Here is a 57,671-nt window from a genome sequence, read left to right on the forward strand (position 1 = left end):
AGGCGTGCCGGTCACGCCCCGGCTCCGGGGAGGGTGCCGGTCACATCCCGACCTCGGAAAGGGTGCCGGTCACACCCCCGGCTCCGGGAAGGGTGCCGATCGCACCGGGCCTCGGGAAGGATGCCGTCACACCCCGGCCTCGGGAAGGGTGCCGGTGACACCCGGGCCTCGGGAGGCGTGCCGGTCACGCCCCGGCTCCGCGGAGTGCGTCGACCCAACGCCAGGGCCACCCCCGGCGCGTCCCGGCCGACGAGGTGGTCCCTCCGCGCCACTTCTCCCCCGCCCGGTTCCCCTCCGGCGTGCGGCGGGTACGACCCCCTGTGCGCGCCGCCCCACACCGGCGCCCCGCGTCCCCCGCCTGCGCACAGCCTTTGCGTGCACGACTGTTCCTGACAGGGCGTCAGTTGCGTAATCTGACACAGCGTCAGTTAATTGGCTGTCACACAGGAGCGGGCGGACCGATGCTTGGATCAACCCACGGCACCCTCACCACCGACTCCCGCCGGGCCCGCGTCATCGCCTGCGGCGAGCAACCCTCACCGGTCGTCCACGGCAGACCCGCCGACGTCGACGACCTGGACGTCAGCGGCCGGCCGCTGTACGCCGCCGTACCCGATCTGGACCGCTTCTTCCGGCCCGAGTCGGTGGCCGTGATCGGCGCCTCCGACGCCGAGGGCCGGCCGAACACCGGGATCACCCGGCAACTGCTCGCGTGGGCCGAGCGGGTCGGCGCCCGCCTGTACCCCGTGCATCCCACCCGCCCCGCCGTCTTCGGCATCCCGTGCTTTTCCTCCGTCGCCGACCTGCCGGAACAGGTCGACCTCGCCGCGCTCCTGGTCGGCGACCCCGCCTCCGTGATCGACGAACTCACCGAGGCCAAGGTCAGGTTCGCGGTCGCCTTCGCCTCCGGGTTCGCCGAGACCGGACCGGAGGGCGCGGCGGCGCAGTCCCGTCTCGCCGCCGCCGTCTCGCGCTCCGGTCTGCGGCTCCTGGGCCCGAACACCAACCTCAACGCCTTCGAGCGGTTCCGCGACGACCTCGAAGGACCGGCGATCGCCCTCATCACCCAGTCCGGGCACCAGGGCCGCCCCGTCTTCGCGCTCCAGGAGCTGGGCATCCGACTCTCCCACTGGGCGCCCACCGGCAACGAGGCCGACCTGGAGACCGCCGACTTCATCTCCTACTTCGCCGAGCGGCCCGAGGTCGGCGCCATCGCCTGCTACATCGAGGGGCTGAAGGACGGCCGCTCCTTCCTGCTCGCCGCCGACCGCGCCGTCCGCCGCGGGGTGCCGGTCGTCGCGGTCAAGGTGGGCCGCACCGAGACCGGCGCCCGCACCGCCGCCTCACACACCGGCAAGCTGACCGGCTCGGACGCCGTGGTCGACGCGGCGATGCGGCAGTACGGCGTGATCCGCGTCGACGGACTCGACGAACTCCAGGACACCGCCGCCCTGCTGGCCCGGGCACGGGCCCCACGGGCCGACGGCGTCGCCGTGTATTCGATCTCGGGCGGCACCGGAGCGCACTTCGCCGACCTCGCCACCGCGGCCGGGCTCTCGCTGCCCACGCTGTCCGCCGCCAAGCAGGCGGAACTCCACACGTGGATACCGGAGTACCTGAACGTCGCCAATCCCGTCGACAACGGCGGCCACCCGGTCGGCGACCCGCGCGGCCGGAAGATCATCGACGCGATCCTCGCCGACCCGTCGGTCGGTGTGCTGGTCTGCCCCATCACCGGGCCGTTCCCGCCGATGAGCGACAAGCTGGCCCAGGACCTGGTGGACGCGGCGGAGCGGACGGACAAGCTGGTGTGCGTGGTGTGGGGATCGCCGGTCGGCACGGAGGCCGCGTACCGCGAGACGCTCCTCGGGTCGTCGCGGGTCGCCACCTTCCGTACGTTCGCGAACTGCGTCACCGCCGTCCGCGCCCACCTGGAGCACCACCGGTTCGCCGCCGCGTACCGCTCGCCCTTCGACGAGGCGCCCCGCACACCCTCGCCCTCCTTCCGAAAGGCGCAGGCGCTGATGCGTCCGGGGCAGCAGCTGAGCGAGCACGCGGCCAAGCAGCTGCTGCGGGCGTACGGCATACGCGTGCCGCGCGAGCAGCTGGTGACCAGTGCGGCGGCGTCGGTGCGGGCGGCGGGCCTGGTCGGCTACCCGGTCGTCATGAAGGCGTCCGGCGCGCAGATCGCCCACAAGACCGAACTGGGTCTGGTGAAGGTCGATCTGACCTCCGCCAGCCAGGTCAGGGACGCCTACCGCGAGCTGACCGACATCGCCCGCTACGAGGGGATCTCGCTGGACGGTGTACTGGTGTGCCAGATGGTCGAGCGGGGCGTCGAGATGGTCGTCGGCGTCGCGCACGACCCGCTCTTCGGGCCGACCGTCACCGTCGGCCTCGGCGGCGTCCTCGTGGAGGTGCTGCGGGACACGGCCGTGCGGGTGCCGCCGTTCGGCGAGGACCAGGCGCGGACCATGCTGACGGAGCTGCGGGGGCGGGCGCTCCTCGACGGTGTGCGCGGCGGTCCTCCCGTGGACGTCGACGCCCTCGTCGAGGTGATCCTGCGGGTGCAGCGGATGGCGCTGGAACTGGGGGACGACATCGCGGAGCTGGACATCAACCCGCTGATGGTGCTGCCGCGCGGGCAGGGCGCCGTGGCCCTGGACGCGCTGGCGGTCTGCCACTGAGCACGCTGGCGACCGGGCCCCCGCCCATCCTTTCGCGCGCCCTCGGGCGAACCGCCCCAGCACCGCCGCGACCCGTCGTACGAAACGGAGCTCCCCCATGGCGTCCTCCCCCGACGCTTCCTCCCCCGGCCGGCCCCCGCGCCACCGGACCGACGGTCCCGAAGGAACCGAAGGCCCCCGAGGCCCCGGTGACACGGAGGAAGCCCTCGACTCATTGGTACTGCACGCCACTGACAACGCCGTCTCGTGGATCACCCTCAACCGGCCCGAGGCGATGAACGCCGTCACCTGGGACCAGCGCGAACGCGTGATCGCGCTGCTCGCCGAGGCTTCCGCCGACCCCGGTGTCCGCGCAGTCGTCCTCACCGCCACCGGACGCGGGTTCTGCGTTGGCGCCGATCTGCGGGGCGCGCCGGCCGGCGGCGACCGCGTGCCGGGCGACGTGGCCCGCACCCTGCGGCTCGGCGCGCAGTGCCTCGTCGCCGCCGTCCTGGACTGCGAGAAACCGGTGATCGCGGCCGTGAACGGTACCGCCGCCGGTCTCGGCGCCCATCTCGCGCTCGCCTGCGACCTGGTCCTCGCTGCGGACTCCGCCACGTTCATCGAGGTGTTCGTACGCCGGGGACTCGTCCCGGACGGCGGCGGTGCCTATCTCCTGCCGCGCCTGATCGGGCCGCGGCGGGCCAAGGAGCTGATGTTCTTCGGCGACGCGCTCACCGCCCCGGACGCCGAACGGCTCGGGCTCGTCAACCGCGTCGTCCCCGCGGCCGACCTGGAGAAGACGGCCCGCGCCTGGTCGGAGCGGATCGCCGCGGGTCCGACCCGCGCGCTCGCCCTCACCAAGCAGCTCGTCAACGCCTCCCTCGACGCCGACCGGGCCACGGCGTTCGCCGCGGAGGCGGCGGCCCAGGAGATCAACATGACGACGGCGGACGCCCAGGAGGGCGTGGCGAGCTTCGTGGAACGACGGACTCCCCGATACCGGGGACGCTGACCGGCGAACCACCGATCACCGGGACACGCCCACGCCGGATGCCGGACGCGTGCCCCGCCGGGGACGCCTCCGCCGCCGGTGCCGAGCCTGCCGCGTCGGGCCCTGTCGCTCCGAGCGCACCGCCGACCACCAGGACGCTCCTACCGCCGGTGCCGGGGGCTTCCCATCTGACGGTCCGTCAGCTTCAATGGGCGGTGTGATGGGACACGCAGGGATGGCGGCCGCCGCCGTCCGTTATCTCAGGTCCGCCGGGGCACCCACCGTCGCGGAGCCCGTGGAGGCGCTGCCGCGGCCCGGGTTGCGCGCGGTCGGCGACGACGAGCGGGCGCCGTTCGACCAGTCCGAGTTCCGGCGGGTCCTCGGGAACTTCGCGACCGGGGTGACCGTGGTGACGGCCCCCGCCGCCGACGGGGAGGGCGGCCCCGCCGGTTTCGCCTGCCAGTCCTTCTCGGCCCTCTCGCTCGACCCGCCGCTGATCGCCTTCATGGTCGGGCGTACGTCGACGACCTGGCCCCGCATCGCCCGCGCCGGCGTCTTCTGCGTCAACGTCCTGGGAGCCCACCAGGGCGAGCTGTGCCGCGGTTTCGCGGTGAGCGGCGCGGACAAGTTCGCCGGTGTCGGGTACGACGCCGCGCCCGTCTCCGGCTCCCCGCGCCTCACCGGCGCCCTCGCGTGGATCGACTGCACGATCCACGCGGTCCACACGGGCGGGGACCACCTCGTGGTGGTGGGGCGGGTGACCGCGCTCGGCGCGGCCGGCGGCGACCGGCCGCCGCTGCTCTTCCACCGCGGCCGCTTCCTCTGACCGCGTCCCCGAGACGGCTCACCGCCCCCGCGGGAGCTCAGGCGAGTGTCACCGCCGGGCGCTCCGGGCGCCGCCGGATCACCAGTGCCATCAGCGCCGCCGCCGCGCACAGCGCCCCGGAGGCCTGCCAGACGAGGTCGTACGAGCCGAACGCGTCCCGTGCCACACCGCCGAGGAAGGCGACGAGGGCGGCGCCCACCTGGTGGGAGGCGAGGACCCAGCCGAAGACGATCGCGCTGTCCTCGCCGTACTGCTCGCGGCACAGGGCCAGCGTGGGCGGCACCGTGGCGACCCAGTCGAGGCCGTAGAAGACGATGAAGAAGATCATCGGCGGGTGCACGCTCGGCGCCAGGAGCATGGGCAGGAACAGCAGCGAGACACCCCGCAGCGCGTAGTACACGGCCAGCAGCCTGCGCGGTTCGAAGCGGTCGGTGAACCAGCCGGAGGCGACCGTGCCGATCACGTCGAACACGCCGATGACCGCGAGGAGCGAGGCCGCCGCCGTGATCGGCATGCCGTGGTCGTGGGCCGCGGGCACGAAGTGGGTCTGGATCAGGCCGTTGGTCGAGGCGCCGCAGATCGCGAAGGTGCCGGCCAGCAGCCAGAACGGGCCCGTGCGAGAGGCGGAGAACAGCACCGTCACCGCCCGGCGCGCCGCACCCGGCACCGCCGGCGGCTTCTCCGTGAACTCCGTCGCGCCGTACGGCGTCAGGCCCACGTCCGCCGGGTGGTCCCGCAGCAGCAGCCAGACGAAGGGGACCACCGCGAGGGCGGCCAGGGAGACCGTGACGGCCGCCGGTCGCCAGCTGTGCTCCGAGATGATCCAGGACAGCAGCGGGAGGAAGATCAGCTGGCCCGAGGCCGAGGCGGCGGTGAGGATGCCGGTGACCAGGCCCCGGCGCTTCGTGAACCAGCGGTTGGTGACCGTCGCCGCGAAGGCGAGCGCCATCGACCCCGAGCCGAGGCCGACCAGCAGGCCCCAGCAGAGCATCAGCTGCCAGGGCGCCGTCATCCACACGGTGGCCCCGGCGCCGAGCGCGATCACCATCAGGGCGACCGCCACCACCCGGCGGATGCCGAAGCGGTCCATCAGCGCGGCGGCGAACGGCGCCGTCAGCCCGTACAGCGCGAGGTTGACCGACACCGCCGCGCCGATCGTGCCGCGCGACCAGCCGAAGTCCTCGTGCAGCGGGTCGATGAGCAGGCCGGGCAGGGAACGGAAGGCCGCCGCGCCGATGATCGTCACGAAGGTCACGGCGGCGACGAACCACGCGCGGTGGACGCGCGTACGACGGGGCGGGCGGGCGGTTCCTGATTCCGCCGCGGCGGCGGTGGCTGCGGATGTCTGGGTCACGTCATAGAGCTTCGGGGTCGCGCTTCCGGCGAACGAGTGGCCCGAAGGACAGCGTTCGCTAGGATCGGGCCATGGCTCTCATCCGTCCCGGCCACCGGGACAGCGCACCCGCCACGACGCCGGCCGCCCCGAGCCCGCCCGGCGCCACGGACGGCACCCCCGCGGCTCCGGCCACGGCGGCGGCCCCGGACGGTGCCGCGGCCCCGGGGACCGCCACGCTTCCCGACCCCGCTCCGGCCCCGGGGACCGCCACCGCGCAGGCGGACGCCTCCGCGGGACCCCGTCGGCACCAGGATCCGGCCAGGGCGTCCGGGACCTCCCCGGCGGACCTCGAGGAGCGGGCCCCGGCGCGGCGGCACCGGGTCGTCGTCCTCGCGCTGGACGGGCTGCTGCCCTTCGAACTGGGCATCCCCCAGCGGATCTTCGGGCGAGCCAGGGACGCCGAGGGACGCGCGCTGTACGAGGTCGTCACCTGCTCGGTCCGCGCGCCCGGGCCCGTGGAGACGGACGCCGACTTCGCCGTACTCGTGGAGAACGGGCCGGAGGCGCTGGCCACCGCCGACACCGTCGTGATCCCCGCCTCCTACGAGCTGGGCCCGGTCCACGAGGAGGGCGTCCTGACGCCCGAACTGGCCGCAGCGCTGGCCCACGTCCGGCCGGGCACCCGGCTCGTCTCCATCTGCACCGGCGGATACGTGCTGGCCGCCGCGGGCCTGCTCGACGGCCGCGCCGCCACCACGCACTGGGCCTCAGCCGAGCACTTCCAGCGGCTCTTCCCGAGGATCAAGGTGGACGCGGACGTCCTGTTCATCGACGACGGCGACATCCTCACCTCAGCCGGGGTCGCCGCCGGGATCGACCTCTGCATCCACCTCGTGCGCCGCGACCACGGCACCGCCGTCGCCAACGACGTGGCCCGCCGCACCGTCGTGCCGCCGCACCGGGACGGCGGCCAGGCGCAGTACATCCACCGACCCGTCCCCGAGCCCCAGGTGGCGACCACCACGGCCGCCCGCGCCTGGGCCCTCGGCCGCCTCCACGAGCCCATCCAGCTCCGCGACATGGCGGAGCAGGAGAACATGTCCGTACGCACCTTCACGCGCCGCTTCCGCGAGGAGGCCGGCATCAGCCCCGGGCAGTGGCTCACCCAGCAGCGCGTGGAGCGGGCCCGCCATCTCCTGGAGTCCAGCGACCTGTCGATCGACCAGGTGGCCCGGGACGCCGGCTTCGGCACGGCCCAGTCGATGCGCCAGCACCTACAGTCCGCCCTCGGGGTCACCCCCACGACCTATCGCCGCACCTTCCGCGCCGGCAACGGAGGCGGGACCGGGGGCCGGAAGGACGCCAACGGCCGTGTCGCGAGCGCCGGTTGACGGTGTCGCCGCGGGCGCCCGGCGCCCGCTCCGGCCCTCCCCCAGCGCGCCGACCGCGGTGAGCGCCAGCGTCAGCGCGACGCCGGCCAGGATCGCGGTCGACGGAGCGACGAAGTGCAGCAGGGCACCCGCGAGGGAGCCGGTCGCCGCGTATCCCGCGCCGACCGCCGCGTACATCACCGAGTAGCCGGCGGCCAGCGCGCTCGGCGGAAGCACCTCGCGCAGCGACAGGTTGCGGGTGAGCATCGCGCCGGCCTGGAGCACGCCCGCGACGGCGAGGGCGGCGGCCGTCCAGCCGGGGGCCGGCAGCACCGCGACCAGCGCCACGCAGGCGGAGACGCCCGTCATGAGCACCACGCTCCGGGCCCGCAGGTCCCCCGGCCAGGACCGCAGCCCGTAGACGAACGCGCCCACGCCCGACCCGAGCGCGAACCCCGAGAGCAGCGGGCCCGACCAGCCCACGCCGACGGCGCGCTGCTCCAGGAGCGCGGGCAGGACCAGTTCGGCGAGGGCGAGCAGGGACAGGCTCGCCGCGCCCGTCACGTACACCGGCCAGGCGCGGGCCAGCAGGCGGGGCAGCGAGACGCCGTCCCGGTCCGCCGCGTCGGCCTCCCAGCCCGCGGGCAGCAGCCACAGCCCCGCGACGGACGCCGCCATCAGCGCGGCGGCCAGCACGAGGGGCACCGCGGGGGCGACGCCCAGCGCGAGGCCGGTGACCGCGGCCGGGGACAGCGCCCAGATGCCGGACATCAGCATCGACTCGGTCGACAGGGCCTGGGCGACGGCGTCCTTCGGGACGAGGCCGGTGAGCAGGGTGCGCAGGCCGCCGGGGGCCGCGGCGGGCGCGGCTCCGGCGAGGAACGCGAACGCCGCGAGTATCCCCGCGTGCGCGTGCGGGAACGCGCCGAGGCCCGCGAAGCCGAGCGCTCCGGCCGCCAGGCCCGCGGCCAGTTGGCGGCGGGCGCTGTGCGGGCGCATCCGCGTGCCGAGCAGGGGTGCGCCGGTGATCTCCCCGACCACGTAGGCCGCCGCGAGGACCGCGCCCAGGGCATAACCCCCGGGGCGCTCGCGGACCAGGAAGACCAGGGCCAGCGGGGCCATGGCCACCGGGAGGCGGGCGGCGACGGCCACGACGGCCCAGGCCAGGACCTGGCGGGAGGCGACGTCGCGATAGCTCATGCGACGACGTTAGGCGACCGCGCCGACACCGCCCACGGAATTCCCGCGCCCTGTGGACAACTTCGGCCACCGCCGCCCCGGGCCCGCGTACGGCGTCCCCGCCGTGCCGTGCTCACGGGGCCCCGCCGGACGTCCGCTGGAGCGTGCGCTAGAACGTCAGCACCGCCCGCGCGACCCTGCCCTGGTGGGCGTCGTCCGCCGCCTTCTCGAAGTCCTCGACCGGGTAGGTCGCGGTCACCAGTTCGTCCAGCAGCAGCCGCCCGCTCCGGTACAGCTCGGCGTACCGGGCGATGTCGCGCTGGGGCCGCGAGGAACCGTACCGGCAGCCGAGGATCGACTTGTCCAGGTACATCGAGGAGACGAGGAAGGACGCCTCGGCGGTCGCCGGCGGGACGCCGAGGAGGATCGCCTGGCCGTGCCGGTCGAGCAGGTCGACGGCCTCGCGGACGAGTTCGACCCGGCCGACGCACTCGAAGGCGTGGTCGGCGCCCGTGGGCAGGAGGTCCCGCACGCCCCGGGTCGAGGTGAGGAAGTCCGTGGCGCCGAACCGGCGGGCCGCCGTCTCCTTGGCCGGGTTGGCGTCCACCGCCACGATCCGTACGGCACCGGCGAGCCGCGCCCCCTGGATCACGTTGAGCCCGACGCCGCCCGTGCCGATGACGAGGACCGTGTCGCCGTGCTCCACCCGCGCCCGGTTCAGCACGGCCCCGACGCCGGTCAGCACCCCGCACCCGATCAGCGCGGCGGACGGCATCGGGATGTCCGCGGGGACGGGCACCGCCTGCACCGCCTTGACGACCGTGCGCTCCGCGAAGGCCGAGTTGGAGGCGAACTGGTGGAGCGGGCGGCCGCCCCGGGTGAACGGTTGCCGCGGCATCCCGATCGCCGCACGGCACATGGTCGGCCGTCCGCGGTCGCACTGGGCGCAGGCACCGCAGTTGGCGAGCGTGGACAGCGACACGTGGTCGCCGGGCCGTACGTGGGTGACGCCGGCGCCCACCGACTCGACGGTCCCCGCGCCCTCGTGCCCCAGCACCACGGGGACCGGGAAGGGGATGGTGCCGTCCACCACGGACAGGTCGCTGTGGCAGAGCCCGGCCGCCGCGATCGCGACCCGCACCTCGCCCGGTCCCGGATCGCGCACCTCGAGATCGTCCACGACCCGGGTCCGCTTCCCGTCGAAGATCACGCCTCGCATCGCACCGGCTCCCCTCCGCCCGGGTTCATCCCCGGGGTTCCTTCGGCAGGCCGAGCACGCGCTCGGCGATGATCGTGCGCTGGATCTCGTCGGAGCCGCCGTAGATTGTGTCGGCCCGGCCGAACAGGAACAGGTGCTGGAGCTCGTCGATCCGGTACGGCTCCTCGGGCGACCAGTCCGCGGGACCCACGGCCGCCCCGGCGCCCCGCACCTCCATCGCCAGCTCGCCGAGCCGCTGGTGCCAGCGGCCCCACAGCAGCTTCGCCACACTGGGCGCTCCCGGCGCCTCGGCGTCCGAACTGCCCAGTGTGCGCAGGGCGTTCCAGCGCATCGCGCGCAACTGCGCCCACTGGTCCACGAGCCGGTCCCGGACGACGGGGTCGTCGGCGGCCCCGGTGGCGACGGCCGCCCGGATCACGGTGCCCAACTCCCGTGCGAATCCGATCTGCTGGGCCAGGGTCGACACTCCGCGCTCGAAGCCGAGCAGGCTCATCGCCACGCGCCAGCCGTCGCCCTCGGCGCCGACGAGGTGCTCGGCGCGCGCCTCCGCGCCGTCGAAGAACACCTCGTTGAACTCGCTCGTCCCGGTGAGCTGGCGGATCGGCCGGACCTCGACGCGGCCGGGCTGGTCCATGGGGACGAGCAGGAACGACAGTCCGTGGTGGCGGACCGAACCGGGCCGCGTACGGGCGAGGACGAAGCACCAGTCGGCCTCGTGGGCGAGGGACGTCCAGATCTTCTGGCCGGTGACGCGGTACGTGTCCCCCTCCCGTACGGCGGCGGTGCGCACGCCCGCGAGGTCCGAACCGGCGCCGGGTTCGCTGTAGCCCTGGCACCACAGTTCCTCGCCGCGGGCGACCGGCGGCAGGAAGCGCGCCTTCTGCTCGGGTGTGCCGTGGGCGATGAGGGTGGGGGCGAGCAGCTTCTCGCCGATGTGGCCCGAGCGTGCCGGAGCGTCCGCGCGGGCGTACTCCTCGGCCCAGGCCACCTGTTGCGTCAGCGACGCGGTCCGGTTGCCGTACCCGTCCTCGCTCCAGCCGAGTCCGATCCAGCCGGCCGCGCCGAGTTCGCGCTCCCACTCCCGGCGGCCCGCCCCGGCCGGGAGGTGTTCCGCCAGCCACGCGCGCGCCTCGGCGCGGAACGCCTCGTCCCGCGCACCGGTTCCGAACTCCACGGTCACCGCCTCACGTCGGCCGCCCGCACGGCCGCTCACGCGTTCGGGCGTTGCTTCGCGGCGGCGGCCCGGGCCATCGCCTCGACCCGTTCCAGCAGCGGCATCGGGTCCACGCCCACCGTCCCGGGCAGGAAGTCCGCGATCCGTTCGGGGGTCCAGGAGCCCTCGGCGTAGCCGGCCCGCAGCTCCCGCGGCTGCGCCCAGACCGCGATCTTGGGACCGGCGATCGTGTAGACCTGCCCGGTGATCCGCTCCTGGCGGGCGCGGTCGGAGAGGAGGTAGACGACGAGGGCGGCCACGTCCTCGGGCTCGCCGATCTCGGCCAGTTCCATGGGGACGTTCGCCGACATCCGGGTCCGGGCGACCGGGGCGACCGCGTTGGCCGTGACCCCGTACTTGTGCAGGCCGAGGGCGGCGCTGCGCACCAGTGAGATGATCCCGCCCTTCGCCGCGCTGTAGTTGGCCTGGGCGACGGAGCCCTGGTGGTTGCCGCTGGTGAAGCCGATCAGCGTCCCGGAGCCCTGGGCGCGCATCACCGCGGAGGCGGCGCGGAAGACGGTGAACGTGCCCTTCAGGTGGGTGGCGACCACCGGGTCCCACTCCTCCTCGGTCATGTTGAAGAGCATCCGCTCGCGCAGGATCCCCGCCACGCACACGACTCCGTCGAGACGCCCGTACGACGTCAGGGCCGCGTCGACGGCCCGCCGGCCGCCCGCCATGGTGGAGACGTCGTCGGCCACCGCGACGGCGTCGCCGCCCGCCGCCTCGATCTCCTTGACCACCGCCTCGGCCACCGCGCTCGTCGGGGACGCGCCCTCGACGGAGACGCCGTGGTCGTTGACGACGACGCGCGCCCCCTCGGCCGCCGAGGCGAGCGCGACGGCGCGGCCTATCCCGCGGCCCGCGCCGGTCACGGCGACGACCTTGCCTGCCAAGAAGTTCCCCACGCCCGGCCCCTTCCCGCGGTTTCTGACGGACCGTTAGATTTTATGACCCGGCAGACACCCGGAGACAAGCCCCGCGGAGGACCCATGTCAGCGACGACACCGCATCCGGCGTTCCACGACCTCGCCGAGCGCGTGAACAACTGGGGCCGCTGGGGCGCCGACGACGAGATCGGGACACTGAACCTCGTCACCGACGAGGTGGTGCGGGAGGCGGCGGCGGAGGTGCGCACGGGCCGCCGGATACCGCTCGCGCTCCCGCTGCGGCAGGACGGGGTGCAGACCGGCATGATCCCGGGGCGGGTGAACCCGCTGCACGTGATGGTGCAGATCAACCAGGAGCTGTTCGGGCCGGGCACGGTCGCGTGCAGCGACGACGTCGTGACCATGGGGCTCCAGGCGGCCACCCACTGGGACGCGCTGCCCCACGTCTCGCACTCGGGGCGGCTCTACAACGGCCGTCCGGCGGAGACGGTCACCGCGCACGGCGGGGCCGCGTTCGGGGGCATCGACAAGCCGCGGCACATCGTCTCGCGGGGTGTGCTGCTCGACGTCGCCCGGGCGCGCGGCGAGGACCGGCTGGCGGGCGGGCACGCCGTGACCCCCGAGGACCTCGACGCCGCCGAGGAGTTCGCGGGCACCCGGGTGCGGACGGGCGACATCGTCCTCGTACGCACCGGCCAGGTCCAGGTCTATCTGGCGGGCGACCGGGAGGCGTACGGCTATCCGTCCCCGGGTCTTTCGGTCCGCACCCCGGAGTGGTTCCACGCCCGCGATGTCGCCGCGGTCGCGAACGACACCCTCACCTTTGAGATATTTCCTCCCGAGATAGAGGACCTGTGGCTGCCCGTGCACGCGCTCGACCTCGTGGAGATGGGGATGCTTCAGGGCCAGAACTGGAATCTCGAAGAGTTGTCCACAGCCTGTGGACAAGAAAGGCGCTACAGCTTCCTGCTGTCGGCCACCCCCGAACCCTTCGTCGGCGGCACGGGCTCCCCGGTGGCACCGGTGGCCGTGCTGTAGCCGGCGAATCGGAGGGAAGAAAGGGGGTGTGTGTGCGGGCGGACGCCGACCGGCGGCGGCGCGGGGATGTCGGCTGGCGGCGCGGCGCTGCCCGCCCCGAGCACGGCACCGCGCGCCGCCATCCGGCTCCGGCGTTCCCGCCCTGCTCCCACTTGGCCCTCGAGGAGTCGACGCCGAATCGCGATCCGCACTCGTCGAGGGCTTCCGTCACCGAAACCCTCGTCGTCCCCTCGCGGCGAATCGCTGAACACAAGCGTGATCAAACGGACACGCCACGTCAACACCCGTACGGGGATTCATCACCTACACCCCATTTGTGACAGCGCGTACGGGAGCACTGCCCGGCGCATTCAGCCGTGGACCACGCGGGCGGACGCCGTGGACGTGCATGTATGCACGTTCCGCACGACGGGCCGCCACCGGGACGCCGGCGCGCTACACGGCCTCGTACGCGAAACCCTCGTACGCCGGGTACGCGACGGCCCTCGTGACACCCGGGGCGCAGCGGTCCACCTCGCACCAGATCCGCTTGCCGGCCCCTTCGGGGCTCCAGCCCCAGCGGTCGGCGAGACCGTCGACGAGCTCCAGACCGCGGCCGTTGGTGTCATCGCCCTGCGCGTGGCGCGGGGCCGGCGGGCAGGCACTGGAGTCGGCCACCTCCAGGCGGACCGTTCCGGCGGCGGCGCCGGAGGGTTCGCCGCGAACCCCCTGCAACTGGAGGCGCAGCACGGCCGGACAGCCCGTGTGCACCACCGCGTTGGTGACGAGCTCCGAGACGAGCAGGATCAACGTCTCGGCGAGCGGCTCGTCGGCCTCTATGCCGGACACCGCGAGCCGCGACCGAGCCCATCTCCGGGCGCGCCCCACCTCCGCGGGGTCGGGCCGGATCTCCAGCTGCACTTGAAGCACCTGCACCGCTCACACCATCCGAACCGGCGGACACATCGCCTCGCGCCTCACCAGGGCCACGATCGTGGCCATCGCCTGCATGGCCAGAACCAGGGTCACGGAACGTGATTCCCTTGAGAGACAGCATGGTTGACGTACAGTCACCCCAACAAGCGCTTCGGGCATATTCCAGCGCGAAGGAGTACGCATACGGCATACTGTGCGACGCTCGTAGCGGGGAGTCGAACAGGCGGGGACGACGGTCCGTCCCGCCCTGCGAGCGGCGCGCATCGCCCGGTCCGGCGCCACCTCGGGGGCAGCACCGGTATGGTCCGGCCTCAGAACCACTCGCATCCCACACAAGGTACCGGAGCACGGCTGTGACTCCAGGCCGTGACGAGTCACGCGTAGGACACAACCCGGTCTCAACGCTCCGTGATTCCGGTGTGCCACGTTCCGCGACATTCCGTGAGCGTCCCGCGCGGGGCGCCCTGCGCAGGGCCTCACCACGCCGATCCGGACAGCAGATTCCCGGCCAGCATCTCCTCACTCTCCGTAGCGTCGCCAGCACGCCGGGTGCGGATCCAGGCGCGTTTCAGGTGCAGGTGGACGTCGGACTCCCAGGTGAAGCCCATGCCGCCGTGCACCTGGAGGCAGTCCCGGGCGCCCCGCACCGCGGCCTCGTCGGCGAGCAGCCGGGCGGCGGCGATGTCCGGCGGGTCGGCGGTCACGGCGGCCGCGTACACGGCCGCGCGCGCGGTCTCCACCCGGACCAGCATCCGGGCGCACAGGTGCTTGACCGCCTGGAAGGCCCCGATGGGCTGCCCGAACTGCTCACGCGCCCGGGCGTGTTGCACCGCCAGCTCGCAGGTGCGGGCCGCGCCGCCCAGTTGTTCGGCGGCGGTGAGCAGGACGACCAGGGGATCGGGCGCCGCCGGGACCGGCACCCGGTGCAGCGGGGTCAGCGGGTCGACGGACCGCACGGCCACGGCCTCGGGCATCAGGGACACCGGGCGGGCGGGCGAGCCGGGCGGTGCCGTCGGCCGTTCCGCGTTCCGGAGGGGCTCCGGGGGTGACCCGGGCGGTCCGGGGTCCCGTACGACGTCCGCCTCGTCCAGCCACTCCACGAGGCCGCCGTACGCGGCGGTCACGACCGTCTCCCCGGTGGCCGCCCCCGGCACGGTCCCGGCCGCCAGGTGTGTCGCCACCAGCGGCCCGGGGAGCAGCACGCGACCGGCCTCCTCGAAGGCCAGCACCGCCTCCGGGAGGCCGAGGCCGACCCCGCCCTCGGCCTCCGGCAGCCGCAGCGCGAAGAAGCCCGCCGCCCCCAGCTCGTGCCAGAGCGCGCGGTCGAGGCCGCCGCCGTCCACCGCCGCGCGCAGCGCCCCCCGGCCGAAGCGCCCTTCGAGCAGCGTGCGCACACCCGCCCGCAACGCCTGCTGGTCGTCCGTGAGTTGGAAGTGCACGGGATGCCGTCACCGTCCCTTCGGGAGGCCCAGGATGCGTTCGGCCACAATGTTCGCCTGGATCTGCGAGGTGCCGGCCGCGATGGTGTACGACAGCGAGGAGAGCCGGTCGAGGGTCCACTCGTGCCCCAGGTCCAGCGCGCCGGGCCCGAGGACCTCGGCCGCCGCGTCGTACAGCTCCTGCCGCGCGTGCGAGTACCGCAGCTTGAAGACGGACCCGCCGGTGCCGGGCACCCCGCCCGTGCGCTGCGCCTCGCTGACGTTCCACTGCGTCAGCCGCCACAGCGCCCGGAACTCGGCGTTCAGCCGGCCGAGGCGGCGGCGCAGCACGGCGTCGTCCCAGTGGCCGTCGGCGCGGGCCGCGCGGGCGAGTTCGCGCAGCACCCGCCGGCAGGCGACGACCTCGCCGACGAAGGCCGTGCCGCGTTCGAAGGAGAGCGTCACCATGGTCACGCGCCAGCCGTCGTTCTCGGCGCCGACCCGGTTGGCGACCGGGACGCGCACCTCGTCGAGGAACACCTGCGCGAACTCGGCCGAGCCCGCGAGGGTGCGCAGCGGGCGGACCGTGACGCCCGGCGCGTCCATGGGCAGGGCCAGCCATGAGATACCCCGGTGCTTCGGGGCGTCCGGATCGGTGCGCACGAGCAGTTCGCACCAGTCCGCGACCTCCGCGTGCGAGGTCCAGATCTTGGACCCGCTGACCACGTAGTGGTCGCCGTCGCGCCGCGCGCGTGTGCGCAGCGCCGCCAGGTCCGATCCCGCGTCGGGCTCGGAGAACCCCTGGCACCAGACCTCCTCGCCGCGCAGCACGGGCGGCAGCCAGCGCGCCCGCTGTTCGGCGGTGCCCTCGACGGCGATCGTGGGGCCCGCGTGCAGCAGTCCGACGAAGTTGGCGCCCACGTAGGGGGCGCCCGCCTTCTCGGTCTCCTCTAGGAAGATCAGGTGCTGGGTCGGGGTGGCTCCCCGGCCGCCCGCGTGGACGGGCCAGTGCAGTCCCGCGTACCCGGCGTCGTAGAGCCTGCGCTGCCAGCCGAGGTCGTAGGCGCGCCGTCCGGGCCAGTCGTCGGGCGCGGGCTTCGGGGGCAGGGCGGGCAGGGTCTCGCGGAGCCAGGCGCGCAGCCGGGCGCGGAAGTCCTCCTCCTCCGGGGTGCAGGCGAGGTCCATCAGCTGTCGAGGTCCAGGTCCAGCATCCGGATCGCGTTGCCGCGCATCAGCTTGTGGACGGTCTCGTCGTCGAGGCCCTTCACGTGGTCGAGGGCGACCTCCTTGGTGTGCGGGAAGGTCGAGTCGACGTGCGGGTAGTCCGTCTCGAGGGTGGCGTTGTCGCGGCCGACCGTGTCCAGGGAGGCCACGCCGTGCTTGTCGCGGAAGAAGCAGCAGAAGATCTGCCGGTAGTAGTACGTCGAGGGCGGTTCCGGGATCAGGTCCCTGACCCCGCCCCAGGCGCGGTGCTCCTCCCAGACGTCGTCGGCGCGCTCCAGGGCGTACGGGATCCAGCCCATCTGCCCTTCCGAGTAGGCGAGTTTGAGCCGGGGGAACTTCACGAGCACGCCGGAGAAGAGGAAGTCCATCATCGAGGCCATGGCGTTGTTGAAGCTGAGCGATGCCTGCACTGCGGGCGGCGCGTCCGGGGACGCGGCGGGCATCTGGGAGCTGGACCCGATGTGCATGTTCACGACGGTGCCGGTCTCCTGGCAGACCGCGAAGAAGGGGTCCCAGTAGCCGGAGTGGATTGAGGGGAGCCCCAGGTGGGTGGGGATCTCGGAGAAGGTCACGGCCTTGACGCCCCGGGCGGCGTTGTGCCGGATCTCGGCTACGGCCAGGTCGATGTCCCAGAGCGGGATCAGGCACAGCGGGATCAGCCGGCCGCCGCTGTCGCCGCACCACTCCTCGACCATCCAGTCGTTGTAGGCGCGCACGCAGGCCAGGGCGACCTCCTTGTCGTGCGCCTCGGCGAAGGTCTGCCCACAGAAGCGGGGGAAGGTAGGGAAGCAGAGGCTGGCCTCGACGTGGTTGAGGTCCATGTCCCTGAGTCGCTCGGCCGGGTCCCAGCAGCCGCGCCGCATCTCCGCGCGGGTGATGCCCTCCAGCGTCATCTCGTCGCGGTCGAAGCCGACGGCGGCGATGTTGCGCTTGTACGGGAACTTGAGGTCCTCGTAGATCCACCAGTCGGTCGGCGGGCCGTCGGGGTCCATCGTGATCTGGTACCTGCCCGCCACGTAGGCGAGTTCGCCGATGCCGGCGGTGAGCGGCTTGGGTCCACGGTCCCGGTACTTCTGCGGCAGCCAGGTCTCGAAGAGGTGCGCGGGCTCGATCACGTGGTCGTCGACGCTGACGATCCGCGGCAGTTCCGTCATGAGTCCCCTCCACCGTGGGGTGCACGTCCGCCGACGGATCTGATGACCCGTCAGATGTCAGGCTAGCCCCGCACCCCTGGACCGACAAGGCGGTGCGCCCTACGCTCTGCGCATCATCTGACTGTCCGTCAGTTGAGGTCCGCCGCGCCTCCGGAGCCACGGGCCGGGGCGCCGCCGGCAGCGAGGGGATCGCCGTGAACGACACCGCACACGCACTCGCCGCGTCGCCCACCCTCTGGGAACTGGTGCGCCGCCGCGCCGCGCTGACCCCCGACCGTCCGGTCCTGCTCCAGGGCGACCGCACCCTGACCTTCGGCGAGCTGCACGGGCGCGCGGAGCGGGTCGCGGCGGGCCTGTACGGCATGGGCGTACGCCCCGGCACGGTGGTCGCCTGGCAGTTGCCCACGCGGATCGAGACCGCGCTGCTGTCCTTCGCGCTGGCCCGGCTCGGCGCCGTCCAGTCGCCGGTGATCCCGTTCTACCGGGACCGCGAGGTCGGCTTCGCCCTGCGCGAGTCCAAGGCGGAGTTCTTCGCCGTCCCCGGGGTGTGGCGCGGCTTCGACCACACCGCGATGGCCCACGCACTGGGCGCGAAGGGCGTCTTCGAGGCGTACGACGACCTGCCGGACGGCGATCCGTCCGTGCTGCCCGCCCCGCCCGCCGACGGCACCTCCGTTCGCTGGATCTACTGGACCTCGGGCACCACCTCCGACCCCAAGGGCGTGCTGCACACCGACCGTTCACTGATCGCGGGCGGCTCCTGCCTGGCGCACGCCCTGCGCCTGACGGATCGGGACGTGGGCTCGATGGCATTCCCGTACGCGCACATCGCCGGGCCCGACTACACGGTGATGCTGCTGCTCTACGGCTTCCCGGCGGTGATGTTCGAGCACTTCGCGCTGCCCGGCGCCCTGGCGGAGTACCGGCGGCACGGGGTGACCGTGGCCGGCGGGTCCACGGCGTTCTACTCGATGTTCCTCGCCGAGCAGCGCGGGCGGCCGGGGCGGAAGGTGATCCCGAGGCTGCGGCTGCTGGCGGGCGGCGGGGCGCCGAAGCCGCCCGAGATCTACCACGCCGTCGTCCGCGAGATGGGCGTCCAGCTCACCCATGGGTACGGGATGACCGAGGTGCCGATGATCACCATGGGCTCGCCCGACGACACGGCCGAGAACCTGGCGACGACGGAGGGACGGCCCCCCGAGGGCATGCGGATCCGGATCGTGGACGGGGAGGTGCGGCTGCGCGGCGAGGCCGTCTGCCAGGGGTATCTGGACCCGGCGCAGACGGCGGCGGCCTTCGACGAGGAGGGGTTCCTGCGCACCGGCGACCTGGGACGGCTGACGGACAGCGGTCACCTGGTGCTGACCGGCCGCCTCAAGGACGTGATCATCCGCAAGGGCGAGAACATCTCGGCCCGGGAGATCGAGGACCTGCTGCACAGGCATCCCGGCGTCGGCGACGTCGCGGTGATCGGCCTGCCCGACGCGGAGCGCGGCGAACGGGTCTGCGCGGTGGTCGAACAGCCACCGGGGGCACCGGAGTTGACCCTGGCGGAGGTGACCGCGTATCTGCGCGGGGAAGGGCTGTCCGTGCACAAGCTGCCGGAGCAGCTGGAGGTGGTGGACGCCCTTCCCCGCAACGAGACCCTGCGCAAGGTGCTCAAGTACCGGCTCAGGGAGCGGTTCTCGGCGTGAGCTCCCCGTACGCGCCCGCCGTGGACCTCACTCGGGCACCGTGAAGTAGCGGGCGAACGCGGTGACGACCTCCGTCTCGCCGATACGGCCGTCGGCGTCGGTGTCGAGGGCGCCGGCCGCGTAGGCGGCGACCTCCTCGCTCGCGCCGAGGGCCCGCAGGACACGCGCGGTCTCCTCGACCGTGGCCGCGCCGTCCCCGTCGGTGTCCGCGACGGCGAGCGCCGCGTGCAGGAAGGGGCGGGCGATCTCGGCGAAGCGGTCGGGGTTGTCGCGCAGCCGCTTGACCGCGCCGTTGACGAACTCCTCGCGCGTGATGCGCTGGTCGCCGTCCCGGTCCGCTATGCCCGCCATGCCCTGCCAGAAGGCCTCGGCCCCGCTGTAGAGGGCCTGGCCCTTGTCCGACCGGGCCGCCGTACCGAACTGGGCGAGGACCGATTTCGCCGCCGCGTTGAAGTCCTCCCGGTCGATGTAGCCGTTGCCGTCCTGGTCGAAGGTGGCGAACCGGGCGGCGATCCTCCGCTCGTACTCGGTGCTGACCATGGTGTTCGGACCGCCTTACATCTCAGCCGGACTCTCAGCCGGACTGCGGGTTCATCTGGCAGGGAGCGTACGACGCCGGAGGCCCCGCGGGAGCCGGAAAACGTCGCTTGTACCAAGACCGCGCGAATTCCGGGACAACCGTGTGGCACCGCGACGCCTCCGCTGTGACCCACGTCACGCGGACAGGGGGCGGGATTCCTCGTCGAGGGCGGTGTCGAGATCCGGGAAGACGTCGAACAGACGGCGCACCCCGAGTGCGGCGAGCACCCGGTTGACGTGCGAGCCGTCCTCGGCGCCCTCGGCGGGCAGTATCAGCCGCAGGCGCCCCTGGCAGGAGCGGATGAGCCGACGGGTCGCGATGAGCACGCCGACCCCGCTGGAATCGCAGAAGAAGACCTCGGACAGGTCGAGGACGAGACTGTGGCGGCCGTCCGCCACCGCGTCGTGCACCCGCTGGCGGACCACCGGCGACGTCACCAGGTCCATCTCGCCCGCCACTTGGAGCACGGCCCAGTCGCCTCGCTCCCCGTCGGTCACCTTGAGCGTCACGCCACGCCTCTCGTCGCCCTCCGGAAACGGAATACGCTCCCTCGGTTCTCCTGCGCGGCTGCCCGGCAGTCGTTTCCATGAAACACCTGCACGCGACCGAAAGCCCGCCCCTGTCGAGCCAAAAAAGTCATGGCCGATCTGCCCCGATCAGGGGTGATCGGGGTGGGGACGGGTAGGCGCCGCGGCGGCGGCGGTTCACTACCATCCGCCGCTCGTCAAGGGGCGCACATTGCCGCAAAGGGGCGTGCGCTGTCGGACGTGCCGACTACATTCGAGACAGCGACGCACACAGGCTGGACAGCGGACAGGCACTCGGGACGGGCAGGGGTGAGGGGCCGTATGGCGAAGAAGGACGCACCGCCCCGCTGGGACCGCAAGATGCAGCAGCGGCTCGCCCGCGGGGAGGCGGCGGCGCTCGGCGAGCTGTACGACCGGTTCGCCTCGCTCGTGCACGGCCTCGCCCACCGCGTACTGGGGGACGAGGACGCGGCCGACCGCATCACCCGCGAGGTGTTCGTCCACGTCTGGGAGAACCCCGACGCGTACGACCCCAAGCAGGGCCCGCTGCGTTCCTGGGTCGCCACGCTGACCCACCGGCTCGCCGTGCAGCGCCTGCGCGCCACCGAGACCGCCGCGCTGGCGTCCGGCGGCCGGGGCAGCGTGGAGGAGCTGGAGCGCCGGGTGCGCCGCGCCTCGGTGGCCGCCCGCGCGGACTACATCGTCACGTCCATGCCCATGCCGCTGCGGGCCGCCCTGGAGCGCGCCTACTTCCAGCGCCGGGACTACCGCCAGACCGCCGTGGACCTCGGCATCACCGAGGACGAGGCGCGCCGCCGGCTCCGCCTCGGCCTCCAGCTGCTGTCCACCGCCCACGACGGCCCCTCCGGGACGCCTCCCGAACCCGGGGGCACGCGGTGAGCGGCGACGCGGACCGCGCCGGGGACCTCGGCGCCGGGAGCCCGCACGAGGAGACCGGCGGCCACCGGGAGGACGTACCGGAGGACGCCGAGGGCAAATACGGGGACGGCTCCGGCGGCTCCGGCGGTCACGGCGGCGGCCCGGACGGGCCGGGCACCGAGCACGGCGGCCCCGGGGAGGAGTCCGGACGCCCGCCGCGCATACCGCCGCCCCGGTCCTCCGTCGAGGACACCGGACGCCCGCTCCCCGGGCCGGACCCGGCCCTCGCGCCGCTCGTCCTGGAGCACCCCGTCCTGAAGTCGCTGCTCGGCGCCTGGGCGCTCGCCGCGTGCTCGGCGGACGAGACGCTGGCCGTCGAGGACCACCTCGGCGAGTGCGGCGCCTGCGCGGACGAGGCCCGCCGGCTGCGCGAGGCCGTCGGGCTGCTGCATCCGGCCGAGAGCCTCGACCTCGACCCGACGCTGCGCACCCGGGTCCTGGAGGGCTGCCTCGACCGGCGTCCGCCGCGCATCCCGGTGCCCGACTGGGCGGCCCCGTACGACGCCGAGACCGCGCGGCTCGACGCGCTGCTCCAGGACATCGGCGGCGCCGAGTGGCACGCGCCCGTGCGGCTGCGCTGGTTCGACGGGCAGGGGCCCGCGAGCCGCCGTACGACCGTCGCCGGGGTGATCGCCCATCTGCTCACCGTGGACGGGCTGGTCGCCGTCGCGCTGGGCCTGGACGATCCGCTCGGCAGGACCCGCGCCGACGAGGGGTCGCCGGCGGGGCGGACCGAGGCGTACTGGGCCGCGTCGCACTTCCCGCCCACCCGTGCGCTGCGCGGGCCGTGGCGGGAGCAGAGCCACAACCTGGTGCGGACGGTGTCGTTCGCCGGCGGCGGCTCGGGGCTGCTGCCGGTGCCGTACGGCGCCTTCGAACTGCCGCTGCGGGACTCGATGCTGGACCGCGCCTTCGAGTGCTGGGTGCACGCGGGCGACATAGCGGAGGCGGTGGACTACCCGTACGAGCCGCCCGCCCCGCGCCATCTGCACCGGATGATCGACCTGGCGGCCCGGATGCTGCCCACCTCGCTCGCCGAGCGGCGTCGCGCGGGCCTGTCGTCCCCGCCGCCCCGGCATCTCGTCGCGGCCGGCACGCCCGGCCGCAGCCTGCGGCTGGAGATCGAGGGGTCAGGCGGCGGGGAGTGGCTCATCCCGCTCGACTCGCCGGGAGCGGTCGCGTCCGCCGAGTTCGAGGTCGCCCATGTCGCCCTGGACGGCGTGGAGTTCTGCCGGCTGGCCGCCGGGCACGTGTCGCCGGAGGAGGCGGCCGCCGGTCAGGACGGGGACCGCGAGGCCATCCGGGACGTCCTGCTGGCGGCGGCGTCCCTCAGCCGGATGTGACAGCGGGCGCCTGCCGGGGGTGCGGTGGCGGGCGCCTTCCCGGCGGGGCGCGCCCGCGTCCCGTTCCCCGGGCGGCGCGTTCCCGCGCTCAGGGCAGTGCGCGTACCGGCCCCGCTGTGAGGCGCGGTCCCGTCTCAGCGCCCCGACGCCCTCCCCCGCAGCGAGGAAGGTCGTGCCTTCGACGCCCCTGGGCGCCTTCCCCCGCAGCGAGGAAGGTCTCCCCTTCGGCGCCCCCGGACGCCTTCCCCAGGGTCGGCGGGACTGCGTTACGCGAAGACGACCGTGCGGCGGCCGTTCAGGAGGATGCGGCGCTCCGCGTGCCACTTGACCGCGCGGGCCAGCGCCTGGCACTCCACGTCGCGGCCGATGGCGACGAGCTGGTCGGGGGTCACGTCGTGGCCGACCCGCTCGACCTCCTGCTCGATGATCGGCCCCTCGTCGAGGTCCGCCGTCACGTAGTGCGCGGTGGCGCCGATGAGCTTCACGCCCCGGGCGTGCGCCTGGTGGTACGGCTTGGCGCCCTTGAAGCTCGGCAGGAACGAGTGGTGGATGTTGATGATCCGGCCGCTCAGCTGCTTGCACAGGTCGTCCGAGAGGACCTGCATGTAGCGGGCCAGGACGACCAGCTCCACCTCCTCGGCGCGCACCAGCTCCAGGAGCTGCGCCTCGGCCTCCGCCTTGGTGTCCCTCGTCACCGCGATGTGGTGGAAGGGGATGTCGTACGACGCCACGAGTTCGGCGAAGTCGGTGTGGTTGGAGACCACGGCGGCGATGTCGACGGGCAGCGCGCCGATCCGGGCGCGGAACAGCAGGTCGTTCAGGCAGTGCCCGAACTTGCTGACCATCAGGACGACCCGCATGCGGTCCTCGGCGCGGTGGATCTGCCAGTCCATGTGGAAGGCGTCACCGATCGCCGTGAAGCTCGCGCGGAGCTTGTCCACCGTCACCGGCGCCTCGGCCGAGAAGTGGACCCGCATGAAGAACAGGCCCGTGTCGTGGTCGCCGAACTGCTGGCTGTCCTCGATGTTGCAGCCCGTCATGAACAGGTAGCTCGACACGGCGTGCACGATCCCCTGCTTGTCCGGGCAGGAGAGGGTCAGGACGTACTGCTCGGCGGGCGCGGCGGCGCCGACGGACTGCTCGTTCATGCCCGCCAGGGTCCCATACATGGCGCCCGCGCCGGGCGGGCGTCCCGCTAGGCGGACCGGGTCAGGATCCTGAGCACCTCGAGCGTGCGGGGCGGCACGTCGGGGTCGTCGCCGTCGCTCGTCGCCAGCAGGACGTGCGCGTCACGGGCGGCGCGGACCGCCTCCGGCCACGCCTGGTGGTCGAGGTAGGCGGAGACCGGCGCGTCCGGGCCGACCTGGTGCATGATCCGCAGCACGCGCAGCACGGCGGAGTCGACGAGCGCCGCCTCCTGCGCGTCGCGGAAGATCGTGCCGACGTACTTCTCGGCGGACCAGTTGTCGAGCCAGGTGTCCTCGACGAGGCGGTACACGGCGTCGGTGACGTCCCCGTACCCGTCCACGCCGGCGAGCCAGACGTCCCGCTGGAACCCGGGGTCGGAGAGCATGTGCAGCGCGGAGCGCACATTGCTGCGCCAGCGCCACCACGGCATGTCGTTCAGTGGCATGCCGCCCATGGTGGATGAGCGGTGCCCGCGACGGGAAGACTTCTCCGAACCTTGCACGGTCATCGATCGTACGTTCCCCGTGCCGGTCCTCCGACCGCCCCCCGTTGTTCACCTGTGCGTCACCGCCGGTTGACCGGCGGTCACTCCCCGGTTGGCCGTGTGAGGGAATCGTGCGGGGACATGACCGGCAGGCGACGCACACGCAGCTCCTCCCCCTCCGCACTGTCCCGCCCACTCAAGGCCACGCTGCTGTCGGCGGGTGCTCTGGCGGTGTGCGCGTCGATCGCCGTCGGCTGTGGGGTCGTCCCCGGTGTCACAGGGGGTTCCGGGGGCGACTCCATCACCGTCATGACCTGGGCGCCCGAGGACACCCCGGCGACGAACAAGCCCGGCATGCCCGCCATGGCGCAGGCCTACGCCCGCTGGGTCAACTCCCGGGGCGGCATCAACGGCCGCGAGCTCAGGGTCCTGACCTGCAACGACCACAACGACTCCGTGGACGCCGCGAAGTGCGCCCGGCGCGCGGCCAAGGAGGACGCCGTGGCCGTCGTCGGCTCCTACAGCCAGCACGGCGACTCCTTCCTCTCCCCGCTCCAGGGCGCCGGCATCCCGTACATCGGCGGGTACGGCCTGACCGACGACGAGTTCCGCAGCCCGCTCTCCTACCCGGTGAACGGCGGCCAGCCCGCGCTGCTGGCCGGGCTCGGCGAGGAGCTCGGCCGCACCTGCGGCCCGGTCTCGCTCGTCCGCCCCGACACCATCGCCGGCGACGAGCTCCCGCTGCTCCTCGGCGCCGGTCTGGAGCGCGAGGGACACGCCCCCGCCACGGACGTGCGCGCCGCCGAGGACGCCACCGACTACTCGGCCCAGGTCACGCAGGCCCTCCAGCGGGCGTCCTCCGACCCCGCCGAGCGGGGATGCGTGGTGACCGCGCTCGGGGACCGCACGGACGCCTTCATGGACACCTTCCGCCACCGCCGGGAGGACTACCCGAAGGTGCGCACGGCCTCCGTGCTCGGCAGCGTCGACCAGACCGTGATCGACGCCACCGGCGGCAGGTCGGGCCCGTACGAGAACGCGTACGTCACCGGCTGGTACCCGGCGTCGAAGGACGGCCGGTGGAACGCCATGAAGGCGGTCATCCGCGAACAGGCCTTCGGCGACAACCGCATCGACCCCGCGGACGCCGGGGTGCAGACCACCTGGATCGCCTACACCGTCCTGCGGCAGGTCGTCGAGTCCCTGGGCGACGGCGAGGTGAGCGCGCGCACCATCCGGCGCGCGCTCGACGACGGCCTGAAGGTCGACACCGGCCGGCTCACGCCCACGCTGAGCTGGCGCTTCGGGGACCTGCTCGCGGTGGTCGACTTCCCGCGCCTGGTCAACGCCGACGTGACCTTCCAGGTCGTACGCGGGGGCCAACTGGTCACGTCCCGGCGCGGGTTCGTCAACGTGTCCAAGACCCTGGAGAGCGCCGCCTCCAACTCCCGCTGACGGCAACGCCCGTGAGGGCGGGCCCGGAGTCCGGGTCCGCCCCCACGGGCACCGTCCGTCAGAGCTGGGTCGGCTGACGCTGCGTCAGTCCGTACGTGGACGCTATGGAGTTCCACAGCTGCGCGGCCTTGGTCTTCTGCGCGCTGGCGGTGACGCTCGCGCGGTCGCCGGCCTGGGACTGCGGGGTGGTGCGGGCCCGGTGCTTGCGGCAGCCGTGCCTGCCCGCGGTCTGGTCGGCCCAGGCGGCGTAGTGGCTGTCGGCGGACGCGGACGCCTTCCAGGCGTTGGTCAGCGCGGTGGTCAGGTCCGCGTTGTTCGGCAGCTTGTCGACCTTCAGGCCGGAGAGCCGGGTGACGAGGTCGTTCCGCTGCTTGGCGGCGGCGCGCAGATCGGTGGCCGCCTGGCCGAGGTTGTCGCAGGCCCGTACGTTGCCGACGGCCGCGATCACGGAGGCCCGGCTGTCGTTGCTGTCCGCCAGCAGCTTGTCGAGCGCGACGGCCTGCTCCTTCGCCGGGTCGGCGGACGGGGAGGCCGACTGCGACCCGGTGGACGCCGCCGCCGAGACGGGCTTCCCGTCGGTGCCGCCGTCGCCGTCCGAACCGGTGCTGAGCAGGGCGCCCGCCCCGACACCGAGGACGGCGATGCCGAGGCCGACGGCGACGATCAGCGGGACGCGCGAACCGGTGCGCCGGCGCCCGCCCCCGTCGTCGGCGGCACCGCGCCGCGCGGCGGCCCGGCCGCCCGGGGCACCGGGGCCCGACCGCTGCGGGTGGCGCGGATCGACACGGGGCAGCTGCTGCGTGGACGCGGGGCCCTCCGCCTCGCTGCGGAAGAGGTTGTCGAACTCCGCGGGAGGCGTGCGCTCCTCCGAACCCCCCTGCGGTGTCCCGTAGGGCGCCGCGGCCGGTTCCGCGGGCACCGGGGCGATGTACTGGGTGGCCTGCGCGTCGGGGTCGGCGGCGGACGGCCCCGGGCCGGTCCCGCCCCGGGGCGCACGGCCCAGGTAGCGCGTCGCGTCGGCGGGCATCTCCGGCGGCAGCGCGCCGGGGCCCGCGGGGCCCGGACCGGAGCCCACCGGAGGCAGGAACTGGGTGGCGCCCTCGTCCGGCGCCGCCGGGACGGGCGGCAGGTACTGGGTCGCGCCCTCGTCGGGGTGCGCCGCCGCGGGCGGGACGGGCGGCAGGTACTGGGTGGCGCCCTCGTCGGCCGGCGGCAGCGGCGAGGCGGCCCCGGCGCGGTGCGAGGGCGCGTGACGGCCGTCGGGGGCCTGCGGGGGCAGCGGCGCCCCGTAACCGCCGGGCCCCTGCCCGGGCGCGTGGGCGCCGGTGCCGTAGGGGTCGTCCGGCCGCGCGCCCTCGGGCGGCAGCGGCTGCGGCTGGGCGGGAGCGCCGTCCCAGCCCTGCCCGGAGGCCGACGCGTGCCGGCCCCGGGACGCGCCCGGCTCGTAGCCGCCCTGCGCCGCGTGCGGCTCGTTCCAGCCCTGGCCGCCCGTACCGGACGCCTGCCAGTTCCCGGAGCCGCCGGTGGAGCCGCCCCAGTCCTGGGCGGGCGGGGACGGCTCTGAGGCACCCCATGCCGGGGGCGAGGAGACGGCGCCGTCCGCCCCGGACCGGGGTGCCCCCCAGCCGTGGCCGGGCGGCTGTCCGTGCCCGCCGTCCGGGGCCGCGCCCGGGCCGGGACCCTGCTCCGCCGGGGCCTCGGGCCCCCACGACCGGTTCCAGGCCTGACCGCCGGCGGGGGCCGTACGGTCGCCCGTCGTGCCCGGAAGAAGAGGTTCACCGCCGTCGGAGGGCAGCACGATGCCTTCGCGCGCGGGCCGCGCCGAGGGCTGATCGCCCTGTCCACTCTGCGTCACCGGGACTCCTACGAATGGGGGACCTTCGGAATCGTCGGCTCACGCTACCGGGTTACGCCGACCCGGTGCCACGCAGCACATGGCCCGGCCCCCCACCCCGGCGGACGGGACCCCCGAACCGCCCCGCGGCGCGCCCTACACACCTCTCTCCGGCGCGCGCATCCCGGTTTCCCGCCTGTTCACGCCCTCGCACCCCGTACATTCACCGGGTGCGCGCCGGTCCTCCACACGCGCCGGCCCCCGCCCGCTCAGGCCGCCGCCTGAAGGTCCATCCGGGCCCCGAACTCCCTTACCACGGGCTCGTCCCGGTACGGCTCCAGCCGCTGCTGGAAGTCCTCCAGGTACTCCGCCCCGCGGTTGGACCGCAGGGTGCCGAGGAGCTCGACGGCGCGCATGCCGGTGTGGCAGGCCTGCTCGATCTCGCGCTGCTGCACCTGCGCGGTGGCCAGCAGCACGAACCCGATCGCCCGGCGCCGCGCCCGCGACTCCGGGTGCCCGGCGAGGGACTCCTCGGCGCACCGCGCCGCCGCCTCGGCCTGGCCCAGGTCCCGATGGCAGTGCGCCAGTTCGTCGGCCAGGTAGGCCTCGTCGAAGTGCGCGATCCATGTCGGGTCGTCCCCGGAGGCCGCGTCCGCCGACTCCAGGGCGGTGACCGCCCGCCCCGACGCCAGCTGGGCGGCCCGCGCGTCGCCCATGAGCGCGTGCCCGCGCGCCTCGGCGGCGTGGAACATCGACTCCGCGCGCGGGGTCACCCGGCCGCGGGCGCCCTCCTGGGCGGCGCGCGCCAACTGCGCGATCTCGCGCGGGTTCCCGAGCTGCGCGGCCAGGTGGCTCATGGACGCGGCCAGCACGTAGCCGCCGTACCCGCGGTCGCCCGCCGCCTGGGCGAGCCGCAGCGCCTGGATGTAGTACCGCTGCGCGAGCCCCGGCTGCCCGGTGTCCACCGCCATGTACCCGGCGAGTTCGGTCAGCCGCGAGACGGCGGCGAACAGCTCGCGTCCGACCGCCTCCCGGTAGGAGCCCGCGAGCAGCCCGGAGACCACGCTGTTCAGGTAGTGCACGACGACGGGCCGTACGTGGCCGCTGCCGTACTGGTGGTCAAGCTGCACGAGCGCCTGGGTCATCGCCCGGACCGCCGCCACGTCCGACAGCCCGACGCGCGGGCCCGCCGCGCGCGCGACCTGCGAGTCCGGCGCGGAGATCAGCCAGTCGCGACTCGGCTCCACCAGCGCGGAGGCGGCGACGGACGACCCCGACAGGAAGTCCCGGCGCCCCACGTCGCTGCGCCACAGCTCGCAGACCTGCTCGATGGCCCCCAGCACCGTCGGCGAGAACTGGAGACCGACGCCGGACGCGAGGTTCTTGCCGTTGGCCATGCCGATCTCGTCGATGGTGACCGTGCGCCCCAGCTTGCGGCCGAGCGCCTCCGCGATGATCGCCGGCGCCCGTCCCCGAGGCTGCTGGCCGCGCAGCCAGCGCGCGACGGACGTCTTGTCGTAGCGCAGGTCCAGTCCGTGTTCCGCGCCGCACATGTTGACGCGGCGGGCCAGTCCGGCGTTCGAGCAGCCGGCTTCCTGGATGAGCGCCTGCAGTCGTTCGTTCGGCTGCCGCGCGACGAGAGGCCTTGCGGCCATGGCGTACCCCCTGCTCTCCGGCAACTCCCCCGCCGGGACGCCCGGGTCGAAGACGAACGGGAGACCGCGGGCCCGGAAAGGGCCCTGGTCGTCCGCTCGCCTCCGGGGTGCCCCTTCGGCTCGTCGCCCTGCTGCGGTGCCTGCCCGCGCACCGGGTTGACGTGTCCTCGATGGCCGGCTCCGGCGAGGGATCCCGGCCAGGAAGATCAATGCCCCGTCGAGATACGGAAGATGCGAGGCATGTGAGGATTGCCGGGGTAAAGCCGATTGCCCGACCCCACAGGTGGTTACCCACCCCCCGCTGCCGCTGCCCGCGCGCGCCCCCGCCCGTGCATCCATGCGCCCCGGACGCGGGATCGATGCTCCTCCCCCGCGCGCGCGTCGCCCGTAACCCGAGGTGGGTGCGGGAGTTGAGTTCACCGTGGACGAGACCATCGCAGGCACCGAGACCGCTCAGATCCCCGTCCAGCGCGGCGAAGCGCTGCTGGACACCGCCGTGCGCTATGCCGAGGAGCGCCACTGGGACGTCTTCCCCGGCACCTGGCTGGAGGCCGTCGACGGGACCCAGCGCTGCTCCTGCGGCGAGCCCGCGTGCCCCCTGCCCGGCGCACACCCGGCGCGCGAGGACTGGGCGACCCAGGCGACGGGCAGCGCGACCGTCGCCCGCCGGATGTGGTCGAGGCAGCCCACCGCGTCGATCCTGCTCCCCACCGGGCGCACCTTCGACGCCATCGACGTGCCCGAGACGGCCGGGTTCCTCGCCCTCGCCCGGATGGAGCGCATGGAGCTGACGCTCGGCCCGGTGACCTGCACGCCGGACCGGCGCATGCAGTTCTTCGTCCTCCCCGGGGCCGCGGCCAAGCTCCCCGAGCTGATCCGCAAGCTCGGCTGGCCGCCCGCCTCCCTGGACCTGGTCGCACTCGGCGAGGGCACCTACGTGGCGGCCCCGCCCACCCGTTACGGGTCCCGGGGCGCCGTGCAGTGGGCCTGCCGGCCGACCCCGGCGAACCGCTGGCTGCCCGACGCGGAGGAGCTCATCTCGCCGCTCGCCTACGCCTGCGGACGGGACGGGCGCCGCTAGGCAGTGTCCGAAGCGGCGCGAGCGCGTGCCAGGCGCCGCGGGGCGGGCGGGACTTCGCGGACACGGCCCAGGGGTCCCGCCGTCCACGCGTCCCCTGCCCCGCGCGGCTGATCACGGGTTGCCCACACCCCCTCGCCGCCGGGGCGCCCGGCCGTAGGGTGCTGGCATGACCGAGGCAGCAGGGGCGCAAGTGCCGGCCGTACGCGTACGGGGGCTCTGGAAGCGGTTCGGGGAGCAGATCGCCGTCGCCGGGATCGATCTGGAGCTGCCCGCCGGGCGGTTCATCGGACTCGTCGGGCCGAACGGGGCGGGCAAGACCACCACCCTCTCGATGGTGACCGGGCTGCTCAGGCCCGACCAGGGCACCGTCGAGGTCGTCGGCCACGACGTGTGGCGCGACCCGGTGGAGGTGAAGGCCCGGATCGGGGTGCTGCCCGAGGGACTCAGGCTCTTCGAGCGCCTCTCCGGGCGCGAACTCCTGGCCTACACCGGCCGGTTGCGCGGGCTGCCCGGCGCCGAGGTGGACAAGCGGGCCACCCAGCTGCTGGACGTCCTGGACCTCGCGGGCGCCCAGCACAAGCTCGTCGTCGACTACTCGACCGGCATGCGCAAGAAGATCGGCCTGGCCTGCGCCCTGCTGCACAATCCCGAAGTGCTCTTCCTGGACGAGCCGTTCGAGGGTGTCGACCCGGTGTCCGCGCAGATCATCCGGGGCGTCCTGGAGCGCTTCACCGCCTCCGGCGCCACCGTCGTCTTCTCCTCCCACGTCATGGAGCTCGTCGAGTCGCTGTGCGACTGGGTGGCGGTGCTGGCGGCCGGGCGGATCCGTGCGCACGGCCCGCTGGCCGAGGTCCGCGGTGACGCCCCCTCGCTCCAGCACGCCTTCCTCGAACTCGTCGGCGCGCACGGCCGGGACGCCGGGTCCGACCTCGACTGGCTGGGCGGCGGCGCGCGATGAGCACGACCGCCTCCACGGAAAAATCCGCGGGATCTCCGGCGGGCGGCGCGCCCGCCGTCCCCGTCACCGCCGTCTTCGTACGCCTCAAGCTGTCGCTGCTGCGCAACGGGCTGCGGCAGTCCGCGGGACGACGGGCCGCGTACGTCACCTCGACCGTCCTCGTGCTCCTCGTCGCCGCGCTCCAGCTGATCGGCCTGATCGCCCTGCGCGGGGACGCCCACGCCGCCACCGTCACCGTCGTGCTGACCGCCGTCCTCGCGCTCGGCTGGGCCGTGATGCCGCTGTTCTTCCCCAGTGGCGACGAGACCCTCGACCCCACCCGGCTGGTGATGCTGCCGCTGCGCCCCCGGCCCCTGGTGCGGGCCCTGCTCGCGGCCTCGCTGGTCGGCATCGGGCCGCTGTTCACGCTCTGCCTGCTCGTCGGCTCCGTGATCGCCGTCGCGCACGGCCCGGCGGCCCAGGTCACCGCGGTGGTGGCCGTGCCGCTCGCCCTGCTCGTCTGCGTGGCCCTCGCACGGACCGTCGCGGCCGCCAACATCCGGCTGCTGACCAGCCGCCGGGGACGCGACCTCGCGGTGCTCAGCGGGCTGGTCGTCGCCGTCGGCGCGCAGCTCGTCAACTTCGGCGCGCAGCGGCTCGGTTCGGCGGGCGGGCTCTCCGCGCTTGACCCGGCGGGCGAGGTGCTGGCCTGGGTGCCGCCCGCCTCGGCGATCGGCGCGGTGGACGCCGTGAGCGAGGGGTCGTACGGCGTCGCGGTCGCCCGGCTGCTGCTCGGCGTGGCCGCACTGGCGGGGCTGCTGGCCTTCTGGTCGCGGAGCCTGACCCGGCTGATGACCTCGCCGGACGGCTCGACGCTCCAGGCGGCCGAGCCCGCCGCCCGGGAGCGCGGGACGAACAGGCTGCTCCGGCTGCTGCCCACGGGGCGCACCGGGACGGTCATGGAGCGGAGCCTGCGCTACGTGTGGCGGGACCCGAAGACCAAGGCGGCCTGGGTGACCTCGCTCGCCATCGGGCTGATCGTGCCGGTGTTCAACGCCCTCCAGGGCACCGGCTCGGTGTACTTCGCGTGCTTCGCGGCCGGGATGCTCGGCATCCTGATGTACAACCAGTTCGGGCAGGACACGTCCGCGTTCTGGATGGTCGCGATGACGATCTCGTCCTCCCGGGACGCGTACGCGGAGCTGCGGGGGCGGGCGCTGGCGCTGCTGGTGATCACGCTGCCCTACGCGACCCTCGTGACCGTCCTGACGACCGCGATGCTCGGCGACTGGCCGCGGCTGCCGGAGGTGCTCGGGCTGTCCTTCGCGCTGCTCGGGTCGATGCTGGCGACCGGTGCCTGGTCGTCGGCCCGCTTCCCCTACTCGATCCCGCAGGAGGGCTACAAGAACGTGGCCCCGGGCCAGGCGGGGCTGGCCTGGATCTCGATCTTCGGCGGGATGGTCGCCGCCGCGCTGCTGTGCGCCCCGGTCATCGCCCTGACGATCTGGCTGAACGTGGCGGCGGACGCCGACGCGTGGACGTGGCTGCTGCTGCCGGTGGGCGCGGGGTACGGGACGCTGATCACGCTGCTCGGCCTGCGCCTGGCGGCACCGCGCATCGCACGGCGGCTGCCGGAGATCCTGACGGCGGTGAGCAAGGGCTGAGCCCACGGGCGGGCGGGACGGCGGTGGGTCCCGCCCCCGGGGCCGCCGGGTGCGAGGGCCGCCGGGGTGCCGGGCCGGCTTGCGGGGTGCCGGGCCGGCTTGCGTGATGCCGACCGCGGGCGTGGCGCCGGACGGCGGGCGTGATGCCGAACTGGCAGGCGTGATGCCGAAGCGGCAGGCGCGGTGCCGACCAGGGACGTGGTACCGGACGGCAGGCGGGATGCCGACCGGCGGGCGTGGCACCGGACGGCAGGCGCGGCGCCGAACCGGCAGGCGTAATGCCGACCGGCGGGCGCGGCGCCAGACTGCGGGCGCGGCGTCGACCGGCGGGCGTGATGCCGGACTGCGGGCGCGGTGCCGACCAGGGACGTAGTGCCAGAAGGTGGGCGCGGCGCCGGACGGCAGGCGCGGCGCCGGACGGCAGGCGCGGCGCCGGACGGCAGGCGCGGCGCCGGACGGCAGGCGCGGCGCCGGACGGCAGGCGTGGCACCGGACGGCAGGCGTGGCGCCGGACGGCAGGCGTGACGCCGGACGGCAGGCGCGGCGCCGGACGGCGGGCGTGAGGTCAGCCGGGGAGGCTGTGCGCCCGGGGGCGCAATCGTTCCCCGGGGGCGCTCACTTGGTCAGGACGCTGTCCATGAACGGCTCGATCGCGGCGCGCCAGGCGTCCGGCTGGTCGTAGTGCACGAGGTGCCCGGCGTCGGCGACCTCCGCGTACTGGCCGCGGGGCAGGACGCGGACCATCTCCTGGGACTCCGCGCGGCCCAGCTCGCCGTCCAGGCCGCGGACGACCAGGGCGGGGCACTGCACCTGGGTCAACTCCTCCCAGTGCGCGTCGTACACCCAGGTCTCCCGGGACTTGAGCATCTGCTCCGGTTCGAAGACGGGGCGCCAGCCGTCCGCCGACTCGGACATCACCTCGGCGTAGAACTCCCCGCGGGCCGGGTTCGGGCGCTCCACCCAGGGGTCGTCCTCGCCGAACCACTTGCGGACGTCGGCGAGCGTGGCGAACGGAACCGGCCAGGCCTTGAACCAGTCCTCCCACTCCCGCTGCGAGGCACCGCCGAGGGCCGAGGCCCGCATGTCGCAGATGACCAGTCCGCAGACCAGGTCGGGGCGGCGGGCGGCGAGCTGCCAGGCGGTGAGGGCTCCCATGGCGTGGCCGATGACGACGGCCGGGGCGAGGCCCAGCTGTTCGAGAGCGGCCTCGGCGTCCTCGACGTAGGCCTCACGCGTGTAGAAGCCCTCCGGCGGCTTGTCGCTCTGTCCGTGGCCGCGCTGATCGAGCGCCACGGCGCGGTGCCGCTCGGAGAGCCAGCGGGCGGTCGACGCCCAGTGCGAGGCACGGCCCATCAGGCCGTGCAGTAACAGCACGCCGGGGCCGCGTTCGGCGCGCTCCCCCGGTGCCCGCCCGGGGCCGCCCTGCGCGGGCACGGTCCGGGCCGGCTCGGCGGCCCGCGCCGGATCACCCTTGGGAGGGTCGCCGAACTCCCAGGCCGCGAGCCGTACGCCGCCTGCTCCGGTCACGTCGATGCGCCGCACCATAGGTCCTGGCACCCCCCTGGCTCGCTCGGACCGCTCGCTCCCGCCGGTCCACTCTCGTACCGCTGGTCGTCCCGCTGCTCCTGCTGGGTCCTGCCGTCGCACACTGTTCACGTCGTGATCGCACACCCGCTCGTACAGCGCGCGTCACCGAGAGATCGTCACCCCCACGCTATCGAATAGGGATTCGAAAATACGGGTCCGGGCGCCAACACCCCTCGTTCGAGTGACCTCTCTCAGGGATTGACCGCCGCTGCCGAGGGGAGATCTTCAACGGGGAACGGACCGCTCGGGGAAAAGGGTCCGGAGGGGATGACCCTGGGAGCTCGGGGCTCCGGGTCAGCACAGGGGAGGACAGGCCCCGGCGCCACTCGGCGCCGGGGCCCTCTCCACGTCTGCGGCACATCTCCCGCTCCCTCCCCGGCCCGCGTGACATCGCTGTCGGACGACGGCCAAGAGCCCCTCGGTCATATGCCTCACGCGACAGCGTCGCACGCAAACCGTCGCGGCGCTGCGATTCGGCGCACTGGATCTCGAAATCGACGGGATCCACACCGTGCCACAACTGCCCCTGCGGTCGCGGGAGTTGACACCCGGCCGGGGCCCGGGTACCGGCGTCGGGGAGGTCAGCGCTTGGCGACGAACACGTGGGAGGCCACGTCCGCCTCCAGCTCCGCGGCCTCGCCGCCGCTGCCGACCAGGACCCCGCCGGGCGACTCCGTGACGCTCACGACCGAGCCGGGCTGCACGCCCGCGCGCCGCAGCGTGTACATCAGCTGCGCGTCCGTCTGGATGGGCTCGCCGATCCGCCGGACGACGACGGTCTTGCCGTCCGCGCCCGGGTCCAGGTCGGCCAGCGACACCATGCCGGCGTCCAGGAAGGGGTCGGCGCCGTCCTTCTCGCCCAGCTCCTCCAGGCCCGGGATCGGGTTCCCGTACGGGGACTCGGTGGGGTGGCGCAGCAGTTCCAGGACGCGGCGCTCGACCGCCTCGCTCATCACGTGCTCCCAGCGGCAGGCCTCGGCGTGCACCTGCTCCCACTCCAGACCGATCACGTCGACGAGCAGACACTCCGCGAGCCGGTGCTTGCGCATCACGCGGGTGGCGAGGCGCCGGCCCTCCTCGGTGAGCTCCAGGTGCCGGTCGCTGGCCACGGCAACCAGGCCGTCGCGCTCCATCCGCGCCACCGTCTGGCTGACCGTCGGTCCGCTCTGGTCGAGCCGCTCGGCGATCCGGGCGCGCATGGGGACCACACCTTCCTCCTCCAGCTCCAGGATGGTGCGGAGATACATCTCCGTGGTGTCGATCAGTCCGGACATACGTGCCCCTTGATTGCTCTGCCGGGAACTGGACCGCTCTCCGGCGCGTGCGCTGGCCCTGGACCCAATTCTGACGCATCGCGCTGACAACCGTGCCGCGCCCGGGCAACCGCGCACCGGCCGGTGCCCCGCGCCCGCCCCGGCGCCGGGCGCGCGGGCCGTATTGACAGGGCACTGGTCCAGACCGCAACGTGATCCGCGACACGACGGGAGCGGGTCCTGCCGGGCCTGGCGGTCACCCGGTCCCGGGCGGCCGCCGCACCGGTCGTGCCGCCACCGACGCGAATCGAAGGGGCTTCGCCGATGAGCGAGAGCAAGCTGGCCGGGCAGTTCTTCGACGCCGCCATCGGCCTGCTCCAGCGGGTCCGGGACGAGGAGGCCGACGCCGTCGCGGCGGCGGGCACGCTCGTCGCCGACACCGTCGCCGCGGGGGGCCGGCTGTTCGCCTTCGGCGCCGGGCACTCCTCGCTCGCCGCGCAGGACGTCGTCTACCGCGCGGGCGGCCTCGCCCTGATGAACCTGCTGGCGGTGCCCGGGGTCGTCGGCGTCGACGTCATGCCCGCCACGCTCGGTTCCGCGCTGGAGCGCGTCGACGGCCTCGCGAGCGCCGTCCTGGACTCAAGCCCGGCGCGCTCCGGCGACCTCCTGGTGATCGTCTCCCTGTCCGGACGCAACGCGCTCCCCGTCGAGATGGCGATGAACGCCCGCGCCCTCGGCCTCAAGGTCGTCGGCGTCACGTCGGTCGCCTACGCCTCCGAGACCAAGTCGCGGCACGTCTCGGGGACGTACCTCAAGGACCACTGCGACATCGTGCTCGACTCGAAGATCGCGGTCGGCGACGCCGAGCTGACGGTGGACGCCATCCCGGCGCCCTTCGCGCCCGCCTCGACGGTGGTCACCTCCGCGCTCCTCCAGGCGGTGATGGCGACGGCGGCCGGCGCCCTGGCCGAGCGCGGCATCGAGCCCCCGCTGCTGCGCTCGGGCAACGTCGACGGCGGCCACGAGTGGAACGGCCGCGTGCTGAGCGAGTACGGGGACCGGATCTTCTACCGGCACTGACGGAGCGGCCGCCGGACGGCTCCCAGGCGTGTCCGTGCGCGGACACGCCCTAGGGGGCGTCCAGCAGGTCCGCGAGGTCCAGGAGTGCGGCGATGCGGACGGCCACGTCCTCCGCGTATGTCGCGTCGGCGCGCTCGAACTGGCTGCGCCCGGCGCCCCGCAGGAACGTGACGACGCCCAGCGTGCGGCCCCGGCTGCGCAGCACCGCGCACAGGGCGTGGACGGCGTCCGCGGGCCACTGCCGGCCGACGGCCCAGTCGCGGGCCTTCTCCGGCGCTGCGGTCCCCGCACTGGCCCGCACCGACCCGGAGCGCTCCACGCACTGCAGCGCCGGATGGCTCTCCGCATACCGGACGGGGATGCCGGCCTTCCCGGCGGGCAGGCTCGGCCCGGGCGCCCCGGCGGGCGTCGCCGCGTCCCGCACTAGCCGCACCGGACCCTCGCCGTCGGCCACCGGGCCGCCCGCGACCCGGTCGATGAGGGCGTGGTCGGCGAACCCGGCGAGCGCGAAGTCCAGATGGACGGTGGCCGCCTCGGCCGGGTCCTCGCACTCCGCGGCGGCCCGCCCGGCCCGGTGCAGCTGGTTGGCGCGGAACCGCAGCTGGGCGGCCTCCTGTTCCGTCTGCTTGGCCTCGGTGACGTCCTGGAAGAGCCAGCCGACCCCGAGCGGGACCGGCTCCTCGGCGAGCGGCGAGGCCAGCCGCAGGAACCCGCTGCGCCAGCAGCGCCGCTTCTCGCCCTCCGCGGTGCGCACGCTCACCCACATCTCGGCGGGCGCGGGCGGGGCGCCCTCCGCGAGCACGTGCGTCAGCGCGCTCTCCAGCTCCTCGACGCCCTGGGCGAGCAGTTCGCCGAGGGGTCGGCCGAGGACGGAGGTGCGTCCGATGCCGAGGGCCCGGGCGGCGTGGGCGTTGACCACGGCGGGCCGCAGGTCGGCGTCCACGAGCACGACGCCCCAGCTGGCGTCGTCGAAGAGGGCCTCGCTCAGGGCGATGGAGCGCTCCAGGTCGATCTGGGTGTGCACCTCGCTGAAGGCGCAGTAGACGCCGGCGGGCTTGCCGTCGGGGCCGCGGACGGCCGCGGACTGCGTCCGTACGAGGACCCGGCCGCCGTCCTTGGTGACCAGGGCGAACTCGTGGACCTGACGGCCCGGGGCCTCCATCGCGGACATCAGCCGTTCCGCGACCTCCGCCGCGTCCGCGGTCCGCACGGCCCACCCGGCGAACCCGCGCCGGCCGACGGCCTCGGCCGCGGTCCAGCCGAGGATGCGCTCGGCCTCGCGGTTCCAGTGCGTGACGACGCCGTCGGCGTCGAAGGCGCACAGCGCCGCGTCCATCCCGTCCAGCAGCGCGGCAAGAAGATCCGAACCGTCGTGCTCGGGCTCCTCGGGCCCCAGCTCGTCGGTGGTCCCACTACGCCGGGAAGCACTCACCTGAACCCCCTGCAGGCTGCGTCCGCACGTACGGCGCGTCGGTTCGCTCACTCGTCATCATTCAACTGGAACGTGACTCAGCCCACACCACGTTCCCCGAAGTTCGGACGAAATCGTTGTAGGGCGAATCTCCGTCTCCGGTCCTCGGCGGCCCCGTGCCGCGCACATTCCATGGTCCCTCGCCTGCCCGCGATGCCCAACCGCAGGCGTGGCGAAAAACCGGTTGAGCCGCGCGGTGCGGGTTCCTAGGCTGGGCGCACGCTGAGAAAGGAGGTGATCCGGCAGATGTATGAAACCCGGACGAGCGAGGTGGCTGCGGGCTAGCGGCCCGCCACCCCATGCAGTTGCGGTGCCGGACCAGCGCGTGAACGCAGCGTGCAGCCGGCCGAATTTCCACGCAGTCACCCGACCCGCGGGCTCGCCGGTACGTCCGGCCGGCCTCCTCGCCAGGCGCGAGGGGACCAGAGCCCGCGGGTCGCCTGCGTGTACGGGCACGGGCGCCGCGCATCGCGGAGGGCGGACGTGACGCGCGTCACGTCCGGACCGGGCCGGGCGCAGTAGTCTGGCCCCATGGTTCCGCTCGTACGACGCCGCCACGTGGACTACGTCCGCGTCACGAGCACGGGCTGTCGACGGTCCTTCTGACCCCGGCCCCGCGTCGTCCCCCGGTTCTCCTCCCGGGACCGCGCGCCTCTCCTTCTCCTCGCCCACCCGGCACCCGCGGCCCCGCCACACCCCCGGCGGTGCCCGGGGACCCGTAGACCCCTGCGGACACTCCCATGACGAACGCCGCGACGAATCCGTCGTACCAGCAGCTCCCGATCATCGATCTCTCGGCCGCGGGCCGCGGCCCCCAGGCCCGTGCGCTGCTGCACGCGCAGCTGCACAGCGCCGCCCACGACGTGGGCTTCTTCCAGCTCGTCGGGCACGGGGTGACCGAGGCCGAGACCTCCGCCCTGCTCGGCGCCATGTGCCGGTTCTTCGCCCTCCCGGAGGCCGACCGGCTGGCCCTGGACAACGTCAACTCCCCACACTTCCGCGGCTACACCCGCACCGGGGACGAGCGGACGGGCGGCGGCCGGGACTGGCGCGACCAGCTCGACATCGGGCCCGAGCGGCCCGCCCGCGCACCCGCGCCGGGCGAACCCGCCTACTGGTGGCTGGAGGGCCCCAACCAGTGGCCGGCCGCGCTGCCCGAACTGCGCACCGCGGCGCTCGCCTGGATCGACCGGCTCTCCTCCGTCGCGGCGCGGCTCCTGCGCGAGCTGCTGACCGCCATCGGGGCGCCAGGCGACTTCTATGAGCCGGTCTTCGGGGAGCGGGCCCATCCGCATCTGAAGCTGGTGCGCTACCCGGGCAGCGCGGGCGACGGCGCCGACCAGGGGGTGGGCGCGCACAAGGACTACGGGTTCCTGACGCTGCTGCTCCAGGACGAGGTGGGCGGGCTCCAGGTGCAGCGCGGGGACGGGCTGTTCCACGACGTGCCGCCGATCCCGGGGGCGTTCGTCGTGAACCTCGGGGAGCTGCTGGAGGTGGCGACGAACGGGTACCTGGTGGCGACGAACCACCGGGTGGTGAGCCCGCCCGGGGCCACCGAGCGGTTCTCGGTGCCGTTCTTCTACAACCCGCGGCTGGACGCGCGGGTGGAGCCGCTGCCGTTCCCGCACGCGGCCGCCGCGCCGGGCGTCACGAGCGACCCGGCCAACCCGCTCTTCGCGGAGTACGGGCGCAACGAGCTGAAGGGCAAGCTCCGGGCGCATCCGCTGGTCGCCGCCCGCCACCACGCGGAGCTGCTCGTGCCCGCGTGACGGCGGCCGGCGTACGCTGCCCGGGTCAGGACGCGATGTCCCCGTAGCCGGCGATCTCCTGGGGGCCGCGCGAGCCGGGGCCCACGTAGCGCGCCGACGGGCGGACGAGCCGGCCGGTGCGCTTCTGCTCCAGGATGTGCGCCGACCAGCCCGCGGTGCGGGCGCACGTGAACATCGAGGTGAACATGTGCGCCGGCACCTCGGCGAAGTCCAGGACGATGGCCGCCCAGAACTCGACGTTGGTGGCCAGCACCCGGTCGGGGCGGCGGGCGTGCAGCTCGGCGAGGGCGGCCTTCTCCAGGGCCTCGGCGATCTCGAAGCGGGGGGCGCCGAGTTCGCGCGCGGTGCGGCGCAGGACGCGGGCGCGGGGGTCCTCGGCGCGGTAGACGCGGTGGCCGAAGCCCATCAGGCGCTCGCCCTTGTCGAGGGCCCGCTTGACGAAGGCCTCGGCGTCGCCGGTGCGCTCGATCTCCTCGATCATGCCGAGGACGCGGGAGGGGGCGCCGCCGTGCAGCGGTCCCGACATCGCGCCCACCGCGCCGGACAGCGCCGCGGCGACGTCCGCGCCGGTGGAGGCGATGACGCGGGCGGTGAAGGTGGAGGCGTTCATGCCGTGCTCGGCGGCGGAGGTCCAGTAGGCGTCGACGGCGGCCACGTGCTTGGGGTCGGGCTCGCCGCGCCAGCGGATCATGAACCGCTCGACGACGGACTGGGCCTTGTCGATCTCGCTCTGCGGGACCATGGGCAGTCCCTGGCCGCGGGCCGACTGGGCGACGTACGACAGGGCCATCACGGCGGCGCGGGCGAGGTCGTCGCGGGCCTGTCGCTCATCGATGTCCAGGAGCGGTTTGAGGCCCCAGACCGGGGCGAGCATGGCGAGCGCGGACTGCACGTCGACGCGGATGTCGCCGGAGTGGACCGGGATCGGGAAGGGCTCGGCGGGCGGCAGTCCGGGGTTGAAGGCGCCGTCGACGAGGAGGCCCCAGACGTTCCCGAAGGAGACGTGGCCGACCAGGTCCTCGATGTCGACGCCCCGGTAGCGGAGTGCGCCGCCCTCCTTGTCCGGTTCGGCGATCTCCGTCTCGAAAGCGACGACTCCCTCAAGCCCGGGTACGAAGTCGGACATCAGGCGGCTCCTCGTGATGGGTACGGCAGACGGTGTGCGGGGTTCGGCGACCGGTGCCGGACGGTGGCGGGGCTGGTCCCGGTCCGGTTCCACGTCCGTGTACCGAAGACTCGTGCAGGACTGCCCGAAAGTCTGCGGCGGCTCGCGGTCCGAAGCGGTCACCCCGGTGATGCCCCGTGCGGTCGGCGGTCACCCAACCGGAACGGCAGCAGCACGATATCCCCGGGTGCCACCTTTGGGGAGGGTCCGCGGCACTCAGTGCCACACAGTGACGAAGCGCACCCCTCCGGGAGCGCGGGCGCATACGGCAGGATGGCCGCGTGACCGACCGCCTCCCGGATGAATCCGCCGCCGAGCCCCTCGTCCAGCGCGCGGCACGGGCCGCCGAGCCCGTCGCCGGGGAACCGGCCCCCGACCCCGCCGCGATGCGCGCGCACTACCGCGCGGAGGGCCTCGCCGAGCCGGACCTCGCGCCCCACCCGATGGACCAGTTCGCCCGCTGGTTCGGGCAGGCGGCCCAGGCCGCCGTCCAGGGCATGGTGTACGAGCCGAACGCGATGATCGTCTCCACGGCCGACGCGGAGGGCCGCCCCAGCTCGCGCACGGTGCTGCTGAAGCAGTACGACGAGCAGGGCTTCGTCTTCTACACCAACTACGACTCCCGCAAGGCGCGGGAGCTGGCCGCGAACCCGTACGTCTCGCTGCTGTTCCCCTGGCATCCGATGGCCCGCCAGGTGATCGTGCGGGGAGTGGCACGGCGCACCGGACGCGACGAGACGGCGGCCTACTTCCGCACCCGCCCGCACGGCTCCCAGCTCGGCGCCTGGGCCAGCGCGCAGTCCTCGGTGATCTCCTCACGCGAGGAACTCGACGCCTCCTACGAGGAGTTGAGCGCCCGCTATCCGGAGGGCGAGCGGGTGCCGGTGCCGCCGCACTGGGGCGGTTTCCGGGTCGCCCCGCAGTCGGTGGAGTTCTGGCAGGGCCGCGAGAACCGGCTGCACGACCGGCTCCGGTACGAGGCGGAGCCGGACGGCGGCTGGCGGGTGGAGCGGCTCAGCCCGTGACCCCGTGCGGGGCGGTCCGTGCCGTCAGCCGAGCGCCTCGTCGAGGAGCGCCGCCCACTGCGCGACGACCCGCTCGCGGCGCGCGCCGTCGTCCGTGAGCAAGTTCGCCAGGCCCAGTCCGCGGGCCATGTCGAGCAGCCCCTGGACGCTCTCGCGGACGCCGGGGCGGGACTCGTCCGCGCCCAGCAGGTCGACGGCGATGCGGTGGGTCTCGCGGCCCACGCGGCCCTCCAGCTCGGTGACGCGGGGGCGCAGCTGCTCCTCGTCGGAGGCGGCGACCCACAGGTGCAGGGCGGCGCGGAAGAGGGGGCCGGTGTAGAGGTCGACGAGGGCCGCGACGACGGCACGGCGGTCGGCGGCACCCTCCGGGAAGAGGGCGCGCAGGGCCGTGGAGCGCTCCTCGGCGACGTACTCGACGGCGGCGGTGAACAGGTCCTCGCGGGTGGGGAAGTGGTGCTGGGCCGCGCCGCGGGACACCCCGGCGCGCTCGGCGACGACGGAGACGGTGGAGCCCGCCCAGCCGCGTTCGGCGAGGCAGGCCACGGCGGCCGCCAGGAGCCGCTGCCGGGTGGCCCGGCTGCGGTCCTGCTTGGGGGCGCGGTCGACGCCGTTCGCGGTCACGGCACCCGCTTCGGGGCGCGGCCGGCGCCGGTCGTCGCGGTCACAGCACCCATGCGGGATCCCGTCGTTCCAGAAAGGCCGTCATCCCTTCGCGGGCGCCGGCGGAGGCGAACAGCCGTGCCGAGAGCGCGGTCAGCGCGGCGGCGTCCCGGTCGAAGGTCTCCAGCACCCTAGCCGTGAGCAGCCGCTTCGTCTCGGCCAGGGCCTCGGGCGACGCTCTGCGCAGGCCGTCCAGGATCGGTGCGAGGGCCTCGTCGACGTCCTGCGCGGCCTCGGTGAGCAGACCGCCGCGCGCCGCCTCGGCCGCGCCGAAGCGCTCGCCGGTGAGGTAGTGGCGGGCGGCGGCGCGCGGGTCCAGGCGGGGCAGCAGCGGCATGGAGATGACGGCTGGCGCGACCCCGATGCGCACCTCCGAGAAGGCGAAGGTCGCCTCGGGTCCGGCGACCGCGATGTCGCAGGCGCCCACCAGTCCGAGCCCGCCCGCGCGTACGTGGCCGGTGACGCGGGCGACGACGGGCCTGGGCAGCTCCACGACCTGGCGGAGCAGCGCCACGAAGGCGCCGGGGTCCGGCGGCTGCCTGAGGTCGGCGCCGGCGCTGAAGGTGTTCCCGGTGTGGGTGAGGACGACGGCCCGTACGGCGGGGTCCTCGCCGCAGGCGGTCAGGGCGTCGGCGAGGGCGGCGACCAGTGCGGCCGACAGCGCGTTGCGGTTGCCCGGCGAGTCAAGGGCGAGGGTGGCGACGCCCCGCTCGTCGGTGCGGACGACCGGCGTCACGACTCCTCCCGCGGCGCGCGCAGTTCCCGGCGCAGGATCTTGCCGGAGGCGGCGCGCGGCACGCCCTCGACGAAGGTCACCCCGCGCACCCGCTTGTAGGGGGCGACGCGCTCGGCGACGTACATCATGACCTCGCCCGCGGAGAGGTCCGGCGCGGTGGGCTGGCGCACCACGTAGGCGTGCGGGACCTCGTTGTTGTCGTCGTCGTAGACGCCGACGACGGCGGCGTCGGCTATGCCGGGGTGGGTCAGCAGCAGGGCCTCCAGTTCGGCGGGGGCGACCTGGAAGCCCTTGTACTTGATGAGCTCCTTGACGCGGTCCACGACGAACAGCCAGCCGTCGCCGTCCACGTGGCCCACGTCGCCGGTGCGCAGCCAGCCGTCCGCGTCGATCATCGCGGCGGTGGCGTCGGGCCGCCCGAGGTAGCCCTTCATCACCTGGGGGCCGCGGATGGCGATCTCGCCCGGTTCGCCGACGCCGAGGTCCTTGTCCGGGTCGTCCAGGGACAGGATCCGCATCTCGGTGCCCGCGATGAGCTTGCCGACCGTCCCAGGGGGCGGGTCCACGGCGTCCAGGGGGACGACGTGGGTGCCGGGCGACAGTTCCGTCATGCCGTAGGCCTGGCCGACCGGCGGGAGGCCGAGGCGGCGGGAGCAGGCGGCCGCGAGGGCGGCGTCCAGGGGCGCCGCGGCGGAGATGACGTAGCGCAGCGACGACAGGTCGTAGCGCGCGACCGCCGGGTGCTTGGCGAGGGCGAGGACGATCGGCGGGGCCACGTACAGGCCGGTGATGCGGTGCTCCTGGATGGCGGCGAGGAAGGTGTCGAGGTCGAAGCGGGGCAGCACGACGACGGTGGCGCCCTGCCGCAGCGGGGCGTTCATGAGGGCGGTCAGCCCGTAGATGTGGAAGAACGGCAGCACGGCGAGGATGCGGTCGCCGGGGCCCATCGGCAGGGTCGGCGCGAGCTGCGCGAGGTTGGTGGCGATGGACCGGTGGGTGAGCATCACGCCCTTGGGGACGCCGGTGGTGCCCGAGGAGTACGGGAGCGCGGCGACGTCCTCGGCGGGGTCGATGTCGATGCGCGGTTCCGGGGCGGTGGAGCCGAGCATGTCGATGAGCGAGCGGTGCCCGGGCGCGCTGTCGCAGACGAAGATCTCGCGTACGCCGCCCGCCTGTGCGGCCGCCGCGCGGGCGGTCTCCAGGAGCGGTGACACGGTGACGATCCAGCGGGCCCCGCAGTCCCGCAGCTGCTTGGCGAAGTCCCCGGCCGTGGCGAGCGGATGGACGGTGGTGACCGAGGCGCCGGCGCGGGTGGCGGCGTAGAAAGCGGTCGGGAAGGCGACGGTGTTCGGGCTGTGCAGGGCCAGCACGTCGCCCTTGGTGACGCCCGCCTCGGCGAACGCGGCGGCGAGCCTGCGGTGGAGGCGGTCCACCTGCTCGTAGGTGAGGGTCGTGCCGTCCACGCCGTCGACGAGCGCGGGGGTGTCACCGCGCTCGGCCGCCCGGCCCAGCACGGCGTCGTGGATGGGGAGTTCGACGGCCGGGACGTCTGCGTACTCGCTGCGGAACACGGTTCCTCCTAGTACGACTTGGGCAGGCCCAGGGTCTGGTGGGAGACGTAGTTCAGGATCATCTCCCGGCTCACCGGCGCGATACGGGCCACGCGCGAGGCCGTGATGAGCGAGGCGAGGCCGAACTCGCGGGTGAGGCCGTTCCCGCCGAGGGTGTGCACGGCCTGGTCGACGGCCTTCACGCAGGCTTCCGCCGCCGCGTACTTGGCCATGTTGGCGGCCTCCCCGGCGCCGATGTCGTCCCCGGCGTCGTACAGGTGGGCCGCCTTCTGCATCATCAGGCGGGCCAGCTCGATGTCGATGTGGGCCTGCGCGAGCGGGTGGGCGACGGCCTGGTGGGCGCCGATGGGCTGCTTCCACACCGTGCGCTCACGGGCGTACTCGACGGCCCGGGCGAGCGCGAAGCGGCCCATGCCCAGCGCGAAGGCGGCCGTCATGACGCGTTCGGGGTTGAGCCCGGCGAACAGCTGGAGCAGCCCGGCGTCCTCGTCGCCGACCAGCGCTTCGGCGGGCAGCCGCACGTCGTCGAGGGTCAGCTCGAACTGCTTCTCCGCGCTCTGGAGTTCCATGTCGATCTGCCTGCGGCCGAAGCCCTCGGCGTCGCGCGGGACGATGAACAGGCAGGGCTTGAGGCGGCCGGTGCGGGAGTCCTCGGTGCGTCCCACGATGAGGGTGGCGTCGGCGATGTCGACGCCGGAGATGAACACCTTGCGGCCGGTCAGCAGCCAGTCGGCGCCGTCCCGGCGGGCGGTGGTGGTGATCCGGTGCGAGTTGGAACCGGCGTCGGGCTCGGTGATGCCGAACGCCATCGTGCGGGTGCCGTCCGCGAGGCCCGGGAGCCACTCCCGCTTCTGCGCGTCGGTGCCGAAGCGGGCGATCACCGTGCCGCAGATGGCGGGCGAGACGACCAGCATCAGCAACGGGCAGCCGGCCGCGCCGAGTTCCTCCAGGACGATGGAGAGTTCGGCTATGCCGCCGCCCCCGCCGCCGTACTCCTCGGGGAGGTTGACGCCGAGGTAGCCGAGTTTGCCCGCGTCGGCCCAGAGTTCGGTGGGGTGGCCGCCCTCGGCGAGGGTGCGGGTGAGGTACGCGCGGCCGTAGCGCCTGCCGAGGGCGGCGACGGCTGAGCGCAGGGCACGGTGCTCTTCGGTTTCGAGGGTGACGCTCATGCGGTCTGTTCCTCCTGGACGACGGCGAGCAGGGTGCCGACCTCGACCTGGCGGCCGGGGGCGGCGTGCAGGGCGGTGAGCGTGCCCGAGACGGGCGCCGAGACGCGGTGTTCCATCTTCATCGCCTCCAGCCACAGCAGCGGCTGTCCGGCCTCGACGGCGGAGCCCTCGGCCAGGCCCTCGGCCACGCGGACGACGGTCCCGGGCATCGGGGCCAGCAGGGACCCGGGGGCGCGGTCCGCGACCGGGTCGGGGAAGCGGGGCAGGGCGGTGAGCACGGTGGCGCCGACGTGGATCCGGTCGCCGTAGCGGTCGACGGGGAACTTCCGCCGTACGCCGTCGATCTCCAGGACGACGAGGGCGGCGTCGGCGTGGACGACGCGCACACCCTCGGCGGTCAGGCCGTCGCGGGTGTGGTGGTAGCGGACCTCGTGCTCGGTGCCGTCCATCAGGTACCGCCTGGTCTGCGGCTGCGAGGGCAGGTTGCGCCAGCCGCCGAAGCGGGAGCGGCCGTGGGCGTCGGCGAGCGCGGCGGCGAGCGGCGCGTACGGCTCCGGGACGGCCCCGGTGAGGCCGTCCAGGTGCCGGCCGAAGAACCCGGTGTCCATACGCCCGCTGGTGAACTCGGGGTGCCGCAGGGACCGTACGAGCAGGTCCCGGTTGGTGACCGGGCCGTGCACCAGGGCCCGTTCCAGAGCGCCGGCGAGCCTGCGGACCGCCTCCGCGCGGGTGGGGGCGTGGGCGATCACCTTGGCGAGCATCGGGTCGTAGTGGACGCCGATCTCGTCGCCGTCGGTGAAGCCGGTGTCGAGCCGGACGCCGTCCGGGACGGCGAGGCGGTGCAGGGTGCCGGTCTGCGGGGCCCAGTCGCGGGCCGGGTCCTCGGCATAGAGGCGGGCCTCGACGGCGTGGCCGCGCGCGGCGGGCGGCTCGGGTTCCAGGGCGGCGCCCTCGGCGACCTGGATCTGCAGGGCCACCAGGTCGACGCCGAACACCGCCTCGGTGACGGGGTGTTCGACCTGGAGGCGGGTGTTCATCTCCAGGAAGTGCGCCCGGCCGTCCGCGACCAGGAACTCGACCGTGCCGGCGCCGGTGTAGTCGACCGCGCGGGCCGCGTGCACCGCCGACCCGTGCAGTTCCGCGACGAGTTCGGGGGCGAGCCCGGGGGCGGGCGCCTCCTCGACGACCTTCTGGTGGCGCCGCTGGAGGGAGCAGTCCCGGGTGCCCAGCGCCCACACCGTGCCGTGCGTGTCGGCGAGGATCTGCACCTCGACGTGCCGGCCGCCCTCCAGGTACGGCTCCACGAACACCTCGCCGTCCCCGAACGCGCTCAGGGCCTCGGCGCGCGCGGCCGTCAACTCGGCCTCCAAGGCGGCGAGTTCGCGGACGACGCGCATACCGCGTCCGCCGCCGCCCGCCGCCGCCTTGACGAGCACCGGCAGGTCGTCCCCGGTGACGCGCTCCAGGGGCTCCAGCCCCATCAGCTTCTTGGCGCGCGTCTTGGACGCCATCGCCTCGATCGCCTCGGGCGGCGGGCCGATCCACACCAGGCCCGCGCCGGTCACCGCCCGCGCGAAGTCCGCGTTCTCGGACAGGAAGCCGTACCCGGGGTGCACGGCGTCCGCCCCGGCGTCCAGGGCGGCCTTCACGATCAGGTCGCCGCGCAGGTACGTGTCCGCCGGCGCCGCGCCCGGCAGCCGTACCGCCGCGTCCGCCTCGCGTACGTGCAGGGCGTTCGCGTCGGCGTCGGAGTGCACCGCGACGGTCCGGATGCCCAGCTCCCGGCAGGTGCGGAAGATGCGGCAGGCGATCTCGCCGCGGTTGGCGACGAGGACTGAAGTGATCACTCGGGGGGACCTCACATCCGTCATGGCCGTCACATCCGGAAGACGCCGAAGCCGCCGCGCGCGCCCTCGTAGGGCGCCGTGTGGATCGCGGACAGGCACAGGCCGAGCACGGTGCGGGTGTCGCGCGGGTCGATGACCCCGTCGTCGTACAGCCGCCCGGACAGGAACATCGGCAGGGACTCCGACTCGATCTGCTGCTCCACCATCGCGCGCAGCGCCGCGTCGGCCTCGTCGTCGTAGGGCTGCCCCTTGGCCGCCGCCGACTGCCGGGCGACGATCGACAGGACGCCCGCGAGCTGCTGGGGGCCCATGACGGCGGACTTGGCGCTGGGCCAGGCGAACAGGAAGCGCGGGTCGTACGCCCGACCGCACATCCCGTAGTGCCCGGCCCCGTACGAGGCGCCCATCAGCACGGACAGGTGCGGGACGCGGCTGTTGGAGACGGCGTTGATCATCATCGCGCCGTGCTTGATGATGCCGCCCTGCTCGTACTCCTTGCCGACCATGTAGCCGGTGGTGTTGTGCAGGAACAGCAGCGGGATGTCGCGCTGGTTGGCGAGCTGGATGAACTGGGCGGCCTTCTGCGACTCCTGGCTGAACAGGACGCCCTGGGCGTTGGCGAGGATGCCGACCGGGTAGCCGTGCAGGCTCGCCCAGCCGGTCGTCAGGCTGGTCCCGTACAGCGGCTTGAACTCGTCGAAGTCGGAGCCGTCGACGATGCGGGCGATGACCTCGCGCGGGTCGAAGGGGTGCCTGAGGTCGCCGGGGACGATGCCGAGCAGTTCCTCGGGGTCGTACTTCGGCGGGGCGGCCGGACCCGGATCGGGGTACGCCTTGCGGTGGTTGAGGCGGGCGACCACACGCCGGGCCTGCCGCAGCGCGTCCCGCTCGTCGACGGCGAAGTGGTCCGCGAGTCCGGACACGCGCGCGTGCATCTCGGCGCCCCCGAGCGACTCGTCGTCGCTCTCCTCGCCGGTGGCCATCTTGACCAGGGGCGGGCCGCCGAGGAACACCTTCGCCCGCTCCTTGACCATGATCACGTGGTCGGACATGCCGGGGACGTAGGCGCCGCCCGCGGTCGAGTTGCCGAAGACGACCGCGACGGTCGGGATACCGGCCGCGGAGAGCCGCGTGATGTCGCGGAAGATCGCGCCGCCGGGGATGAAGATCTCCTTCTGCGACGGCAGGTCGGCGCCGCCGGACTCCACCAGGCTGACGCAGGGCAACCGGTTGGCGAGCGCGATGTCGTTCGCCCGCAGCGCCTTCTTCAGGCTCCAGGGGTTGCTGGCGCCGCCGCGCACGGTCGGGTCGTTCGCGGTGATCAGGCACTCGACGCCCTCGACGACCCCGATCCCGGTGACGAGGGAGGCGCCCACCGTGTAGTCGCTGCCCCAGGCCGCGAGCGGCGACAGCTCCAGGAACGGCGTGTCCGGGTCGAGCAGCAGCTCGATGCGCTCCCGGGCGAGCAGCTTGCCGCGTCCCCGGTGCCGGGCCACGTACTTCTCGCCGCCGCCCGCGAGGGCCTTCGCGTGCTCGGTGTCGAGCTCGGCGAGCCGGGCGAGCATGGCCGCGCGGTTCGCCCGGTGGTCCGGGTCGGTGATGTCCAGGGCGGACGGGATGACCGTCACAGCAGGGCCTCCGGTATGTCCAGGTGGCGGGCGCGCAGCCATTCGCCGAGGCCCTTGGCCTGCGGGTCGAAGCGGGCCTGCGAGGCGACGCCCTCGCCGAGGATCCCCTCGACGACGAAGTTGAGGGCGCGCAGGTTCGGCAGTACGTGGCGTACGACGGTCAACGGGGCGGTCTCCGGGAGGAGTTCGCGCAGCCGGCCGGCGGTGAGGGTGTGCGCGAGCCACGGCCAGGCGGCCTCGTCGCGCGCCCACACGCCGATGTTGGCGTGGCCGCCCTTGTCTCCGCTGCGGGCTCCGGCGACCAGGCCGAGCGGGGCGCGGCGGACCGGAGCGTCCGCCGGGGGCGGGCCCGGCAGCGGCGGCTCGGGCGGTGTCTCCAGCGCGAGGCTGTCCGCGGGCGGCGCGACCGCGATCCGGCGTCCGTCGTCGAGGACGGCCACGTGGTCCACGACCGCCCGGTCGACGTACACGTCCTCGAAGACCCCGTAGGGCGCGCCCTTCCCCGGCGGTGCCAGGACGTGGAAGCCCGGGTAGCTCGCCAGCGCCAGCTCCACGGCCGCCGCGCCGAGCGTCCGCCCCACGGCGTCCTGTCCGGGGTCCCGTACGACGAGCCGGAGCAGGGCGCTCGCCGTCTCCTCGGTCGCCGCGTCGGGGTGGTCGGTGCGGGCGAGGCCCCAGCGCACCTCGGCGGGACGGGACCCGGCGGCGTCCAGCGCGGCCTCCATCTGGTCCCGGACGAGCGCCGCCTTCCGCTCGATGTCGAGGCCCGTCAGCACGAAGACGACCTCGTTGCGGAAGCCGCCGAGCCGGTTCAGTCCGACCTTGAGGGCGGGCGGCGGCGCCTCCCCGCGCACGCCGTCGATCCGCACCCGGTCCGGGCCGTCCTGGGTCAGCCGCACGCTGTCGAGCCGGGCGGTGACGTCCGGTCCCGCGTACCGGGCGCCCGAGGTCTCGTAGAGCAGCTGCGCGGTGACCGTGCCGACGTCCACGACCCCGCCGGTGCCGTCGTGCTTGGTGATCACGGCGGTGCCGTCCGCGTGGAGTTCGGCGAGCGGGAAGCCGGGGTGGCGGAGCAGGGCCGGGTCGAGCTCGGCGAAGAACGCGTAGTTGCCGCCGGTCGCCTGCGCGCCGCACTCCAGGACGTGCCCGGCGACGACGGCGCCCGCGAGCCGGTCGTGGTCGTCCGGCGCCCATCCGAAGTGCGCGACGGCGGGCCCGGTGACCAGCGCCGCGTCGGTGACCCGGCCGGTGACCACGACGTCCGCGCCCTCACGCAGGCAGGCTGCGATCCCGCCGCCGCCGAGGTAGGCGTGCGCTGCCAGGCTCCCCGGGTACCGCGCGGCGAGGTCGTCGCCCTCGACGTGGGCGACCCGGACGGGGACGCCGAGCCGCGCGGCCAGCTCCCGTACGGCGGAGGCGAGTCCGGCCGGGTTCAGGCCGCCCGCGTTGGCGACGATCCGCACGCCCTTGTCGTGGGCCAGTCCGAGGCACTCCTCCAGCTGCCGCAGGAAGGTCTTGGCGTACCCGAGCGAGGGATCGCGCAACCGGTCGCGGCCCAGGATGAGCATGGTCAGCTCGGCGAGGTAGTCGCCGGTCAGGACGTCCAGCGGGCCGCCGGTGAGCATCTCGCGCAGGGCGCCGAAGCGGTCGCCGTAGAAGCCGGAGGCGTTGCCGATCCGCAGGGGGGCGGGCGGCGGGGTCACGGGGTCCCGCCCTTCGCCGGTCGTCCGCCGCCGGGCGGTCCCGCGAAGGCCTGCGCGATGTCGAGCCAGCGCTCGGCGTCGGCGCCCTCGGCACGTACGGCGAGGTCGGCGCGGTGGGCCCGCTGGGTGACCAGCAGGCAGAAGTCGAGCGCGGGTCCGGTGACCCGCTGCCGGGCGTCCTCGGGCCCGTACGTCCACAGCTCCCCGGACGGCGCGACGACCTCGACCCGGAACTCCTCCGGCGGCACCGCCAGCCCGCGGACCCCGAACGCGAAGTCCCTCGCCCGTACGCCGATCCGGACCACGTGCCGCAGCCGGTCCGTGGGAGCGCGGACCACGCCCAGCGCGTCGGCGACGTCCTGCCCGTGCGCCCAGGTCTCCATCAGGCGTCCGGTGGCCATGGAGGCGGCCGACATGGGGGGCCCGTACCAGGGGAAGCGGGTGCCGGCGGGTGCCGCGCGCAGGGCGTCTTCGAGCGCCGCGCGTCCCTGCCGCCACCCGGCGAGCAGCCGGTCGGGCGGCAGTGCGGCTCCCGCGTCCGCCCCCTCGTCGACGAAGGTGTCGGGGGCCGCCAGCGCCTTCTCGACCTCGGCCGCGAAGGCCGGCGCGTCGGTCACGGCCAGCAGGGCGGAGTGGTCCGTCCAGGCGAGATGCGCGATCTGGTGGGCGACGCTCCAGCCGGCGGCGGGCGTGGCGAGGGCCCACTGGCCCGCGTCCAACTCCCCCACCAGCCGGTCGAGTTCCTCGCTCTCCCGGTGCAGATCGTCAATCACGGACGACGGATCGGACACGATGCGCTCCCCTCGGGGACGACGGCGTGCAGGGAGCATGGCAGCGGCACCAGAAACAATCAAGCGTGCTTGCATTAATTCGTTCGAGGCGGGTGCGGGTGCCGCGCGGGGTGCGTGCGGTTTGCCACGTGCCGGAGGACGCGCGGGACGTGCGGGGTTCGCCACGTACGGGGGACGCGTGTTGCATGCGGGACCTGCGGGGTTCGCCGCGCGCGGGGGACGCGTGTTGCGTGCGGGGCACGTGGAGCGCGCGGGGCGCGCAGGTACGGCCGGCTCGTCCGGTACGCCGACCGCGCCGAGGCGTGGGACGGCCGCGCTCCCCGTCTCACGCCTCCTCGGTGACGGGGAGGGCGGAACGGGGAGCGCGGCTGCGGGGCTGGGCCGTGGGGCGATCCGGTGGTCAGCGCCCCGGGGTGCGGATGCCGGTCAGGAGGGTTCCAGGCCCTTGGCCTTGCCCCGGCCCACCTGGGTCCGTACGGCGCCCATGCTCGCGGCGATGACGAGGGCGATGGCGAGCGCCTCGAAGAGGGAGAGCGCCTGGTCCAGGACCAGGAACCCGGCGGTGGCCGCTACGGCCGGCTCCAGGCTCATCAGGATCGCGAAGGTGGAGGCGGGCAGGCAGCGCAGCGCGAGCAGTTCGAGGGTGTACGGCAGGACGGAGGACAGGATCGCCACGCACGCGCCCAGCGCGACGGTGGTCGGCACCAGGAGGTCGGAGCCGGACTCGGCGATGCCCAGCGGCAGGAACAGCACCGCCGCGACCACCATGGCGAGCGCCAGCCCGTCGGCCTGCGGGAAGCGACGGCCGGTGCGCGCGCTGAAGACGATGTACGCGGCCCACATGGCGCCCGCGCCCAGCGCGAAGGCGACGCCGGCCGGGTCCAGGCTGGTGAAGCCTCCGCCGCCGAGCAGGAAGACGCCGGCGAGGGCGAGTCCGGCCCAGACGAGGTTGATCGCGCGGCGGGAGGCGAGCACGGACAGGGCGAGCGGGCCGAGCACCTCCAGGGTGACGGCGGGGCCGAGCGGGATGCGGGCGACCGACTGGTAGAACAGCCCGTTCATCGCGGCCATGGCGATGCCGAAGACGACGACGGTGCCCCAGTCCGCGCGCGAGTGTCCGCGCAGCTTGGGCCGGCACACCGCGAGCAGCACGATCGCGGCGACGACGAGCCGCAGGGTCACGACGCCGAGCGCTCCGGCGCGGGGCATCAGGCTCACCGCGAGGGCGCCGCCGAACTGCACGGAGATCCCGCCCGCGAGGACCAGGCCGACGGGCGCGAGGGCGCCGCGGCCCCGGCTGCCGCCCTCGGTCGCGGACCCGGCGGCCGCGGCGAGGGACGGCTCGCTCGCCGTCGTGGCCGCGGCGACCACGGAAGGCTGGTCGGCGCTGGGGAGAGTCACGGGGGCCGTCCAAGGGATCGATCGGTGAGCGTGCATCACGCTGAACTTTCAAGTCCAGAGTAATGGACTCCGTCAGGGTTGTGAACCTCTTTTGCAGCTTACGACTCGGTGCGACACGTCACCTCCGAGCCTCGGCGGTTTCCGTCCGCCCGGCGCCCCCCGGTCGACCGGGGGGCGCCGGGGCCTCCTTCCCGGCGCCGGGCCGGCCGACCGGCGCTCCCCTGCACGCACGGGCGCGCGGCCCGAGTACCCGCCCAGGCGGGCAGCGCCCACAGGCGGGGATGCGGGTGCGAACGCAGACGGAGCTTCCCTGCGGAGGGCCGGCAGCACCCGCGCCCACGGCTCTCCTCCGCCGGTCCAGCACCGCGGGCGCCGCCCCTGCGGGCGCCTGCGGCCAGAAGCAGCACCCTCGGGGCCCGACGGGGGCGAGCGGGCGGGCGCGGACGCCCCGGGGCTTCCGCGCGGGAACCGGCAGCACCCGCGCGCCCGGGAGGCCCCCCTCCGGCCCGCCCCCTTCCGGCCTCCGGCCCGCCCCAGGCCGCGTCGGTCAGCGGACGCCGGGCGTCGCGTCCGGCGGTCCGTCCGGAGCGGCCGGGGTGTCGTCCGGCCCGGTCAGGGTGTCGTCCGGTCCCCTCGGGGTGTCGTCCAAGGCGTCCGCCAGCACCTCCGCGAGGTGTCTGCCCCGGCGCCCCGCGAGCTGGTCGAGCTGGGTGCGGCAGGAGTAGCCGTCCGCGAGGACCACCGCGTCCTCGGGGGCCGACCGCACGGCGGGCAGCAGCCGCTCCTCCGCGCAGGCCGCCGACACCTCGTAGTGGCCCTTCTCGAAGCCGAAGTTGCCGGCCAGGCCGCAGCAGCCACCCGTCAGGGTGCCGGTCAGCCCGGCCGCCTCGCGCAGCCGCCGCTCCGCCGCGTCGCCGAGGACGGCGTGCTGGTGGCAGTGGGTCTGGCCGACGGCCGGACGGTCGACGCGGGGCGGACTCCAGTGCGGCGCGTGCCGTTCGAGGGCCTCGGCGAAGGTGACCACGGCCGTCGCCAGCCGGGCGGCGCGGGGGTCGTCGTGGAGGAGTTCCGGGAGGTCGGTGCGCAGGGCGGCGGCGCAGCTCGGTTCCAGGACGACCACGGGCAGCCCGGCATCCAGGACCGGTTCCATCAGGTCCAGGGTGCGCCGCTGCACCGCGCGGGCGTGGTCGAGCTGGCCGGTGGAGACGTACGTCAGGCCGCAGCACACCCGCCCCGGGCGGCGTCCGGCGAATGTGCCCGGGCGGATCGGCCCCCGTGTCCTCCCGTCCCCGACCGGGGACGCCTTCGGCCGCACCCCCGGCGGGAGCACGACGGTGAGTCCGGCCGCCTCCAGGACGCGTACGGCGGCCCGGCCCACGGCGGGCGAGAGGTGCTCGGTGAAGGTGTCGGGCCACAGGACGACGGTGTCCAGCCCGGCGCCGGGCAGCGGCTCGCGCCCCTCCCGGACGAGGTCCCGCGCCCGGTCGCCGAACCGGCGCGACCACCAGCGGCTGAACGGCACCGGGGCCACCCGGGGCAGCCGCCGCTCGGGGGCGATGCCGCCGAGCCGCTTGGCGAGGGCCGCGAACGGCCGTACGGCGGCGAGGGAGTTGACGAGGCGGGCCGTGCGGGTGCGGGCGACGAGTTCCAGCCATACCGGCAGCCGGCCCATCGCGTAGTGCGCCGCAGGACGCCTGCGCCCGGCGTAGTGGTGGTGCAGGAACTCCGCCTTGTACGTGGCCACGTCGACGCCGACCGGGCAGTCGCTGCGGCATCCCCGGCAGGACAGGCACAGGTCCAGCGCGTCCCTGACCTCCGTGGAGCGCCAGCCGTCCGTCACGATCTCGCCGGCCAGCATCTCGTGCAGCAGCCGGGCCCGTCCGCGCGTGGAGTGCTCCTCCTCCCCCGTCACCCGGTACGAGGGGCACATCACCCCGGGACCCGGCTCCTGCGCGCGGCACTTGGCGACGCCCACGCAGCGCCGTACGGCCGCCCGGAAGTCCCCGCCGTCCGCCGGGTACCCGAAGGCCACGTCCACCGGCTCGCGCGGCAGCACCGCGAAGCGCAGGTTCCCGTCCAGCGGGCGGGGGCGCACCAGCATCCCGGGGTTGAGCAGGTCGTCCGGGTCCCAGACGGCCTTCGTCCGCTCGAACAGCGCGACCATCTCGTGGCCGTACATCCTCGGCAGCAGCTCCGCCCGCGCCTGCCCGTCCCCGTGCTCGCCCGACAGCGAGCCGCCGTGGGACACGACCAGCTCCGCCACCTCCTCGGAGAAGCGCCGGAAGCGGGCCACCCCGGCGCTCGTCAGCAGGTCGAAGTCGATACGCACGTGGATGCAGCCGTCGCCGAAGTGGCCGTAGGGCGTGCCCCGCAGCCCATGGGCCGCGAGCAGGCCGCGGAAGTCCCGCAGGTACGCGCTGAGCCTGGCCGGTGGCACCGCGCAGTCCTCCCAGCCGGGCCAGGCCTCGCCGCCGCCCGCCGTCCGGGTCGCCGTGCCGCTCGCGTCCTCGCGGATGCGCCACAGGGCGCGCTGCCCGGCCGGGTCGGTGACCACGAGGGCGTCCAGGACGTCCGCGGCCCGCACGATCGCGTCGGCCCGCGCGCGGGCCTCCCGCGGGTCCGCGCCGCCGGTCTCCACGAACAGCCAGGCCCCGCCCCGGGGCAGCCCCGCCTCCGAGCGCACCAGGTCGGCGGCCATGCCCTCCACGGTCAGCGGCCCGTACGGCAGCAGGCCCGCGGCGGCCTCCGCGGCCGCGCTCTCGTCCGCGTACGCGAGGACGGCGAGCGCCCGGGCGCGCGGCGCCTCCACCAGGCCGACGACCGCTTCGGTGAGGACGCCGAGCGTGCCCTCGGAGCCGCAGAAGGAGCGGGCGACGTCCGCGCCCCGCTCGGGGAGCAGAGCGTCCAGCGCGTAGCCGGAGATGCGGCGCGGCAGGTCGGGGAAGCCGGTGCGCAGCCGGGCCCGCTCCGCCTCCACGAGCGGGCGCAGTCCGTCGGGGGCGCCCGCCCAGTCGCGGCCGGGGCGCAGCGCCCGGCCGCGGGCCGTGAGGACGGACAGCTCGCGCACGTTGTCCGCCGTCGTCCCCCAGGCGACGGAGTGCGCGCCGCACGAGTTGTTGCCGATCATGCCGCCGAGGGTGCAGCGGCTGTGGGTCGAGGGGTCCGGGCCGAAGCGGAGGCCGTGCGGGGCCGCCGCCTCCTGGAGCCGGTCGAGGACGAGGCCCGGCTGGACGACGGCCGTGCGGGCCTCGGGGTCCAGGGCGAGGAGGCGGTTCATGTGCCGGGTGAAGTCGAGGACGACGCCGGTCCCGGTCGCCTGCCCGGCGATGGACGTGCCGCCGCCCCGGGGCACGACGGGCACGCCGTGGGCGCGGCACACGGACAGGGCGGCCGCCACGTCGTCGGCGTCCCTCGGGGCGACGACTCCCAGCGGTACGCGGCGGTAGTTGGACGCGTCCATGGTGTTCAGCGCGCGTGCCGTGGCGTCGAAGGAGACCTCGCCGCGTACGGCCGCGGCCAGCGCCTGCCGCAGCTCTCCCGGGTCCGCCGCGTCCGGTCCGCCGGGACCCCCCGGTCCCTGTCCCGCGGGACCCTTCCCGCCCTGCCGCCCGAGCTCCGTCATGTCTCCAGGATGCCTCCGGCCACCGCCCGCGGCCGGGCGCCGCGCGCCGTGCGGACGCCCCGCGCGCGCCGCGTGCCCGCCCGCGCATGCCACGAACCCGTCGAAATGCGGCCGGATTCCGAGACCAGAAACGGAACCTTCCCAATTCGATCACGAACTCTCATATAGTGACCGGCTGTTGGGCATCAGGTGTCGCTTCACGCGCAGAACAAGACTCTCGCCCAGAACACGACCGAGGCCCCGACCGAGGACACGATTCATGACCGCGCCCCTCCCCCCAGGCGATCGGCCCACCTTCCGCACGGTCGCGCCCGCCCCGCTGCTCACCGCCGCGCTCTCCGCCCTCGTGGTCGTCGGCGCGGTCGTCCTC

General features: G+C 74.3%; 45 protein-coding genes (1 of these 45 cut by a window edge). 16 read left to right on the forward strand and 29 right to left on the reverse strand.

What is annotated here, in order from left to right; genetic code table 11:
- Positions 1-461 precede the first annotated feature (461 nt).
- The 3 genes from ACFYQQ_RS22790 (at position 462) to ACFYQQ_RS22800 (ending at position 4,486) form a co-directional block, all read left to right on the forward strand.
- The gene (locus ACFYQQ_RS22790) at positions 462-2,687 is read left to right on the forward strand and encodes an acetate--CoA ligase family protein (protein WP_355782125.1); all 2,226 of its coding nucleotides are present in this window, start codon (positions 462-464) and stop codon (positions 2,685-2,687) included.
- Positions 2,688-2,901: 214 nt separating this feature from the next.
- On the forward strand, positions 2,902-3,681 hold the full coding sequence (locus ACFYQQ_RS22795) for an enoyl-CoA hydratase-related protein (protein ID WP_355782131.1): 780 nt from the start codon (positions 2,902-2,904) through the stop codon (positions 3,679-3,681).
- A gap of 199 nt (positions 3,682-3,880) precedes the next feature.
- Entirely contained in the window at positions 3,881-4,486 is a 606-nt protein-coding gene (locus ACFYQQ_RS22800) for a flavin reductase family protein (protein ID WP_355782134.1), read from the forward strand.
- A 37-nt stretch (positions 4,487-4,523) separates the two neighbouring features.
- Here the strand turns inward: ACFYQQ_RS22800 and ACFYQQ_RS22805 are convergent, their stop codons facing one another.
- A complete protein-coding gene (locus ACFYQQ_RS22805) occupies positions 4,524-5,840 on the reverse strand; it encodes an MFS transporter (protein ID WP_355782128.1) in 1,317 nt (438 codons plus the stop codon).
- Between the two features lie 377 nt (positions 5,841-6,217).
- Here ACFYQQ_RS22805 and ACFYQQ_RS22810 point away from each other — a divergent pair, with 377 nt between their 5' ends.
- Positions 6,218-7,213 (forward strand): helix-turn-helix domain-containing protein, encoded by a 996-nt coding sequence (locus ACFYQQ_RS22810; protein WP_355794456.1) that lies wholly within the window; start codon positions 6,218-6,220, stop codon positions 7,211-7,213.
- Here the strand turns inward: ACFYQQ_RS22810 and ACFYQQ_RS22815 are convergent.
- From ACFYQQ_RS22815 to ACFYQQ_RS22830, 4 genes are all read right to left on the reverse strand, one after another.
- A complete protein-coding gene (locus tag ACFYQQ_RS22815; protein ID WP_356163881.1) occupies positions 7,097-8,392 on the reverse strand; it encodes an MFS transporter in 1,296 nt (431 codons plus the stop codon). The genes ACFYQQ_RS22810 and ACFYQQ_RS22815 overlap by 117 nt on opposite strands.
- Before the next feature lie 148 nt (positions 8,393-8,540).
- Entirely contained in the window at positions 8,541-9,590 is a 1,050-nt protein-coding gene (locus ACFYQQ_RS22820; protein ID WP_355787798.1) for a Zn-dependent alcohol dehydrogenase, read from the reverse strand.
- A gap of 25 nt (positions 9,591-9,615) precedes the next feature.
- Positions 9,616-10,764 carry an acyl-CoA dehydrogenase family protein gene (locus tag ACFYQQ_RS22825; protein WP_355787795.1) on the reverse strand — a complete coding sequence of 383 codons (1,149 nt, stop codon included), beginning with the start codon at positions 10,762-10,764 and terminating at the stop codon, positions 9,616-9,618.
- A 35-nt stretch (positions 10,765-10,799) separates the two neighbouring features.
- Positions 10,800-11,711, reverse strand: a complete 912-nt coding sequence (locus tag ACFYQQ_RS22830) for an SDR family oxidoreductase (protein ID WP_355787792.1) — start codon at positions 11,709-11,711, stop codon at positions 10,800-10,802.
- 84 nt (positions 11,712-11,795) lie between these two features.
- On the opposite strand from ACFYQQ_RS22830, the gene ACFYQQ_RS22835 reads away from it, so the two are divergent.
- On the forward strand, positions 11,796-12,731 hold the full coding sequence (locus ACFYQQ_RS22835; protein WP_355787789.1) for a cyclase family protein: 936 nt from the start codon (positions 11,796-11,798) through the stop codon (positions 12,729-12,731).
- A gap of 435 nt (positions 12,732-13,166) precedes the next feature.
- On the opposite strand, the gene ACFYQQ_RS22840 is transcribed toward ACFYQQ_RS22835, so the two are convergent.
- From ACFYQQ_RS22840 to ACFYQQ_RS22855, 4 genes are all read right to left on the reverse strand, one after another.
- Positions 13,167-13,646, reverse strand: a complete 480-nt coding sequence (locus tag ACFYQQ_RS22840) for an ATP-binding protein (protein WP_355787786.1) — start codon at positions 13,644-13,646, stop codon at positions 13,167-13,169.
- Between the two features lie 476 nt (positions 13,647-14,122).
- Positions 14,123-15,085 carry an acyl-CoA dehydrogenase family protein gene (locus tag ACFYQQ_RS22845; RefSeq protein ID WP_388905014.1) on the reverse strand — a complete coding sequence of 321 codons (963 nt, stop codon included), beginning with the start codon at positions 15,083-15,085 and terminating at the stop codon, positions 14,123-14,125.
- Between the two features lie 9 nt (positions 15,086-15,094).
- A complete protein-coding gene (locus ACFYQQ_RS22850; protein WP_355785536.1) occupies positions 15,095-16,249 on the reverse strand; it encodes an acyl-CoA dehydrogenase in 1,155 nt (384 codons plus the stop codon).
- Entirely contained in the window at positions 16,249-17,442 is a 1,194-nt protein-coding gene (locus ACFYQQ_RS22855) for an amidohydrolase family protein (RefSeq protein ID WP_355785538.1), read from the reverse strand. The genes ACFYQQ_RS22850 and ACFYQQ_RS22855 overlap by 1 nt, the downstream gene beginning before the upstream one ends.
- Before the next feature lie 194 nt (positions 17,443-17,636).
- Between ACFYQQ_RS22855 and ACFYQQ_RS22860 the strand changes: the two genes are divergently transcribed.
- Complete coding sequence (locus ACFYQQ_RS22860) at positions 17,637-19,136, forward strand: AMP-binding protein (protein WP_355785541.1); 1,500 nt, start codon at positions 17,637-17,639, stop codon at positions 19,134-19,136.
- A 27-nt stretch (positions 19,137-19,163) separates the two neighbouring features.
- Here the strand turns inward: ACFYQQ_RS22860 and ACFYQQ_RS22865 are convergent, their stop codons facing one another.
- Positions 19,164-19,676 (reverse strand): EF-hand domain-containing protein, encoded by a 513-nt coding sequence (locus ACFYQQ_RS22865; protein WP_355785543.1) that lies wholly within the window; start codon positions 19,674-19,676, stop codon positions 19,164-19,166.
- Between the two features lie 174 nt (positions 19,677-19,850).
- Entirely contained in the window at positions 19,851-20,225 is a 375-nt protein-coding gene (locus ACFYQQ_RS22870; protein WP_355785546.1) for an STAS domain-containing protein, read from the reverse strand.
- 339 nt (positions 20,226-20,564) lie between these two features.
- Here ACFYQQ_RS22870 and ACFYQQ_RS22875 point away from each other — a divergent pair, with 339 nt between their 5' ends.
- Both ACFYQQ_RS22875 and ACFYQQ_RS22880 read left to right on the forward strand, forming a co-directional pair.
- Positions 20,565-21,143, forward strand: coding sequence for a sigma-70 family RNA polymerase sigma factor (locus ACFYQQ_RS22875; RefSeq protein WP_355785549.1), 579 nt, complete (start codon positions 20,565-20,567; stop codon positions 21,141-21,143).
- On the forward strand, positions 21,140-22,525 hold the full coding sequence (locus ACFYQQ_RS22880; protein WP_355785552.1) for a maleylpyruvate isomerase N-terminal domain-containing protein: 1,386 nt from the start codon (positions 21,140-21,142) through the stop codon (positions 22,523-22,525). Before ACFYQQ_RS22875 ends, ACFYQQ_RS22880 begins: the two co-directional genes overlap by 4 nt.
- A 266-nt stretch (positions 22,526-22,791) precedes the next feature.
- Here the strand turns inward: ACFYQQ_RS22880 and purU are convergent, their stop codons facing one another.
- Both purU and ACFYQQ_RS22890 read right to left on the reverse strand, forming a co-directional pair.
- Entirely contained in the window at positions 22,792-23,673 is an 882-nt protein-coding gene (gene purU / locus ACFYQQ_RS22885) for a formyltetrahydrofolate deformylase (protein WP_355786482.1), read from the reverse strand.
- Between the two features lie 47 nt (positions 23,674-23,720).
- On the reverse strand, positions 23,721-24,221 hold the full coding sequence (locus tag ACFYQQ_RS22890; protein ID WP_355786484.1) for a hypothetical protein: 501 nt from the start codon (positions 24,219-24,221) through the stop codon (positions 23,721-23,723).
- Positions 24,222-24,338: 117 nt separating this feature from the next.
- Between ACFYQQ_RS22890 and ACFYQQ_RS22895 the strand changes: the two genes are divergently transcribed.
- Entirely contained in the window at positions 24,339-25,652 is a 1,314-nt protein-coding gene (locus ACFYQQ_RS22895; RefSeq protein ID WP_355786486.1) for an ABC transporter substrate-binding protein, read from the forward strand.
- Between the two features lie 58 nt (positions 25,653-25,710).
- Here the strand turns inward: ACFYQQ_RS22895 and ACFYQQ_RS22900 are convergent, their stop codons facing one another.
- Both ACFYQQ_RS22900 and ACFYQQ_RS22905 read right to left on the reverse strand, forming a co-directional pair.
- A complete protein-coding gene (locus tag ACFYQQ_RS22900; RefSeq protein WP_388905015.1) occupies positions 25,711-27,507 on the reverse strand; it encodes a hypothetical protein in 1,797 nt (598 codons plus the stop codon).
- Between the two features lie 248 nt (positions 27,508-27,755).
- Positions 27,756-29,141 (reverse strand): transcriptional regulator, encoded by a 1,386-nt coding sequence (locus ACFYQQ_RS22905; RefSeq protein ID WP_355785813.1) that lies wholly within the window; start codon positions 29,139-29,141, stop codon positions 27,756-27,758.
- Positions 29,142-29,562: 421 nt separating this feature from the next.
- Here ACFYQQ_RS22905 and ACFYQQ_RS22910 point away from each other — a divergent pair, with 421 nt between their 5' ends.
- From ACFYQQ_RS22910 to ACFYQQ_RS22920, 3 genes are all read left to right on the forward strand, one after another.
- Positions 29,563-30,222, forward strand: a complete 660-nt coding sequence (locus tag ACFYQQ_RS22910; RefSeq protein WP_355785816.1) for a bifunctional DNA primase/polymerase — start codon at positions 29,563-29,565, stop codon at positions 30,220-30,222.
- A gap of 166 nt (positions 30,223-30,388) precedes the next feature.
- Positions 30,389-31,180, forward strand: coding sequence for an ABC transporter ATP-binding protein (locus tag ACFYQQ_RS22915; RefSeq protein ID WP_355785820.1), 792 nt, complete (start codon positions 30,389-30,391; stop codon positions 31,178-31,180).
- The gene (locus ACFYQQ_RS22920; RefSeq protein WP_355785823.1) at positions 31,177-32,823 is read left to right on the forward strand and encodes a transporter; all 1,647 of its coding nucleotides are present in this window, start codon (positions 31,177-31,179) and stop codon (positions 32,821-32,823) included. The genes ACFYQQ_RS22915 and ACFYQQ_RS22920 overlap by 4 nt, the downstream gene beginning before the upstream one ends.
- A 615-nt stretch (positions 32,824-33,438) precedes the next feature.
- Here the strand turns inward: ACFYQQ_RS22920 and ACFYQQ_RS22925 are convergent.
- Together ACFYQQ_RS22925 and ACFYQQ_RS22930 are read right to left on the reverse strand one after the other, a co-directional pair.
- Positions 33,439-34,368 carry an alpha/beta hydrolase gene (locus ACFYQQ_RS22925; RefSeq protein ID WP_356174259.1) on the reverse strand — a complete coding sequence of 310 codons (930 nt, stop codon included), beginning with the start codon at positions 34,366-34,368 and terminating at the stop codon, positions 33,439-33,441.
- 623 nt (positions 34,369-34,991) lie between these two features.
- Positions 34,992-35,684: a metal-dependent transcriptional regulator gene (locus tag ACFYQQ_RS22930; RefSeq protein ID WP_355779356.1), complete on the reverse strand. Its 693-nt coding sequence runs from the start codon at positions 35,682-35,684 to the stop codon at positions 34,992-34,994.
- 303 nt (positions 35,685-35,987) lie between these two features.
- Between ACFYQQ_RS22930 and ACFYQQ_RS22935 the strand changes: the two genes are divergently transcribed.
- Complete coding sequence (locus ACFYQQ_RS22935; protein WP_355779359.1) at positions 35,988-36,743, forward strand: SIS domain-containing protein; 756 nt, start codon at positions 35,988-35,990, stop codon at positions 36,741-36,743.
- 49 nt (positions 36,744-36,792) lie between these two features.
- Here ACFYQQ_RS22935 and ACFYQQ_RS22940 read toward each other — a convergent pair whose 3' ends face one another.
- Complete coding sequence (locus tag ACFYQQ_RS22940; RefSeq protein WP_355779362.1) at positions 36,793-38,175, reverse strand: PAS domain-containing protein; 1,383 nt, start codon at positions 38,173-38,175, stop codon at positions 36,793-36,795.
- Between the two features lie 779 nt (positions 38,176-38,954).
- On the opposite strand from ACFYQQ_RS22940, the gene ACFYQQ_RS22945 reads away from it, so the two are divergent.
- Positions 38,955-39,983: a 2-oxoglutarate and iron-dependent oxygenase domain-containing protein gene (locus ACFYQQ_RS22945; RefSeq protein WP_355779364.1), complete on the forward strand. Its 1,029-nt coding sequence runs from the start codon at positions 38,955-38,957 to the stop codon at positions 39,981-39,983.
- Between the two features lie 25 nt (positions 39,984-40,008).
- Here ACFYQQ_RS22945 and ACFYQQ_RS22950 read toward each other — a convergent pair whose 3' ends face one another.
- Positions 40,009-41,109, reverse strand: coding sequence for a citrate synthase 2 (locus tag ACFYQQ_RS22950; RefSeq protein ID WP_356174267.1), 1,101 nt, complete (start codon positions 41,107-41,109; stop codon positions 40,009-40,011).
- Positions 41,110-41,534: 425 nt separating this feature from the next.
- On the opposite strand from ACFYQQ_RS22950, the gene pdxH reads away from it, so the two are divergent.
- Positions 41,535-42,173, forward strand: coding sequence for a pyridoxamine 5'-phosphate oxidase (gene pdxH / locus ACFYQQ_RS22955; protein WP_355781283.1), 639 nt, complete (start codon positions 41,535-41,537; stop codon positions 42,171-42,173).
- 24 nt (positions 42,174-42,197) lie between these two features.
- On the opposite strand, the gene ACFYQQ_RS22960 is transcribed toward pdxH, so the two are convergent.
- The 10 genes from ACFYQQ_RS22960 to ACFYQQ_RS23005 all read right to left on the reverse strand — a co-directional run bounded on the left by ACFYQQ_RS22960 (position 42,198) and on the right by ACFYQQ_RS23005 (position 57,301).
- Complete coding sequence (locus ACFYQQ_RS22960) at positions 42,198-42,794, reverse strand: TetR/AcrR family transcriptional regulator (protein WP_355781278.1); 597 nt, start codon at positions 42,792-42,794, stop codon at positions 42,198-42,200.
- Between the two features lie 40 nt (positions 42,795-42,834).
- Positions 42,835-43,569, reverse strand: coding sequence for an enoyl-CoA hydratase family protein (locus ACFYQQ_RS22965; protein WP_355781275.1), 735 nt, complete (start codon positions 43,567-43,569; stop codon positions 42,835-42,837).
- On the reverse strand, positions 43,566-45,140 hold the full coding sequence (locus ACFYQQ_RS22970) for a 4-coumarate--CoA ligase family protein (RefSeq protein WP_355781273.1): 1,575 nt from the start codon (positions 45,138-45,140) through the stop codon (positions 43,566-43,568). Before ACFYQQ_RS22970 ends, ACFYQQ_RS22965 begins: the two co-directional genes overlap by 4 nt.
- An 8-nt stretch (positions 45,141-45,148) precedes the next feature.
- The gene (locus tag ACFYQQ_RS22975) at positions 45,149-46,309 is read right to left on the reverse strand and encodes an acyl-CoA dehydrogenase family protein (protein ID WP_355781270.1); all 1,161 of its coding nucleotides are present in this window, start codon (positions 46,307-46,309) and stop codon (positions 45,149-45,151) included.
- Positions 46,306-48,156 (reverse strand): biotin carboxylase N-terminal domain-containing protein, encoded by a 1,851-nt coding sequence (locus ACFYQQ_RS22980; protein ID WP_355781267.1) that lies wholly within the window; start codon positions 48,154-48,156, stop codon positions 46,306-46,308. The genes ACFYQQ_RS22975 and ACFYQQ_RS22980 overlap by 4 nt, the downstream gene beginning before the upstream one ends.
- Positions 48,157-48,185: 29 nt before the next feature.
- Entirely contained in the window at positions 48,186-49,784 is a 1,599-nt protein-coding gene (locus ACFYQQ_RS22985) for a carboxyl transferase domain-containing protein (protein ID WP_355781264.1), read from the reverse strand.
- The gene (locus ACFYQQ_RS22990; protein ID WP_355781261.1) at positions 49,781-51,487 is read right to left on the reverse strand and encodes an acyclic terpene utilization AtuA family protein; all 1,707 of its coding nucleotides are present in this window, start codon (positions 51,485-51,487) and stop codon (positions 49,781-49,783) included. The genes ACFYQQ_RS22985 and ACFYQQ_RS22990 overlap by 4 nt, the downstream gene beginning before the upstream one ends.
- Positions 51,484-52,278, reverse strand: coding sequence for a TIGR03084 family metal-binding protein (locus tag ACFYQQ_RS22995; RefSeq protein ID WP_355781258.1), 795 nt, complete (start codon positions 52,276-52,278; stop codon positions 51,484-51,486). The genes ACFYQQ_RS22990 and ACFYQQ_RS22995 overlap by 4 nt, the downstream gene beginning before the upstream one ends.
- A gap of 426 nt (positions 52,279-52,704) precedes the next feature.
- Entirely contained in the window at positions 52,705-53,679 is a 975-nt protein-coding gene (locus tag ACFYQQ_RS23000; protein WP_388905016.1) for a DMT family transporter, read from the reverse strand.
- A 547-nt stretch (positions 53,680-54,226) separates the two neighbouring features.
- Entirely contained in the window at positions 54,227-57,301 is a 3,075-nt protein-coding gene (locus ACFYQQ_RS23005) for an FAD-binding and (Fe-S)-binding domain-containing protein (RefSeq protein ID WP_388905017.1), read from the reverse strand.
- A 259-nt stretch (positions 57,302-57,560) separates the two neighbouring features.
- Between ACFYQQ_RS23005 and ACFYQQ_RS23010 the strand changes: the two genes are divergently transcribed.
- Positions 57,561-57,671, forward strand: partial view of an ATP-binding protein gene (locus tag ACFYQQ_RS23010; RefSeq protein WP_388905018.1) — the 5' end (the start) only. The gene runs 1,734 nt beyond the window's last position; the window shows 111 of its 1,845 coding nt (coding positions 1-111); it begins with the start codon at positions 57,561-57,563; its stop codon lies beyond the right edge, outside the window.

Origin of the sequence: Streptomyces sp. NPDC005496 (genome assembly GCF_042872045.1) — a bacterium.
Classification (GTDB): Bacteria; Actinomycetota; Actinomycetes; order Streptomycetales; family Streptomycetaceae; genus Streptomyces.

Bases quoted from the DNA above. Each gene is read 5' to 3' on its own strand.
- ACFYQQ_RS22850 (WP_355785536.1), bottom strand. From the start codon at position 16,249: ATGGACCTCGCCTGCACCCCGGAGGAGGAGGACTTCCGCGCCCGGCTG.
- ACFYQQ_RS22875 (WP_355785549.1), top strand. From the start codon at position 20,565: ATGGCGAAGAAGGACGCACCGCCCCGCTGGGACCGCAAGATGCAGCAG.
- ACFYQQ_RS22945 (WP_355779364.1), top strand. From the start codon at position 38,955: ATGACGAACGCCGCGACGAATCCGTCGTACCAGCAGCTCCCGATCATC.
- ACFYQQ_RS22920 (WP_355785823.1), top strand. From the start codon at position 31,177: ATGAGCACGACCGCCTCCACGGAAAAATCCGCGGGATCTCCGGCGGGC.
- ACFYQQ_RS22925 (WP_356174259.1), bottom strand. From the start codon at position 34,368: ATGGTGCGGCGCATCGACGTGACCGGAGCAGGCGGCGTACGGCTCGCG.
- ACFYQQ_RS22975 (WP_355781270.1), bottom strand. From the start codon at position 46,309: ATGAGCGTCACCCTCGAAACCGAAGAGCACCGTGCCCTGCGCTCAGCC.
- pdxH (WP_355781283.1), top strand. From the start codon at position 41,535: ATGCGCGCGCACTACCGCGCGGAGGGCCTCGCCGAGCCGGACCTCGCG.
- ACFYQQ_RS22890 (WP_355786484.1), bottom strand. From the start codon at position 24,221: ATGACCGTGCAAGGTTCGGAGAAGTCTTCCCGTCGCGGGCACCGCTCA.
- ACFYQQ_RS22915 (WP_355785820.1), top strand. From the start codon at position 30,389: ATGACCGAGGCAGCAGGGGCGCAAGTGCCGGCCGTACGCGTACGGGGG.
- purU (WP_355786482.1), bottom strand. From the start codon at position 23,673: ATGAACGAGCAGTCCGTCGGCGCCGCCGCGCCCGCCGAGCAGTACGTC.
- ACFYQQ_RS22855 (WP_355785538.1), bottom strand. From the start codon at position 17,442: ATGACGGAACTGCCGCGGATCGTCAGCGTCGACGACCACGTGATCGAG.
- ACFYQQ_RS22820 (WP_355787798.1), bottom strand. From the start codon at position 9,590: ATGCGAGGCGTGATCTTCGACGGGAAGCGGACCCGGGTCGTGGACGAT.
- ACFYQQ_RS23005 (WP_388905017.1), bottom strand. From the start codon at position 57,301: ATGACGGAGCTCGGGCGGCAGGGCGGGAAGGGTCCCGCGGGACAGGGA.
- ACFYQQ_RS22800 (WP_355782134.1), top strand. From the start codon at position 3,881: ATGGGACACGCAGGGATGGCGGCCGCCGCCGTCCGTTATCTCAGGTCC.
- ACFYQQ_RS22865 (WP_355785543.1), bottom strand. From the start codon at position 19,676: ATGGTCAGCACCGAGTACGAGCGGAGGATCGCCGCCCGGTTCGCCACC.
- ACFYQQ_RS22930 (WP_355779356.1), bottom strand. From the start codon at position 35,684: ATGTCCGGACTGATCGACACCACGGAGATGTATCTCCGCACCATCCTG.
- ACFYQQ_RS22790 (WP_355782125.1), top strand. From the start codon at position 462: ATGCTTGGATCAACCCACGGCACCCTCACCACCGACTCCCGCCGGGCC.
- ACFYQQ_RS22905 (WP_355785813.1), bottom strand. From the start codon at position 29,141: ATGGCCGCAAGGCCTCTCGTCGCGCGGCAGCCGAACGAACGACTGCAG.
- ACFYQQ_RS22895 (WP_355786486.1), top strand. From the start codon at position 24,339: ATGACCGGCAGGCGACGCACACGCAGCTCCTCCCCCTCCGCACTGTCC.
- ACFYQQ_RS22835 (WP_355787789.1), top strand. From the start codon at position 11,796: ATGTCAGCGACGACACCGCATCCGGCGTTCCACGACCTCGCCGAGCGC.
- ACFYQQ_RS22950 (WP_356174267.1), bottom strand. From the start codon at position 41,109: ATGTCCGACTTCGTACCCGGGCTTGAGGGAGTCGTCGCTTTCGAGACG.
- ACFYQQ_RS22935 (WP_355779359.1), top strand. From the start codon at position 35,988: ATGAGCGAGAGCAAGCTGGCCGGGCAGTTCTTCGACGCCGCCATCGGC.
- ACFYQQ_RS22815 (WP_356163881.1), bottom strand. From the start codon at position 8,392: ATGAGCTATCGCGACGTCGCCTCCCGCCAGGTCCTGGCCTGGGCCGTC.